31 protein-coding genes are annotated in these 42,812 nt (G+C 73.1%); 25 read left to right on the plus strand and 6 right to left on the minus strand.

What is annotated here, in order from left to right:
• Positions 1–23 precede the first annotated feature (23 nt).
• Positions 24–1,337: an ABC transporter substrate-binding protein gene (locus tag AOK23_RS02190; RefSeq protein ID WP_055711050.1), complete on the minus strand. Its 1,314-nt coding sequence runs from the start codon at positions 1,335–1,337 to the stop codon at positions 24–26.
• Between the two features lie 278 nt (positions 1,338–1,615).
• On the opposite strand from AOK23_RS02190, the gene AOK23_RS02195 reads away from it, so the two are divergent.
• Complete coding sequence (locus AOK23_RS02195; protein WP_240496215.1) at positions 1,616–2,350, plus strand: hypothetical protein; 735 nt, start codon at positions 1,616–1,618, stop codon at positions 2,348–2,350.
• 159 nt (positions 2,351–2,509) lie between these two features.
• Here the strand turns inward: AOK23_RS02195 and AOK23_RS02200 are convergent, their stop codons facing one another.
• The 3 genes from AOK23_RS02200 to AOK23_RS02210 are packed head-to-tail and all read right to left on the minus strand — an operon-like array spanning position 2,510 to position 6,275.
• Complete coding sequence (locus AOK23_RS02200) at positions 2,510–3,277, minus strand: enoyl-CoA hydratase-related protein (protein ID WP_055711052.1); 768 nt, start codon at positions 3,275–3,277, stop codon at positions 2,510–2,512.
• A 38-nt stretch (positions 3,278–3,315) separates the two neighbouring features.
• The gene (locus AOK23_RS02205) at positions 3,316–4,671 is read right to left on the minus strand and encodes a ferredoxin reductase domain-containing protein (protein ID WP_055711053.1); all 1,356 of its coding nucleotides are present in this window, start codon (positions 4,669–4,671) and stop codon (positions 3,316–3,318) included.
• Positions 4,668–6,275: an amino acid adenylation domain-containing protein gene (locus AOK23_RS02210; RefSeq protein WP_055711054.1), complete on the minus strand. Its 1,608-nt coding sequence runs from the start codon at positions 6,273–6,275 to the stop codon at positions 4,668–4,670. Before AOK23_RS02210 ends, AOK23_RS02205 begins: the two co-directional genes overlap by 4 nt.
• A 548-nt stretch (positions 6,276–6,823) precedes the next feature.
• Here AOK23_RS02210 and AOK23_RS02215 point away from each other — a divergent pair.
• From AOK23_RS02215 to AOK23_RS02260, 10 genes are all read left to right on the plus strand, one after another.
• The gene (locus AOK23_RS02215; protein WP_240496216.1) at positions 6,824–7,507 is read left to right on the plus strand and encodes a TetR/AcrR family transcriptional regulator; all 684 of its coding nucleotides are present in this window, start codon (positions 6,824–6,826) and stop codon (positions 7,505–7,507) included.
• Between the two features lie 252 nt (positions 7,508–7,759).
• Complete coding sequence (locus tag AOK23_RS02220; RefSeq protein WP_055711056.1) at positions 7,760–9,337, plus strand: ABC transporter substrate-binding protein; 1,578 nt, start codon at positions 7,760–7,762, stop codon at positions 9,335–9,337.
• 52 nt (positions 9,338–9,389) lie between these two features.
• The gene (locus AOK23_RS02225) at positions 9,390–10,817 is read left to right on the plus strand and encodes an amidase (protein ID WP_055711057.1); all 1,428 of its coding nucleotides are present in this window, start codon (positions 9,390–9,392) and stop codon (positions 10,815–10,817) included.
• Positions 10,814–11,845, plus strand: coding sequence for an ABC transporter permease (locus tag AOK23_RS02230; RefSeq protein WP_055711058.1), 1,032 nt, complete (start codon positions 10,814–10,816; stop codon positions 11,843–11,845). Before AOK23_RS02225 ends, AOK23_RS02230 begins: the two co-directional genes overlap by 4 nt.
• Entirely contained in the window at positions 11,835–13,961 is a 2,127-nt protein-coding gene (locus AOK23_RS51330) for a dipeptide/oligopeptide/nickel ABC transporter permease/ATP-binding protein (RefSeq protein WP_055711059.1), read from the plus strand. The genes AOK23_RS02230 and AOK23_RS51330 overlap by 11 nt, the downstream gene beginning before the upstream one ends.
• Entirely contained in the window at positions 13,961–14,785 is an 825-nt protein-coding gene (locus tag AOK23_RS02240; RefSeq protein ID WP_055711060.1) for an ATP-binding cassette domain-containing protein, read from the plus strand. Before AOK23_RS51330 ends, AOK23_RS02240 begins: the two co-directional genes overlap by 1 nt.
• A 171-nt stretch (positions 14,786–14,956) precedes the next feature.
• Positions 14,957–15,397, plus strand: coding sequence for an Lrp/AsnC family transcriptional regulator (locus tag AOK23_RS02245; protein ID WP_055522752.1), 441 nt, complete (start codon positions 14,957–14,959; stop codon positions 15,395–15,397).
• Between the two features lie 68 nt (positions 15,398–15,465).
• Positions 15,466–18,435 (plus strand): aminotransferase, encoded by a 2,970-nt coding sequence (locus AOK23_RS02250; RefSeq protein ID WP_055711061.1) that lies wholly within the window; start codon positions 15,466–15,468, stop codon positions 18,433–18,435.
• A 356-nt stretch (positions 18,436–18,791) separates the two neighbouring features.
• On the plus strand, positions 18,792–20,942 hold the full coding sequence (locus AOK23_RS02255; RefSeq protein ID WP_240496217.1) for a xanthine dehydrogenase family protein molybdopterin-binding subunit: 2,151 nt from the start codon (positions 18,792–18,794) through the stop codon (positions 20,940–20,942).
• A gap of 21 nt (positions 20,943–20,963) precedes the next feature.
• On the plus strand, positions 20,964–21,419 hold the full coding sequence (locus tag AOK23_RS02260) for a (2Fe-2S)-binding protein (protein ID WP_055711062.1): 456 nt from the start codon (positions 20,964–20,966) through the stop codon (positions 21,417–21,419).
• 353 nt (positions 21,420–21,772) lie between these two features.
• Here the strand turns inward: AOK23_RS02260 and AOK23_RS02265 are convergent, their stop codons facing one another.
• On the minus strand, positions 21,773–22,009 hold the full coding sequence (locus AOK23_RS02265) for a hypothetical protein (protein WP_055540278.1): 237 nt from the start codon (positions 22,007–22,009) through the stop codon (positions 21,773–21,775).
• Between the two features lie 645 nt (positions 22,010–22,654).
• On the opposite strand from AOK23_RS02265, the gene AOK23_RS02270 reads away from it, so the two are divergent.
• The 14 genes from AOK23_RS02270 to AOK23_RS02335 all read left to right on the plus strand — a co-directional run bounded on the left by AOK23_RS02270 (position 22,655) and on the right by AOK23_RS02335 (position 40,157).
• Complete coding sequence (locus tag AOK23_RS02270) at positions 22,655–24,598, plus strand: HAD-IIIC family phosphatase (RefSeq protein ID WP_055711063.1); 1,944 nt, start codon at positions 22,655–22,657, stop codon at positions 24,596–24,598.
• 11 nt (positions 24,599–24,609) lie between these two features.
• Positions 24,610–24,927, plus strand: a complete 318-nt coding sequence (locus AOK23_RS02275; protein WP_055711064.1) for a DUF6059 family protein — start codon at positions 24,610–24,612, stop codon at positions 24,925–24,927.
• 164 nt (positions 24,928–25,091) lie between these two features.
• The gene (locus tag AOK23_RS02280) at positions 25,092–26,903 is read left to right on the plus strand and encodes an AMP-binding protein (RefSeq protein ID WP_055711065.1); all 1,812 of its coding nucleotides are present in this window, start codon (positions 25,092–25,094) and stop codon (positions 26,901–26,903) included.
• Positions 26,904–26,906: 3 nt separating this feature from the next.
• Positions 26,907–28,799, plus strand: coding sequence for an acyl-CoA dehydrogenase family protein (locus AOK23_RS02285; RefSeq protein ID WP_079049234.1), 1,893 nt, complete (start codon positions 26,907–26,909; stop codon positions 28,797–28,799).
• Complete coding sequence (locus AOK23_RS02290; RefSeq protein WP_055711066.1) at positions 28,793–30,592, plus strand: acyl-CoA dehydrogenase family protein; 1,800 nt, start codon at positions 28,793–28,795, stop codon at positions 30,590–30,592. The genes AOK23_RS02285 and AOK23_RS02290 overlap by 7 nt, the downstream gene beginning before the upstream one ends.
• 45 nt (positions 30,593–30,637) lie before the next feature.
• The gene (locus AOK23_RS02295; protein ID WP_055511768.1) at positions 30,638–30,946 is read left to right on the plus strand and encodes an acyl carrier protein; all 309 of its coding nucleotides are present in this window, start codon (positions 30,638–30,640) and stop codon (positions 30,944–30,946) included.
• The gene (locus AOK23_RS02300) at positions 30,943–33,981 is read left to right on the plus strand and encodes a type I polyketide synthase (RefSeq protein ID WP_055711067.1); all 3,039 of its coding nucleotides are present in this window, start codon (positions 30,943–30,945) and stop codon (positions 33,979–33,981) included. The genes AOK23_RS02295 and AOK23_RS02300 overlap by 4 nt, the downstream gene beginning before the upstream one ends.
• 93 nt (positions 33,982–34,074) lie before the next feature.
• On the plus strand, positions 34,075–35,133 hold the full coding sequence (locus tag AOK23_RS02305; protein WP_055711068.1) for a 3-oxoacyl-ACP synthase III family protein: 1,059 nt from the start codon (positions 34,075–34,077) through the stop codon (positions 35,131–35,133).
• Between the two features lie 37 nt (positions 35,134–35,170).
• Positions 35,171–35,398, plus strand: coding sequence for an acyl carrier protein (locus AOK23_RS02310; RefSeq protein ID WP_055711069.1), 228 nt, complete (start codon positions 35,171–35,173; stop codon positions 35,396–35,398).
• Positions 35,395–36,258: a 2-oxo acid dehydrogenase subunit E2 gene (locus tag AOK23_RS02315; protein WP_055711070.1), complete on the plus strand. Its 864-nt coding sequence runs from the start codon at positions 35,395–35,397 to the stop codon at positions 36,256–36,258. Before AOK23_RS02310 ends, AOK23_RS02315 begins: the two co-directional genes overlap by 4 nt.
• Positions 36,239–37,084, plus strand: coding sequence for a 4'-phosphopantetheinyl transferase family protein (locus AOK23_RS02320; protein WP_055711071.1), 846 nt, complete (start codon positions 36,239–36,241; stop codon positions 37,082–37,084). Before AOK23_RS02315 ends, AOK23_RS02320 begins: the two co-directional genes overlap by 20 nt.
• 360 nt (positions 37,085–37,444) lie before the next feature.
• Positions 37,445–38,704: an alpha/beta fold hydrolase gene (locus AOK23_RS02325; protein ID WP_055711072.1), complete on the plus strand. Its 1,260-nt coding sequence runs from the start codon at positions 37,445–37,447 to the stop codon at positions 38,702–38,704.
• A gap of 127 nt (positions 38,705–38,831) precedes the next feature.
• Positions 38,832–39,119: a hypothetical protein gene (locus AOK23_RS02330; protein ID WP_055711073.1), complete on the plus strand. Its 288-nt coding sequence runs from the start codon at positions 38,832–38,834 to the stop codon at positions 39,117–39,119.
• Between the two features lie 3 nt (positions 39,120–39,122).
• Positions 39,123–40,157: an alpha/beta fold hydrolase gene (locus tag AOK23_RS02335; protein WP_055711074.1), complete on the plus strand. Its 1,035-nt coding sequence runs from the start codon at positions 39,123–39,125 to the stop codon at positions 40,155–40,157.
• A gap of 774 nt (positions 40,158–40,931) precedes the next feature.
• Here AOK23_RS02335 and AOK23_RS02340 read toward each other — a convergent pair.
• Positions 40,932–42,812 (minus strand): NB-ARC domain-containing protein (locus AOK23_RS02340; RefSeq protein WP_055711076.1); only part of this gene is annotated, 1,881 nt, incomplete at its 5' end.

Raw genomic sequence — 42,812 nt, forward strand, 5'->3', positions numbered from 1 at the left:
GACTCATTGGGGCGGCCGGGGGCTCACTGGGGCGGGCGGATCCAGTCGGTCAGGGGCTTGAACCGGCCCTTGCCCTCGTACTGGTAGAACCTCGCCTGGTCGTTGCAGACGGCGAGGGCGTCCGGGTACTTGCCGCACTTGACCTCGGCGGCGCCCATGATGACCGGCCCGGTGAACTTCTTGAGCCGCTCGGTCACCGAGGCGGAGGTGATCTTGTCCGGGCCGATGGCGTTGAGCACCTGCGCGTACGTCAGGATCGTGCTCCAGCCCAGTGGCGCGAAGACCTTGGACTGGTCCTCCTTGCCCAGCCCCGCCTGCGCCGATGCCTTCAGGAACGCCTTGGAGTCGGCGGCCGAGGAGTCCATCGGCAGCGTCTGGGCGACGCCGTACGTCCAGGTGGGCAGGTCCCCTCCGAGCCCCTGGGCGACATCGGGGGACATGCACAGCGGCGTGGAGACCACCGGCTTGGTGACATTGAGCTGCTTCAGCGCCTTGGCGATCCCGACACAACCGCCACCCACGGAGATGGGCACCACGACATCCGCGGTGTTCGCCCCGGCCGCGGTGACCGGGCCGATCAGATCGGTGGACTGCGCGTCGAATCCGACGGACTTCACCTTCAGACCGGCGGCTTCCAGGCCCTTCACCGCGGCCCCGGAGGCGATCTTGTCGCCGGGTGTGTTCGTGTGGATCACTGCCGCGGTCTTCGCCTTCAGCACGTCACGGGCGTACGTGCCCCAGGTGCCGAAGATGTGCGGCAGGTCGCCGAACGTGCTGAAGGTGTTCTTCGCGGTGGGCATGGTCGGGCCGGTCGCCACTCCGACCAGCACGGGCTTCTTCCCCGCGATCACGGAGTTGAAGGACGCGTCTCCGAGGTAGAGGTTGCCCACACCGATGGCGGTGACCTCTTTGGCGCCGAGCAGTTGCTGGCCGCACTTCTGTCCCTCCTCCTCGGCGGACACCACCGTGCAGACGTTCAGCTTCAGCGGGTGCCCGCCGATGCCGCCCAGCCTGTCGTTGACGTACTTCACGGCGGCACGGGCACCGAGGGTGGCTTCGGGGTTGCCGCCGGGGCCGCCCTCGACGTTCACCCAGCCCAGGGTGACCGGGTCGAGGCCGGTGTCGGCCTTGCCCGCCTTTCCGCCGACGTAGCCGAGGTAGTCGGTCACGACGTCACTCGCCGAGCGGGAGTCCGCGGCCGCGGAGGAACCGCCGCCGGAGGCGCCGGACGACGAGGACGTGCTGGTGCCCGATCCGCTGCATGCGGCGACCCCCAGCAGGGGCGCCATGGCGGCGGAGACGAGGCCGAGTCTTAGGGGGCGTGAGATCGAGGGCATGCGGGATCCTCCAGGATCGGAAAACGGCAGGGCGACGCCCGGCACGGCATGCGGGGGAGAGCGCGGAAGGCGGAGGAGGGCAGGAGGGCGCACCGGGATGACCGGTGCCTCGGTCCAGCCCGAGGAACGTCGAAAGGCCAGGTGATTCGGCGCCTTCGACTTTCGTAACTTTCTTACGGATCGGGAATCTAGGTGTACGCTGGCGCCCTGTCAACGCCCCGGTTCACACCGAATTAACGATCACGCAAAGGGAGGGGAAGGGCATGACGGAGCACTCCGTGAGACGCAGGCTCCCTCGGCGCACACCCGAGGAGACCCGGGCCCTCATGCTGGAAGCGGCCACCCAGCTCGTCTGTGCCGGCACCTCCGACACGAGCGAGGCGGCGGTCTCCGCGGCCCTTGCTCATGTCCGCGTCAAGCGGGTCACCGAGGAAGCCACCCGCATCATGCGGGAGCGGCTGGGTGACGACACCGCACCGGCGATCACGACCGGATCCATCTACCAGATCTGGCCCGCCCAGGCCGACTTCCAGGCGGATCTCCTCTTCCACCTCACCAGCCGACAGGCCGAACTGGTCCCGGGGCTGCCGGAGAGCATCCGCCGTTTCAAGGAGGCGGTCGACAGCGGCACGACCTGGCAGGAGGCGCTCAACGACGTCCTGAGGGACAACCACGAGAACCACCGCGTGGACCCGATCTACCGCGTGCTGCTCGGCTTCTACGCCAGCGCCGCCAACCCGCGCGTCCGCGACGCCCTGGGGCACTACGGGGAGTCGTTCACCGAGGTCGCCTGCGAGGCGTACCAGGCGCTGCTGGACGCCTACGGGCTGCGCATGCGCGCGCCCTACAGGGTCGAACACCTCGCCACCACCATCGCCGCCCTGCTCGACGGCTTCCATATGCGCTGGATCGCCGGGCACCCCAACCTGGAGGATCCGGAGGGAGAGGACGGCTGGTCCCTCGCCACCCGGTCCGCCGTGATGGTGTTCGACCAGTTCACCGAACCGGCGTAGGCGGGTGGATGTCCTTGAGGTTCTTGAGGTTCTTGAGGTCGGCGGGGTCGGCGGGGTCGGTGGTGGACAGGGGGAGGCCTGCCCTGATGCGTTCTCCCTGTGGGGGCGGCGGGCCGGGGTGCCGGCGCGCCGCCCCGCTCAGTGGGTCGGGTCAGCCTGTCAGCGGCCCTTGAAGACGGGCGTCCTCTTCTCCTTGAACGCGCTCATCCCCTCCTTCTGGTCCTCTGTCGCGAACAGTGCGTGGAACACGCGCCGTTCGAAGAGAAGTCCGTCGCGCAGGCCGGTCTCCAGGGCCCGGTCGACCGACTCGCGGGCCGCCGTGACGGCCGGGCGGCCGTAGGAGGCGATGGTCGCGGCGGCTTCCGTGGCCTCGGTGAGGACGCGGTCGTCCGGGACCACCCGCGACACCAGGCCCGCCGCTTCCGCCTCGCGGGCGTTCATCGTGCGGCCCGTGAGGATCAGGTCCATGGCCTTGGCGCGGCCGACCAGGCGGGTGAGCCGCTGGGTACCGCCGATGCCGGGGATCACGCCGAGCTTGATCTCCGGCTGGCCGAAGACCGCCGAGTCGCCCGCGATGATCAGGTCACACATCATCGCGAGTTCGCAACCGCCGCCCAGCGCATAGCCGTTGACCGCCGCGATCTTCGGCGTGCGTAACCCGGCGAACTCCTCCCAGCCCGCGAAGTAATCCTCCGCCGCCATGTCCACGGCTGACTTCCCGGCCATCTCCTTGATGTCCGCGCCGGCCGCGAAGACCTTCTCCGAACCGGTGACCACGAAGCAACCGACGTCCGGATCGCGGTCCAACGGCCGCAGTGCGTCCAGGAGTTCGGCCAACAGTTCGCTGCTGAGGGCGTTCAGGACGTGCGGCCGGTGGAGTCGTACCGTGACGACGCGGTCATGGCGTTCGATCTTGAGGGTGTTCATCGACTGTCCCTCTCCGTTCCCTTGATCCTGACGGTTCGTCATGAGTCCCAGATCGCGCCGTACGCGGGTATCCCGCACCGTTCGAGACCGTGGACGACCTGCCAGGTCAGCTTCTTGTTGGAGATGCAGATGACGGCCTCGGCACCGAAGTCGCGGTACGCGGTGTACGCGAGCCGCACCATGTCCGGTTTGCCGTGCTGAGAGGTGTCCCAGACCAGCGCGTTCGGCTGGACGGCAAGGATCTCGTCCACCAGGTCGTCCCCGTAGGTCCTGCGGGGGTCACGCGTCGCCCACACGAGCCGTGAGGGCACCTCGGCGGCCAGCAGATGCGGCAGACAGGGGCCGATACCGCTACCGGTGGCGACGTAGATCACCTTGCTGAACAACGTCTCGATGTTGGCGACCCCGGCCGTGGTGATGCCCTTGACCCAGACCTTCGGGGGCGCGTCGTCGATGAAGGAGCCCGTCCAGTCGCCCGCACGGGAGATGGTCAGCCGGAAGCCGGGTTCGCCGGGTGAGGGCACGTTGGCGAAGGAGTGCCACTCGGTGAGCGGGCTGCGGCTGATGGCGGTGGAGGACCCCGCGAAAGGGGTCACGCCATGGTCGAAACGGGCCAGCGCGACGTGCGCGGAGGGCCTTTCGATCCGTACGTCCACCTTGCGCAGCCGCAGCCAGGGCAGGGCGACGCTGAAGGTGACCACGGCCAGCACCCCGAGGGCGACCGGACCCTGTCCACCCAGCAGCGTATGCGTCCAGAACAGTGCGAGGGCGCTCCAGCCGCCGAAGCGGTGGATCTTCTCGAAGTGGTCGTGGAAGCGGGAGCGGAAGGGCGGCACGGCGGTGGCGACGATGACGACGAGCAGGGCGACCAGGGTCCAACTCACCGTGATGAGTGGCCGGTTGGCGCCGTCGGCGGTCGACGCGACCGTCCCGGCGAGGAACCACACCGCTCCGGCCAGTGCCCCGCCCACGTGCAGTCCACCGAAGTGGTACACCTTCCCGAGCGTCCACCGCGCCTTCAGTGGCCAGCTCGTCGGAGCCCAGGTCGCCAGCCGGAAGAAGAGGTTGATGACGTACTGCTGCCGTACGACCACCGCGAGCGCGAGGTTCCCGAGGGCCGCGTAGCCCATGGTTGCGGCGTCCGGTGCCCAACTCGCCGCCGCCAGCACTCCGATGTTGGCCAGTATCACCAGGGCCGCCAGGCGGTTGTAGTGCATCAGGCGCGGGTGCTTGAGGAGGCGACGGGGCGCGGACGTGAGGGGAGGGAGTTCGGCGAGAGCGGCGGGGGGTGCGGGATGTGCGGGAGGCGATGCCTGCCGGGTGCCTCCCACCTCGGCGGACGAGGTCTCGATGGACGAGGTCTCGGCGGACGAGGTCTCGACGGACGACGTCATCGGGCCGCCCCCTCTCGTACCGCCGCCACCGGCAGCAGGGGTGCTCCCTCGCCGGGAACCGTCACCGCCCGCGCGGCCTCATCTCGTTCCGCCGCCAGCCTCAGCAGTGCGCCCCGGTCGACCTTGCCCCGGTCCGTCTCCGGTAGCGCGGCCACCGGGAGGACCGTGGCCGGCACGCAGTAGTAGGGCAGTGCGTCGGCCACCGCGCGCCGGGCCGTGTCCGGGTCGACGTCGGCCGGGCAGACGAAGGAGATCAGGCTGCGGGCGTCCCGCTTGAGTGTGACGGCGCGGGCGCAGCCCACCACCGACTCCAGCACCGAGGAGACGGAGTCGAGTTCCACGCGGAAGCCGCGGACCTTGACCTGATCGTCGGTACGGCCCAGGTGCTCGAGTTCACCGTCCGGTGTCCAGCGGCCGAGGTCGCGGGTGCGGAACATGCGGCGTCCGCCACCGAGGAAGGGGTCGGGGGCGTACCGCTCGGCGTTCAGCGCCTCGTTGTGCAGATAGCCCGCCGAGACGCAGTCGCCGCCGGCCCACATCTCGCCGACCTCCCCGATGGGCAGCGCACGCCGGTGCTCGTCGAGGACGTACACCGTGTTGTTGGGGGTGGGGCGGCCGATCGTGAGCAGGGCGTCGTCCACGCGGTGGCGGCGCATCGTGTTGACGATCGTCGTCTCCGTGGGCCCGCAGGAGTTGTGGAAGGCGGACCGCCGGGCCCAGGCGTCCGCGAGCGGGCGAGGGCACGGCTCGCCCGCGACGGCCACCGTCCGTACACGGGGGCAGTCCGCCGGGTCGATCCCGGACAGCACCGTCGGCGTCGCGATCAGCACGTCCGCCGTACGGGCCGCGGCCCCGACGTCCTTGCCGCGGACGACGAGCGTGCCGCCGTGGGCGAGACAGCCGAGGATCTCCCAGGCGGCCATGTCGAAGGCGATGTTGAGAAGCTGAGCGACCCGGTCACCGGGGCGGATGCCCAGGTCACCGGGGGCGGTGAGGAGGATGTTCGCGACGTTGCGGTGGGTGACCTTCACCCCGTTGGGCTTGCCGGTCGTGCCGGAGGTGAACAGGACGTAGCACCCGTCGTCGGGGCGTACGGGTCGTTCGAGGCGGACCGGGCCTTCCGTGGAGAGGTCGGTGAGATCGTCGTCGAGGGTGATCAGGCGCTGTCCCGCGTCAGCCGGAGGCACCCGCAGCGTGTGCTCCGACTGAGTGAGGACGACCCGGATCCCGGCGGTGCGGATGACGTGCCGCAACTGGGCGGCGGGGGTGAGTCCGATGTCCTGCGGGACGTACGCGGCGCCTGCCTTCAGCGTGCCGAGCAGTCCGACGAGCATCGGGAGGGAGCGGCGTACGAAGAGGCCGACGTGATCGCCGGGCCGTACGCCCTCCCGTACGAGTCTGGCCGCGAGCCGGTCGGCACGACGGTTCAGCTCGCCGTACGTGATCGTCGTGCCCTGGTGCTCGGCGGCGACCGTGTGCGGCGCGGCGATGGCCCGCCGTTCGACGGCCTGGTGGACGAGGGGATTGGGGACGAGGACTTCAGGGCCTTGGCCGAACTGCCAGAACAGGGCCCTGTCTCGGGGGGACAGATGGCTCAGGGGCATGCCTCACAGACCTCCTGGCTGTGTGGGGAGAAGATGCCTCGGGCTACTGAACGCTGACGTGCCTCGATCATGTGGAAATGTCGAGCATCGTGCGGAGGTGCAGAGCGGCAACACCGAAGTGCGGTGGCGGCTCCAGTAGTTTCAACGTTCAACGTGGTCTGCGTCACTGACAAAACAAGTCACATGGCTGGACTCACGGCACACATGACAGCTCCCGTACAGACAGGCGACAGGAGCCTCACATACCGCGCCTGCAACGGACGTGGGTATGAGGCGTGGCGGCTGTTGCTGAGGCGGCGAGAATGAGCCGAAGGCGACCGTGCTCATGGCGGACCGACCGGTGCCGCGGGCCAGATCGGACCGGTACTCGTCGGCCCCGCCGAAGGCGGCGCCACCTCGCCGGCCGGCGACGCGCTGCCCGATCACGGGGCGCCCGGTCCAGGGTGACCCGCTCGAAATCGGTCGCATAGGCTGGTGCCGGTGTCGCCGGTGAAGAGGCGCAGGCCGCGGCGGCGTGGGCTCGCCGTCCGTCGTAGGGAGGCGTTCGAGTGGCAGCGGCTGGGGGCCGGTCGACGAAGCGACTCCAACGGGGGACCCTCTCCCAGGGGCTCATCGTGGCGACCGCGCTGCGGATCCTCGACGAGGACGGGCCGGACGCGCTGACCTTCCAGCGGCTCGGCAAGGAACTGTCCTCCTCCGCGACCGCGGTCTACCGGCACTTCGCGAGTCGCGACCACATCATGGTCGCCGTGGCGGAGGAGATCGACAGGCTCTGCCTGGAGGGGTACGAGCCCCACGAGTCATGGACCGAGTCGCTGCGGGACCTGGCGATCCGTGCCTGGAACACCGCCATGGAGCACCCGGCGGCCGCCGCGCTCTGCATGGGGCGGGTCACCCGCGGCCTTCACGAGCTGCGTGCCGTCGACGCCGTCCTGGAGGCGTTCCACCGCGGCGGCTGGCGCGGCCGGGCGGCCGTCCTGCACTACCAGGCGTTCTCGAACTTCGCCCTCGCCATGGCGAGCAACAACGCCTGGCGGCTCGTCAACCAGCGGTTCGGCGCCGAGGTCAACTGGGTGCAGGAGTACCAGCCGGCCGACCCCGCCACGTACCCCTACGCCGAGGAGGCCAAGGAACACCTGCGCAGCCTCGACATGACGGACGTCTTCCACCGGCAGATGGACATCCTCCTCACCGCCCTCCAGGCGGAGGCGGCGACGCTCCCGCGCGACTGACACGCGCCACCCGCAGGACTTCACCGCCGCCGACCGGCAGGGGTTCCGCCACTCCACGGCCAAAGATAGTTAACGCTATTGACTACGCCGTTAACTAGGCGGCATTCTCTCACCACCGAGAGCTCCACGGACCGCTCCCGCGCAGCGTCCGCCGAGCGTCACGCGCACCGCCTCCGCCCGAACTTGCTCGCGCTCGTCCCGCTGATCCCGTGCGACCCGCGCAGAGCGCGACACCCCTCTCCAGGAGCACTCATGCGCCACACCCGTACCCGCGCGGTCCCCGTGACCGCGGCCGTAGCCATGACGGCCGTCCTCGCCGGCTGCACCACCACAGGCGCGACGTCCGGAGACCCGGGCGGCGACGCCGCCGGCGCGACGAAGATCCGGACGACGATCGACGTGCCAGCCAGCTTCGACCCGGTCAAGGCGCTGTCCCTGCCCGACTACGTGCTGGCCCGCAACAGTTACGACACCCTCGTGCGCAAGGACGACGGCGGGCTCGTCGGCGGTCTGGCCACCGACTGGAAGGCCACGCCGACCTCGGCGACGTTCACCCTGCGCACCGACGCCACGTGCGCCGACGGGACGCCGATCACGCCAAAGATCGTCAAGGCGTCCCTCGACCGTTTCGCCGACCCCAAGACGGCGGCGCCCGACCTCCCCACGGTCTTCGGCCCCGGCAACAAGGTGAAGGTGACCGCCGACGACGCGGCGAACAAGGTGGAGATCGCGCTCGCCAGACCGTGGGGCGACATGGTCACCGGCCTGTCGGTCGCGAGCACGGGCATCGTCTGCCCGGCGGGACTCAAGGACCTCAAGGCCCTCGCCGCCGGAAAGGCCAAAGGCTCGCAGTCCGGCCCGTACCTCCTTCAGAAGTCCCAGTCCGGCGTCTCGTACTCCTACACGCTCCGCCCCGAGTACAAGGCATGGCCGGCCTGGCGCACGAAGATCCCCGGCAAGGTCGCCACGACCATGGAGTACCTGGTCTCGCCCGACCCGACCGCGACCGGCAACCTCGTGACCAGCGGTCAGCTCGACATCGGCAAGATCGACGCCTCGGGCATCCCGCGCTTCGACGGCGTGAACGGCCACAGCGTCAGCATCAGCCGGTTCTCCGACTTCTACCTGCTGTTCAACGAACGCCCCGGCACCGTCTTCGCGGACGTCGCCACCCGCCGGGCGGTCGCCCAGGCCGTCGACCGCGCCGCCTTCACCAAGGTCGTCTCCAAGGACACGGGTGAGCCGTCGACGATGTTCGTGCAGAAGGCCATCCCCTGCAACGACCCCGACTCCTCGTCCCTCGTACCGAAGGACAAGGCCGCGGCGGCCGCCGTGCTCAAGGGCAAGAAGATCCGCCTCGTCGGCCCCCAGGTCGTCGGGCCCGCCGGCGCCGGGAACCAGTACATCCAGGAGGCGCTGCGGGCCGCGGGCGCGGACGTCACCCTCGCCAACGTCGACGTCGGTGCCTGGGTCGGGACCGTGTTCGGCAAGCCCGACGCCTGGGACCTCACGGTCTTCGCCGACCTCAACTTCCTCGGCACCCTCGCCAACCCGCTCGGCCACTTCGTCGGCCCGACCGTGCCCGAGGGCGGCGGCAACCTCGGCGCGGTGAAGAACCCCGCCCTGAACAAGGCCTTCGCCCAGGGCGCCGAAGCGACCAACGAAGGGGCCCGCTGCGCCGCCTACCAGAAGGCCGCCAAGGCCCTGATCTCGAACGTGGACGCGGTGCCGCTGGTCAACGACCCGTTCATCTACGCACTGCGCGAGGGCTTCAGCGCACAGATGCTCGGCGGCTCGCTCGACGACCCGATCCTGCGCATCACCGGCTGACGGACCGGCCCTCCGCACCCCCTCGCACCGTTTCCGACACAGGAGCCCCCTGGTGATCGACCCTTACAGCACCGCCCAGCAGATCGCCGACCTCATCCGCACCAAAGAGGTCAGCCCGGTGGAGGTGGCCGAGACCTACCTCGACCGCATCGAGCGGATCAACCCCGCCGTCAACGCCGTCGTCTGGCTCGACGCCGACGCCGTGCGCGCGGCGGCCGTCCGGGCCGAGCGGGCGGTGCTGCGCGGCGAGCCGCTCGGCCCGCTGCACGGCGTCCCCGTCCCCATCAAGGACCTCAGCTCCGTCGCCGGACAGCCCAACACCATGTCCTCGCTGGCGATCCGGGACACCCCGCAGACGGTCACGGACCCCGACGTCCAGCTCCTCCTCGACGCCGGCGCGATCCCCCTCGGCCGGACCAACTCGCCCGAGTTCGGCGCCCTGACCGTCTCCGAGAACGCCCGGCACGGCAAGACACGCAACCCGTGGAACCCGGCGCACACCTCCGGCGGGTCGAGCGGCGGCGCGTCGGCGGCCGTCGCGGCCGGGCTCGCCCCGGTGGCGCACGCCGGCGACGGCGGCGGATCGATCAGGGTCCCGGCGTCCGTCACCGGCCTCATCGGCCTCAAGCCCAGCCGGGGCCGCGTGCCCGCGTTCGTCCGGGCCTGGGAACACTCGACGACCGAGGGCGCCATCACCCGCACCGTGGGCGACACGGCCCTCCTGCTCGACGTCATGGGCCGTTCCGACCGGCTCTCCTGGTACAGCGCGCCCGAACCGGTGCGCCCCTACCTCGACGAGGTCGGTGCCGACCCCGGGCGGCTGCGGATCGGCCTGCTCCTCGACGCGCCCACCGGTCTGCCCGTCGACGAGGAGTGCCGCACGGCGGCGCTGACGGCCGCGCAGGCCCTGCGCGACCTCGGGCACGACGTCGTCGAGGCCCGCCCGAAGATGTTCTCCTACGAGGCGATCATGGGCTTCACCTGGACGATCATCAGCGCCTCCACCTACGCCATCGACGTCGACGACCCCGACGCGGTGGACCCCTACATCCGGCGTCGCCGGGAGACCGCCCTGGAGGTCACCGCCGGCGACTACGCCCGGACGGCGGCCCGTCTGCAGGCCGAGTCACGCGACGTGGTCGCCCAGTGGGGCCGGGACTTCGACGTTCTCCTCACCCCGACCACGGCGGTCGTGGCGCCGCCGGTCGGCCCCGTGTACGACGAGGCGAACTCCGACCCGGACGGTCCGCGGGCCACCGAGACCCGGATGGTCTCCTTCACCGCGTTCGTCAACATCGCCGGGCTGCCCGCCATCTCGCTGCCCGTCCACACGACCGCCGACGGCCTCCCGGTCGGTGCCCAGCTCATCGGCGCACCCTACGACGAGGCGACGCTGCTGCGGCTGTCCGCCCAGCTCGAACCGCGGTTCCGCTGGCACGAGCGGCGCCCGGACGACGCGGCGCTCGCGGGGGCGTTGTGAGTGCCGGGCCCGCGGTCCCGGCCGGGCCGCTGCCCGCCGCGGCCGTCCGGCGGGCTCCAGGCTTGCGACTGGGCGGCGGATGGGCCGGGTTCGCCGTCCGCCGGGCGGGCGGCCTGCTGATGTCGATGCTGCTGCTCGTCGTCGTGACGTTCCTCATCGTGCCCCTGCTGCCGGGGGACCCGGCCCGCGCCATCGCCGGCACCAACTCGTCCCCGGCCACGCTCGCGGCGATACGCGAACGACTGGGCCTCGACGAGCCGATGACGACGCGGTTCGTCCACTACCTCGGCGACATCGCGTCCGGGCGCCTCGGCACCTCGTTCCGGTTCGACACCCCCGTCGCGGACATCGTCTCGACCCGGCTGCCGTACACCGTCCAGCTCGTCATCCCGGCCGTGCTGCTCTCCCTGCTCATCGCCGTCCCGCTGGGCATGACCGTCGGCGTCCTCACCCGCGACGGACGCCGCCGCAGGCTCGGCGTCGCCTTCGGCACGGTCGCCGGACTCCTCGCGTCCGCGCCGGTCTACGTCGTCGCGACCCTCCTCATCGTGCTGTTCTCGATCAGCCTCGGCCTGCTGCCGTCCGGTGGCGCCACGACACCGAGCGCGCTCGTCCTGCCGATCACCGCGCTGTGCGTCGGCCCGGCCTTCGCCATCGCCCGGGTCGTCCGGCAGGAGACGGCCTCCGTCCTCGCCCAGGACTACATGAGGACCGCCCGCGGCCACCGCCTCGGATCCGTGCGCCTCCACCTGCGCCACGCGCTGCCCAACCTGGTGACGAGCGTCCTCACCCTGAGCGGTCTCGTCCTCACGTCGCTGCTCGGCGGCACGATCATCCTGGAGAACGTCTTCACCTATCCGGGGCTCGGCACCGAGGTCGTCCAGGCGATCATCTACAAGGACTATCCGGTGATCCAGGGCATCATCCTCGTCGTCGGCATGCTCGCCCTGCTCGTCAACCTCCTCGTCGACGTCGTCCTCGGGATCGTCGACCCCCGCACTCTCGACGGAGGTCGGCGTGGCCACTGACACGACCGTGCGCCGGTGGCGCCGCAACCCGTCGCTGCTGGCCGGCGCCGTGATCCTCGGACTGCTCGTCGTCGTGGCCCTCGTGGCCCCGCCGCTGCTGAGCGGTTCCGCCGAGACCCTCACCGACGACGCCCGGCTGGGACCCGGAGCCGAGCATCTCCTCGGCACCGACGCCTTCGGCCGTGACGTCCTCGCCCGGGCCCTCGTCGCGACCCGCCTCACCCTGCTCATGGCCGCCGCCGCCACCGCCGCCTCGTTCGTCGTCGGCGTCGCGATCGGCGCGCTCGTCCACCTGGCCCCCCGATGGCTGCGCGAGACCTGTCTGCGGCTCATCGACTCGGCGGTGGCCTTCCCGTCGCTCGTGCTCGCCCTCGTCATCGCGGCGGTGCTCGGACCGGGGACGGGGTCAGCGATCGTCGCGATCGCCGTCGCCGGCGTCCCCGGGTTCGCCCGGCTGACGGCGAACCTCGCCGCGACCGTCGCGGACAAGGACTACGTGCTCACCGCGCGGCTGCTCGGCGTTCCCGGCCCGCGCATCCTGACCCGGCACGTCCTGCCGAACATCAGCGGGCCGCTGCTGGTGCTCCTCAGTTCGAGCTTCACCCTGTCCCTGCTCGACATCAGCAGCCTGTCCTTCGTCGGCCTCGGGGTGCAGAGCCCGCAGTACGACTGGGGCCGGCTGCTCAACGAGGCGCTGCCGTCGATCTTCGCCCAGCCGTCGGTCGTCCTCGCTCCGTCGATCATGCTCATCGTCACCGGTGTGGGCGCCATGCTCCTCGGGGACGGCGTGGCCTCGCTCGTCGACCCGCGCACCCGCGGCACGGCGCCCGCGGCGACCGGGGCGGCGGACGCGGCGGGACCGGCCACCCCGGCGAAGGAGTCTCGCGCGCCCCAGGCGCCGGGCGGTGCCGGGGCCACAGCCGGCACGGAGCCGGACGGTCTGCTGACCGTCGACGGGCTGACCGTTCGGGCCGGTGACCGGACACTCGTCGACGACGTGTCGTTCACCATCGGGGCCGGCCGGATCGTCGGCCTCGTCGGGGAGTCCGGCTCGGGCAAGTCCACCATCGCCATGGCGGTCGCGGGCCTGCTCCCCGAGGGTGCGCGGGCGAACGCGTCGCGCCTCGCGCTCGGCGACCTCGACCTGCTCGGGACACCGCCGGGCCGGCGGCTCGCCACCGAGATCGGCATCGTCTACCAGGACCCGATCGGCACGTTCAACCCCGCGCTGCGGCTCGGTGCCCAGCTCACCGAGGTGGCCCGGACGCATCTGGGGACGTCCCGGCGTCAGGCCCGGCGGGACATGGCCCGCGCCCTCGCCGACATCCACGTCACCGAGCCCGAGCGGCGGCTGCGCCAGCACCCGCACGAGCTGAGCGGCGGCATGCTCCAGCGTGCCTCGATCGCCTCCGCGATGACGACGAACCCGCGGCTCCTCATCGCCGACGAGCCGACCACGGCACTCGACGTCACCGTCCAGGCGGAGGTGCTGCGCCAGTTCCGCCGCATCAACCGCGAGCACGGCACGGCGATGCTGTTCATCTCGCACGACATCGGCGTGGTCGGCGTGCTCTGCGACACCGTCCTGGTGCTCCACGGCGGCCGGGTCGTCGACCGTACGACGGGCCGCGACCTGCGCCGGGGGACGGTCACCCACCCGTACACCCGGGCGTTGCTCGCGGCGACGCCCGCCGCGGTCGAGGCCGGCGCGACCCTCAGCGCGGTCCGGTGGACGGGCGACACGACTCCGGCCCAGCCGGACGGGACGCCGCCCGACGGGATGCCGCTGGACGGGACACCGCCGGACGGGACGCAGCCGGACAGGGCGCCGCTGGATGCGATGCCGCTGGACGGGATGCCGCCTGACGGGACGCAGCCGGACAGGGCGCCGCTGGATGCGATGCCGCTGGACGGGATGCCGCCTGACGGGACACCGCCGGACAGGGCGCCGCTGGATGCGATGCCGCTGGACGGGATGCCGCCTGACGGGACACCGCCGGACAAGGCGCCGCTGGACGGGATGCCACTGGACGGGATACCGCCGCACGGGACGCCGCCGGACGACCTGTCCGACACAGCCGCGGACCGCCCGCCGGCCGCGGAAGGGAGCCGCTGATGTCCGCCACAGCCACCGCACCGGACGCGGGGACGGCCGACCCGCTGCTGCGCGTCGAGGACCTCACCGTCGAGCTCGGCCACGGCGCCGCGGCCCGCAGGGTGCTCAAGGGGGTCTCGTTCGACATCCCCCGGGGCAGCACCCTCGCACTCGTCGGCGAGTCCGGGTCGGGCAAGACGACCCTCGCGCGGACACTCGTCGGTGTCCACCGGCCGTCGGGGGGCCGGATCCTCGTGGACGGCGCCCCGCTGCGCGCCGCACGAGGACGGGAGGGAGCCGCGACGGTCCAGATGATCCCGCAGGACCCGTACTCGTCGTTCGACCCGCGGCGCACCGTCGCGCAGTCGCTCGCCGAGGCGCTCGATCCGATCCGCGCCAGGGTCGGACCGGTCCGGACCCGGATCGCCGAACTGCTCGACCAGGTGAGCCTCGACCCGGACAGCATGGACCGCTACCCGCACGAGTTCTCGGGCGGCCAGCGGCAACGGCTGGCCATCGCGCGGGCCCTCGCGCCGCGTCCCCGGTTCGTCATCGCCGACGAGATCACCTCGGCGCTCGACCTGACGACCCAGGCCGAGATCCTCAACCTGCTCGCCGATCTGCGCCGTCGGCTCTCGCTGACGATGCTGTTCATCTCGCACGACCTGGCCGTCGTCCGGCATGTGAGCGACACCGTCGCCGTCCTGCTGCACGGGGACCTCGTCGAACTCGGCCCGACCGGCGCCACCTTCGCCGAGCCGGGACACCCGTACACCGCCCGGCTCCTCGCGTCCGTCCCGGGCGACCCGAGGTTCCGTCTCGACGACGAGCCCGCCACGGTCTGAACCGACCGGACGCGCTCCCGCTCCCGGCCCGCCGACCCCTCCCCGTCGGCGGGCCGGAACTCTTGATGCGCTCGATTCTGTCGCCTGTACGCTTGAATCGAGCGAACTAATCCGGCATGGTGCTTGAAACAAGCATCACGCTTGCCGGATTCGTACAGGGGAGAGGTCCGCATGGACGACATCGACCGGGCCATCCTGCGGGAGTTGCAGGTCGACGGCCGGATCCCGTACGCCGATCTGGGCCCCAAGGTGGGGCTGTCGCCCTCGGCCGCGAGGCTCCGGCTCCAGCGGCTCATCGACGCCAAGGCGGTCCAGGTCGTCGGGGTGACCGACCCGATGACCATGGGCCAGCAGGCGATGGCACTGCTGGGCCTGCGCGTCGACGGCGATCCCCGCGCGGTCGCCGACGAACTGTCCCGGCACGACGAGGTCGTGTACACGGTCCTGACGTCGGGCGGCTTCGACCTGTTCGCGGAGGTGGTGTGCCCCGGGCCGCGGGACCTCCTGGACTTCATCAACGACGTCGTACGGCCCGTCGAGGGCGTCGCGGCCGTGGAGAACTTCCCCTACTTCGCGATCCACACCCACCGCTTCCTGTGGCACGTCGACTGAAGGCTCCGCCGACCGAGGCACCCGAGCGTCCGAGCCCTGTCCCGCCCGTACCAGCCGAGGAACCCCGCATGCTGCCCGACGAGCACCGCACGATCGACTTCTTCTCCGAGGACGCCCTCCCCGTGCCCCGCCTGGCGCCGGCCGAGGCCGAGCACATCGCGGCCGCACACCTCGGTGTCACCGCCCGCGCGCAGGCGCTGGGCAGCCAGCAGGACGCCAACTTCCTGATGCACGCCGAGGACGGGACCCCCACGGCGATCCTGAAGATCGCCAACCCCGCGTTCGGCGCGGTGGAGATCGACGCCGCGGACGCGGCCGCCGACCTGATCGCCTCGGCCTGCCCGGACCTGCGGATCGCCACCGTCCTGCGCCGCCCCGACGGCTCCGCGCGGCGCACGACGGTGGACACCGACAGCGGTCCGGCCGTCGCGCGCCTGCTGCGCCACCTGCCCGGCGGCACGCTCTCGGGACCCCGCCACCTGTCTCCCGCCACCGTCGCGGGCATGGGCGCGCTCGCCGGGAAGGTCAGCACCGCCCTGCGCGACTTCCGCCACCCCGGCCTCGACCGCGTGCTGCAGTGGGACCCGCGGCACGCCGATCGCGTCGTCGCCAAGCTCGCCGGGCACATCGCCGAACCCGACCGGCGCACCGCCGTCCTGGCCGCGACCGAGGAGGCCTGGGCCCAGGTCCGCAGGCTCGCCGACGCGCTGCCCTCGCAGGCCGTGCACATGGACCTCACCGACGACAATCTGATCCGCCGTCCCGACAGCCGTCCGCCCCTGCCCGACGGGGTCATCGACTTCGGTGACGTGACCACGAGCTGGGCGGTCGGTGAACTCGCGGTGTCCCTGTCCTCGATGCTCCACCACGACGGCATCGAGCCCCACCATGTGCTGCCGGCCGTCCGTGCCTTCCACGCCGTCCGGCCGCTCTCCGCCGAGGAGGCCGACGCGGTGTGGCCGATCGTGGTGCTGCGCGCCGCCGTCCTGGTGGTCAGCGGACGGCACCAGGCCGTCGTCGACGAGGACAACGCCTACGCCAAGGACGCGCTCGACCATGAATGGCGCATCTTCGAACAGGCCACCAGCCTGCCCCTGCCGGTGATGAGCCGCCTCGTCAGGGACGCGGCCGGCCTCGCCGACACGCCCGCCCGGACCGCGCGCGCCGACGCACCCGTACGCCCTCTCCTGCGGGACCTCGCCGCCGACGACATCACCCTCCTCGACCTGTCCACCGACGCCGATTCCATGGACCACGGGGCCTGGACGGACGCCGGCACCGAGGACCGGCTGACGATCGCCGCCCTCGCGGACGGGGCGGCCGCCGTCGCCATCCCGTACGCCCGTCCGCGCCTCACCCGGACACCGGCGCTGTCGGCGCTGTCCCCGGCCACGGTGCCCACCGGGATCGACCTCCGGCTCGGCCGGGACGCCGTGCTGCAGGCGCCCGCCGAGGGGACGGTCCGCGCCGCGGCGCCGGGCCACGTCGAACTCACCTACGGCACACAGGTGCTGTCGCTGTCCTTCCCGCACGCGGACCGGCCCGTCGTCACCACCGGCGCGACCGTGCGGGCGGGCGAGGACATCGCCCACCTCGGCTCCGGCACCCCGGTCCACATCGCGCTGCGCGACGCCGACAGCCCCGCCGCCCCGCACCTGGTCCGCCCCGAGTACGCCGCCGGCTGGCTCGCGCTCACCGCCGACCCGGCCCCGCTCCTCGGCCTCCCGGCCGACCCCGGCCGTACGGACGAGGAGGACCTGCTCGACCGGCGTGACGCCGTGTTCGCCACCGTGCAGGAGCACTACTACGCCGACCCGCCGCGTATCGAACGGGGTTGGCGCCATCATCTGCTGTCCACCGACGGCCGCGCGTACCTCGACATCGTCAACAACGTCACCCCGCTGGGCCACGCCCACCCCCGCGTCGAGCGGGCGGTGTCCCGGCAGGCGCGCCGGCTCAACACCAACTCGCGCTTCCACTACGCCTCCGTGGTGGAGTTCACCGAGCGCCTCGCGGCGCTCCTGCCCGACCCGCTGGACACGGTGTTCCTCGTCAACTCCGGTTCGGAAGCCGTGGATCTGGGTCTTCGGCTGGCCATCGGGGCCTCCGGCCGGCACGACGTCGTCGCGCTGCGCGAGGCGTACCACGGCTGGACGTACGCCTCCGACGCGGTGTCCACCTCCCTCCAGGACAACCCGAACGCCCTGGCCAGCCGCCCGAGCTGGGTGCACACCGTGGACTCGCCGAACTCCTACCGCGGCCGCCACCGCGGGCCGGACGCCGTGCGCTACGCACCCGAGGCCGTCGCGCTGCTCGACGAACTGGCTGCTTCGGGCCGCCCGGCGGGCGCGTTCATCGGCGAGACCTACTATGGCAACGCCGGGGGAGTCGCCCTGCCCGACGGCTATCTCGCCCAGGTGTACGCGGCGGTACGGCGCCACGGCGGTCTGGCCGTCGCCGACGAGGTCCAGGTCGGATACGGCCGCCTGGGGCACTGGTTCTGGGGCTTCGAGCAGCAGCAGGTCGTGCCCGACATCGTCTGCGTCGCCAAGGCCATGGGCAACGGACACCCCCTCGGCGCCGTCATCACCTCCAAGGCGGTCGCGGACCGCTACCGCGACCAGGGCTACTTCTTCTCCTCCACCGGCGGCAGCCCCGTCTCCAGCGTCGTGGGCCTCACCGTCCTCGACACCCTGCGCGACGAGGACCTCCAGGGCAACGCGGTCCGAGTCGGCGGCCATCTGAAGAACCGGCTGGAGGCGCTGGCCGACCGCTACGACATCATCGGCGCCGTCCACGGCTCGGGCCTCTACCTCGGCCTCGAACTCGTCCGGGACCGCGAGCGTCTGGAACCCGCCACGGAGGAGACCGCCGAACTCTGCGACCGCATGCTCGACCTCGGCGTGGTCGTCCAGCCCACCGGGGACCACCTCAACATCCTCAAGATCAAGCCACCGCTGTGCCTCGACACCGCCGCGGCCGACTTCTTCGCCGACATGCTCGACGTGGCCCTCACCCAACTCGGCCACTCCCGCTGACCCCCACCCGGGGAGAGGACCCGGAGCGACGGCCGGCGCGCGCGGCGCGGACTCCGGAGCGGGCGGCGCGCGGTGATCTCGGCGCCCTCCACCCACGCGCCCCGCGCCGCCCCGCGCCGCGCCGCCCCGCGCCGTGCCGCCCCGCGCCGGCCGTCGCACGATCGAGCAGCGCCTCGAACCGGGCCAGTTCTACGGAGCGGCCCAGCAGCGGAGCTCTGCCACCTCCAACTACCCGTGTCCGCTCCCACAGTTGTCCCCTGACGTGACCCGGCCGGGGTGGGTTGCGCAGGCAACCCCGGAGGGCGCTGGGCCCTCATACCTGTCGAAGCGCCGGGATATTCGCAGAGGAGCGTCCGTTGGCTCGTCAGTTGTCGCGCCGGAAGTTCGTCGTGTACTCGCTCGCGGCGTCCACGCTGACCGTCGCCGCGCCGCTCGGCTGCGACGCGACGACGGCGGAAGGCGCCGAGGTCGCCGATTCCGCCCCCCGTCGGCCGTCCGACGTCCTGGTGACCGGTACCGACGAGGAGATGCTCGTCCTCGAGGTCACCAAGGCCAACAAGGTCGTGGTCCGGCTGCCGCGCGTCGAGGTCGGCCAGGGCGTCACGACCGCCGTCGCCATGATGATCGCCGAGGAACTGGACGCCCGGCTCGCCGATGTCGACATCCCGCTCGCCGACGCCCGCACCAAGGGCAACCAGTTCACCGGCGGTTCCAGCTCGGTGAGTTCGCTGTACGGCCCGGCCCGCGAGCTGGCCGCCCTGGCGCGCGCCAAGCTGGTGACCGCGGCGGCCAGACGCTGGCGGCTTCCCGCGCGGACCTTGAAGACCCGGAACACGAAGGTGGTCGCTCCGGACGGCCGCTCGGCCACCTTCGGGTCACTGACCGCGAGCGCCGCCCGGATCACCCGGCCGGCCGTGTCGAGCCGACCCAAGCCGGCGTCCAAGCACCGGGTGATCGGGAAGGCGACGACCCGGATCGACGCCCGCGACATCGTCACCGGCAAGGCCGTGTACGCCGGTGACCTGACGGTGGCCGGGGCGAAGCCGACCGTCGTGGCCCGGCCGCCGACGCTCGGCGGGAAGGCCGTCTCGGTCGACTCCCGGGCCGCGCGGGCCATGCCGGGCGTCCACGCGGTCGTCGAGATCGCCGGAGGGGTCGCCGTGGTCGCGGACTCCTTCCACCACGCCTTCAAGGCGAGGGACGCCCTGCGGATCACCTGGGCCCCGGGCCCGCTCGCGCCGCTCTCCGACGCCGCGATCCGCTCACGGCTGCGGGCCGCCGTCCCCCGGCTCGGCACCCCGCCGCGCGGCTCCACCCAGACGGAGGCCGAGTTCGAGTTCGCCTTCGTCAGCCACGCCCCGATGGAGGTGCTGACCGCGGTGGCGGACGTCCGCGCGACCCGCGCCGAGATCTGGTTCTCCTCCCAGACGCCGATGTACGCGCGGGACAGCATCGCCTCGGCGGTCGGGCTGCCCGAGTCGAAGGTCAAGGTCCACGTCGTACGCGGCGGCGGCTCCTTCGGCCGGAGACTCAATCACGACGCCGCGATCGAGGCGGCCCTCATCTCGAAGGCGGCCCGCCGACCGGTCAAACTGATGTGGAGCCGCGCCGACGACCTCCAGCACGGCAGGATGCGCCCGGCCAGCCACCACCGGATCCGGGCCAGCCACGCACGGGGCCGGGTGGTGGCGTTCACCCACGCGATGGCCTCGGTGACCGAGGCGTTCGAGGCGCGGGGGCCGTCCGCCCGGGGAACGGCCCAGGGGCCCGGCCAAGGGCCCGCCCAGGGCCGGGTGACCCGGGCCGCCGGACCGCTGCCCAGCGACAGCGGGCTGTACAACTTCGGCCGGGTCTCCGGGGATTCGGGCTCGGTCGAACTGGCGATGCCCCTCGGTGCCTGGCGGTCGGTGGACTCCGGGACGATGCGCACCGCGGAGGAGATCGTCGTCGACGAGGTCGCGAGGAGCCTGGGCAAGGACCCGGTCGCCTTCCGGCGCACCACCCTCAGGAACAAGGCCGTCAAAGCCGTGCTCGACAAGGTCGCGGACGCCGGTGACTGGGGCCGGACCCTGCCCGCCGGCCACGCGCAGGGCGTCGCCGTCCACGAGGAGTACGGCTCCCGCGTGGCGTGCCTCGTCGAGATCGACGCCGCCGACCCGAAGAACCCCCGGGTCACCAAGGTGGTGATGGCGGCCGACGTCGGAACGGCCGTCAACCCGCGCGGACTCGAGGCACAGCTCATGGGCGCGGCGATCGACGGCATCTCCACCGTCCTGCGGGCCGGCCTGCACATCGACCGGGGCGCCGTCCGCGAGAGCAGCTACGCCGACTTCGCGTACGCCCGCCAGCGGCACGCGCCGCTGCGGTTCGAGGCCCACATCATGCCCTCACGGCGGGACCCGGGCGGGGCGGGTGAACTCGGTGTGCCCGCCGCGGCCGGCGCCGTCGCCAACGCCTACGCCCGGGCGACCGGCACCCGGCCCCGCCGTTTCCCCCTCAACTTCTGACCCGACTCCGAGAAGGTGCCGATGCCCTCCTACTCCTTCGTCCTCAACGGGAAACCGGTCACCGTCGAGGCCCCGGCCGACATGCCGCTGCTGTGGGTCCTGCGGGACATGCTGGACGTCACCGGCCCCAAGTACGGCTGCGGCGTCGGCGTCTGCCGCGCCTGTACGAGCCACCTGGACGGCGAGGACATCCAGCCCTGTGTCGTTCCGGTCGCGGACTGCGCGGGCCGTGAGGTCACCACGATCGAGGGGCTGGCCGACGGTGACGAGCTGCACCCCGTGCAGCGGGCATGGCTCCACCGCGACGTCGCGCAGTGCGGCTTCTGCCAGCCGGGCCAGATCATGGCCGCGGTGGCGCTGCTGAAGAAGACGCCCCACCCGACGGACGCGGACATCGACCGCATCGAGAACGTCTGCCGCTGCGGCACGTACTGCAGGATCCGCGAGGCGATCAAGAAGGCCGCGACGCACGGCTGACGGCTCACCCGCGCCGGGGGGCGAAACCGGGTCCGGCGCACGGGCACGGAAGGTGGCGGCCGGGCGGCGGTCCTGTCCGATCGCCGTGGCCGTCTCGCTGGGCATGGCCGTCGGCGTCCTCACCCACGAGGTCCCCGGTGCGCGGCGGAGGCCGGGGCGGGCTGTCGTTGGGACGCAAGCGGAGGCCCCCGCCCACGGAGGCTTCTCCGCAGGTCAGACGCCTGCAATGGTCGCGAAGCCCCGGGTGCTGCTCGGTTCCCTGCCGGGGTCGCGTCGGCCCGGCGGCACACGCGTCGGCGTACCCGGAGACCGGAGGGCAGGGGGCGGGCCGGGGCGCAGGCGATCACGGGGGCTCAGCCCTGGTCGCCGGAACTCTTCTCCAGCTCCTGCGCCGCCTCGACGAGGGCCTGGGCGCCCTCCAGGTCGTCGCCGAAATCCACGGTCAGCGCGCAGTCGGCGCCCGGCTCCCAGAGCATGGCGACCTCGTGCTCCCTGCTCCGGACACCGCTGACGAGGGTCGCCACGTCCTGATCACTGATGTCGTGCAGCCCCAGTCTGACCGTGCAGTCGATCTCCTTGCTCAGCCGCATGGCGCCTCCAGATTGTCGCCCCTGCGGCCAGTCTGCGCCTCACTCGAATGCCGCGCACATGGAGCGGCCCCGTCACCGTTCCTGTGGACTGAGCATGGGTGAGCCCGCTCAGCCGCACGCCCCGAACGGTCTTGGGCGTACTGGTCCCCGGCGTTCCCGACCCCGGGGCGGCGACACGCATCCTGTGCGTGGTCCGGTCCCGGGAGGCCGGCTCCCTGCGCGACCTGGCCTATAGGTACGGCCAGCGGCGACGGGGAGGCCCTGAACCATCCTCTGGTGGAGCAGGGGCCCCGCACGCTGACGCCGTACCCGGTGTCCCAGATCGCACCACCACGTCAGCCCGATCAGCCCAGGACGCCGCAAGCTCACAAGCGGACGATCACACGATCGAGCTAATTCGGTCTCGTGCACACTCTTCGGCAAGCAGCTACCACCCCGCGTCACATGCGTCGCCCTCTCCCGCGCCGCCGGGTCGGGCCCCCGGGGCCCCCGCGCTCAAGGCCCGCTTAAGACCCGCTCGGCAGGCTCGGTCCGGCCACCGGCAGTGGTGGTGGGCCCGGTTCCGGGACGGGGCGCGGGTCCGTAGCGGCGATCTCGTACCACCGAGAGCGCCGCGCGACGGGCGATTCAGTGAATGGAGACACCATGGCCACGGTTGTGAGCACCGCCGTGGGCGAGCGGACCGGACCGCTGGACCGGCTGCGCGCCCTCCACGCCGAAGGACGCCTCGCCGACGCGTACGACGAGGTGCCCGGTCTGCTGTCCGAGCTGGCCGCGGCGGGGGACCCCGCCGGACCGCCCGCCCCGGACCTGGCGCGGGCCGGGCAGCTGCTCTCCCGGCTGGACCGGGAGGAGGTGCTGCGCGAGCACCCCGGCACCGAGACGATCACCGTCGCCGTCACCGGCGGTTCCACGCTGAGCGGGCTCACCGCCCCGCTGACCGCCGAACTCGCCCGGCACGGCCTGCTGGGCAGGCTGAGCGAGGGCGACTACGGCGCATGGCGGCGCGACCTCCACGACACCTCCAGCGACGTGTACGCCGCCGATCTCGCGCTGTGCCTCCTGGACGCCGAGATCGTCTTCGCGGAACTGCCGCACCCCTGGTCGGTGGAGGACGTCCAGCGCGTCCTCTCCGGGAAGCTCGGCCTGATCAGCTCGCTCGCGGAGCGCTACGTCACGCGCGGCGCCGGCACCCTGGTGCTCAACACCGTGCCCCTGCTCCGCACCCAGCTGCGCCGCCTGGTCGACGCCCGCTCCAGGGCCCGACTCGGCGTGATCTGGCGGGAGTTCAACGCGGGGCTGCTCCGGCTCGCCGCCGTGCACGACCGCGTCCACGTCGTGGACCTCGACCCGCTGATCGCTGCCGGCGGCCCCGTCAACGAGCCCCGGCTCGCCGCCTACGCCAAGGTGCAGTTCGGCGAGGAACTCCTCGCCGGCTACGCCCGCGAGGTCGGCCACCTGGCCCGGGTGCTGCGCGGCCGCACCAAGAAGGTGCTGGTCGTCGACCTGGACAACACCCTGTGGGACGGCATCCTCGGCGACGACGGCCCGGACGGCATCGCCGCCGCCACCACCTACCGGGGCGAGGCGTTCGGCCGGTTCCAGAAGGCCGTCGGACAGATCGGCGCCCAGGGCGTACTGCTCGCCGTGTGCAGCAAGAACGACATCGAGCCCGTCCGCGGTGTGCTGCGCGACCACCCCGACATGGCCCTGCGGGAGAGCGACTTCGTCCAGGTCACCGCCAACTGGGAGCCCAAGGACCGGAACCTGCTGGAGATCGCCCAGCGGCTCAACCTCGGGGTGGACAGCTTCGTCTTTGCCGACGACTCCCCGTTCGAGTGCGGGCTGGTGGCCCGCAGCCTGCCCGGTGTCGCCGTGGTCCGCCTCGACGAGGAGCCCGCCCTGCACATCGAACGGCTGCTCGCCGACGGCTGGTTCGACGTGCGGGAGCTGACCGCAGAGGACCGCGCCCGGGCGACCCAGTACCGCACCGAGGTGGCCCGCCAGGACCTCCTGGAGAGCGCCGACTCCATGGAGGAGTACCTCGCCGAACTGGGGGTCGAGGTCTCCTTCTCGCCCGTACGGGACCACGAGATCGCCCGGGTCTCCCAGGTGACGCTGCGCACCAACCAGTTCAACCTCACCACCGAGCGGCTCCAGCAGGCCGACGTACGGGCCCGTCACGAGTCCGCCGACGGGCTGGTGCTGGCCATCCGCTCCGCGGACCGGTTCGGGGACAACGGCCTCGTCGGCGCGGTCCTGGTGAGCGGCGCCGAACCGGCGGGGGAGTGGCACATCGACAACATGCTGCTGAGCTGCCGGGTGTTCGCCCGCGGCATCGAGCAGGCCTGCCTGGCCGCCCTGCTGCACGAGGCCCGGGCCCGAGGAGCGGGCGCCGTGCACGCCCGCTACCGTCCCACGGCCAAGAACCACCGGGTGCGCGACCTGTACCCGTCGATGGGCTTCGCCGAGACGGGTGAGGACGCGGACGGCACCGTGTCGTTCCGGCACGACCTGTCCGAGGAGAACCTGCCGACGCCGCCGGCGCACGTCCGGCTGAGCGCGGACATCGCCCGGCGATCGTCCTGAGGCGGGGTGACATGGCGGCCCCGCCCGGCATGTGGTGGTCTCCGCGCCGCGTCTGGCGGGGCGTCGTCACCTTCTTCGTGGACGGTTTCGGCGCGCTCGCCGTCATCTTCGGCATGGTGCCGCCGGCCTCCGTCGAGCAGGCCAAGCAGTGGTGGCTCGGCGACCCGGACCCCGGGGCGCGGAACGGCGCGCTGCCGCTCGACGAGCCGCCGCCCGCCCATCCCGAGCGCCTGGTCGCCGACGTGCCGCTCTCCCCGCGTGAACGGGAACTGTGGGCGCAGCTGCAGGGGCACGGCCGGGTGGAGGACGGCCCCGGCCGACGGGAGTGACGTCGGCCGCAAGAGGGGCTTTAGAGACGGACCCGACGATCGGCACGACAGGTCGGGCGGACCAGTGGGTCCGGCCGGCCGCCCGGTCCACCCGGTGCGGCCGGCCCGGCCGGTTCAGCCGGTTTCAACGCGATACGAGTCGCTTCGAGGCGAGGGGAAAGACGGTGGCGGAATTCGGTTCATTCGCGGAGCTCGTGCTGACGCGGTCGGACGAACAGAGGGACAAGGACGCGTTCCTGTTCCTCGCGGACGGCGTACGGGGCAAGGAGCCCGAGCGACTGCCGTACCGGAGCCTGGACCGCGCGGCCAAGGACATCGCGTCCTGGCTGCAGGAACGGGGCCTTGCGGGACGACAGGTCCTGCTGCTGTACCCCTCGGGCCTGGACTTCGTGAAGGCGTTCGTGGGCTGCCTCTACGCCGGCGCCGTCGCGGTGCCCGCGCCCCTGCCCTCCGAGCAGGGCCAGCACTTCCGCCGGGTCTCGGGGATCGTCCGCGACGCCCGCGTCGGCGCCGTGCTGACCCTCGCCGAGCACGCCCCGGAGGTGGAGGCGTGGCTGGCGGCCGAGGGCTTCTCCGACGTGGTGTGCCTGCCCACCGACCAGGGGACGGTCGGTGACGTGGACGCCTGGCGCGACCCGCGGCTGAGCCCGGAGCACCTGGCCTTCCTGCAGTACACGTCGGGCTCCACCAGCGCCCCCAAGGGCGTGATGGTCTCGCACGGCAACCTGCTCGCCAACGAGGCGGCCATCGCCCGCTCCACGGGGAACACCCCCGACACGATGATCGGCGGCTGGCTGCCCTTCTACCACGACATGGGGCTGATCGGGCACATCCTCCAGCCGCTGTGGCTGGGCACCACGAGCGTGCTCATCCCCCCGGTGTCGTTCCTGCGCAAGCCCGCCCGCTGGCTCGAACTGGTCAGCGAGTACGGCGTGAACGCGAGCGGCGGCCCCAACTTCGCGTACGACCTGTGCGTCCGCCGGGTCACCGACGCGCAGCTGGAGGGCCTGGACCTGTCGACGTGGCGCACGGCCTGCAACGGCGCCGAACCCGTCCGCGCCGAGACCCTCCAGGCGTTCACCGAGCGCTTCGGACCCCACGGGTTCCGTGCGGAGACCATGTTCCCCTGCTACGGCATGGCCGAGACGACCCTGCTGGTGACCGGCACCCCCAAGACGCGGGGCGCGCTGCTGCGCGAGGTCGACGCGGCCGGCCTGGAGCAGGGCACCCTCGCCGGACCGTTCCTGGGCGCCCCGCGCCGCACCCTGGTCAGCAGCGGGGTCGCGCTGGCCGAGGACTTCGAGGTGCGGATCGTCGACCCCGAGACGCTCGCCGAGCAGCCCGAGGGCCGGGTCGGGGAGATCTGGGTGCGCGGCGCCAGCGTGGCCTCCGGCTACTGGGAGCGGCCCGAGGTCAACGCGGAGATCTTCGGCGCCCGGATCGCCGGCCAGGAGGAGCTGGGCGCCTGGCTGCGCACCGGCGACATGGGCGTCCTGGGCGGCGGCGAGCTGTTCGTGACGGGCCGGCTGAAGGAGATGGTCCTCATCAACGGCCGCAACATCTACCCGTACGACGTGGAGAGCGCGGTCCGCGGCCTCAACCCGGCGATCGGTGCCGGCGCGGTCTTCGCCGTCGACACCGGCGGCCAGGAGCACCTCGTGGTGATCCACGAGATCCGGGCCGCCGCCGCGGGCGACGACCTCAAGAGCATCGCCACCGGCATCCAGCGGCACATCGGCATGGAGTTCGCCGTACCGGCCGGCAACGTGCTGCTGGTCCGCCCCGGCACCGTCCGCAGGACCACCAGCGGCAAGATCCAGCGGACCCTGATGCGCAAGCTGTTCCTCCAGGGCGCCGTCACCGCGCTGCACTCCGTGCTGGACCCGTCGGTGCGCACCCTCGTCGAAAACGCCGCAGCCGCCGTGGGCGCGGCGGGCACCCCGGCCGCCGACCCGGCCATGGCACCGGTGGGCTGAACCATGGACCATCCCCCCTACCGCGTCGCACAGGAACTGGAGTCGCTGCTCGGCGACCCCGACGACCCCGCCACGCCCTTCTCCCACGCCCGCTGCCTGGAACTGGACGAGAACGAGGAGTTCCCGTCCGACATCTGCCGGGTGCTGGAGGGCTGGGGGCTCCAGGAGTTCTACATCCCGGCCGAGTACGGCGGCAGGCTCACCGACTACGAGACCGTCATGCAGGTCATGCGGGTCGTGGCCCGCCGCGATCTGACCGTCGCCGTCGGCCACGGCAAGACGTACCTGGGCGGGGTCTGCGTCTGGATCTCCGGCACCCCCGAGCAGGCCCGCCGGCTCGCCGAGGACATCCGGGCGGGCGTGCCCGTCTCGCTGGCCCTCACCGAGCGCGCCCACGGCAGCGACCTGCTCGCCGGGGACGTGCGGGGCGAGGCCGACGAAGCGGGCGGCTGGCGGATCAGCGGCGAGAAATGGCTGATCAACAACGCCACCCGCGGCAGCCTGCTCTCGGTGCTCACCCGCACCTCCGAGGACGGCGGGCCGCGCGGCTTCACCGTGCTGCTCGTCGACAAGCGCCCGATGACGCAGGGAGAGCACTACCGCTGCGTCGACAAGATCCACACGCATGGCATCCGGGGCGCCGACATCAGCGGCATCGCCTTCGACGGCGCCCCGGTGCCGGCGGACGCGGCGGTCGGCGGGGAGGGCGGTGGCGTCGAGACCGTGCTCAAGGCGCTCCAGCTCACCCGCACCATGTGCGCCTCGCTGTCACTGGGCTCGGCCGACCACGCGCTGAACATCGCCCTGGACTTCGCCGAGCGGCGCGAACTGTTCGGGCGGCGCCTCGTCGACCTGCCGCAGGCACGGCACGTGCTCGCCTCGGCCGCCGCGGACGTGCTCGCCGGGGAGGCGCTCGCCACGGTCGCCGCCCGGTCCGTGCACACCGTCCCCGACGAGCTGAGCGTGGCCGCCGCCGTCACCAAGTACCTGGTGCCCACCGGCACCGAGGGAGTGATCGCCGAGCTGACCCGGCTGCTCGGGGCGCGGGCCTTCCTCAAGGACGTGCACGCCCTCGGGATGTTCCAGAAGGTCGACCGCGACCACCGCATCGTCGGCCTCTTCGACGGCAACACCCTGGTCAACCTCAACTCCCTGGTCAACCAGTTCCGTTCGCTGTCCCGCGGCTGGCTGCGCGGCAGCGGCGACACGGCCGGCGCCGCCCGCGCCTTCGACCTGGCGGAGCCGCTGCCCCCGCTCGCCCCGGAGCGGCTGTCCCTGGTGGCCCGGCGCGGCAGCGGCATCATGGCCACACTGCCGGCTTCGGTGGCGGCGCTGCGCGCCGAGGCCGGCCGGCGGCCCGAACTCAAGGGCGCGCTGGGCGCCGCGGAGCGGCTGCTCGCGGTGACCGGCCGGGTCCACGAGGCGATGGACGCCCACCGCGCCGTGGTCTCCGACGTGCCGCCCGCCGCCTTCGACGTGGCCCGGCAGTACAGCCTGTGCCTGGCCGGCGCCGCCTGCCTCGGCCTGTGGACGCACAACCACCGGGCGGCGCAGACCGGGAGCACCGGGCCGCTGTGGCGGGACGGGGTGTGGCTGTGGCCCGTCCTCGACCGGCTGCTGGGGCGGCTGGGCGAGCCCGACGCGGGCGACCCCGACGCCTACCCCCCGCTGCTGGAGCGGCTGCGCGCCGTACGGGAGGCGGGCGAGCTGTTCTCCCTGTTCCCGTTCGCGCTGCACGGGCCCGCCGACCGGCCAGCCGGGTCACCCGGCGACGCCGCCCCGCTCTCCCACGCATCCGGCGCGACCGGCGGTCCGCCGGCCGCCGCAGCGCACGCACACACCGACACCCGGGCCGCCGTCGGCGGCACCCGGACATCCGAGGGGACGTCATGCTGAGTGATCCCGCGGTCCAGGGGCTGCACGGCGACGCAGCCCCGAACGGCACCGCCCCTGCCACCGACCCTGCCGCCCACCGGGCGCAGGAGGACGCGGTCCGGGCGAGGATCTCCGACCTGGAGAGCCGCTTCGGGGACCCCCAGGACCCCGCCAACCCGCTGGGCGCCGCCGGACTGCTGGCCGCCGACGAGGCGGGTGAACTGCCCGCCGCCGGTGAGCGGCTCCTCGACGACCTGGTCCTCAACGCCGAGTTCGTGCCCACCGACCTCGGTGGGCGCCTCGACCGCCTCGACACGCTCGTCCGCGTGATGCGTCAGGTGTTCCGCCGCGACGTGGCGCTCGGCCTCGGCTACGGCATCACGTCGTTCATGGCCGCCGTCAACGTGTGGACGGCCGGCAGCGAGGAGCAGCGCCGCCGGACGGCGGAGCTGCTGCTCGGCGGCTCCAAGGTCTCCGTCGCCTACCACGAGCTGCCGCACGGCAACGACTTCGTGCGCAACGAGTTCCGCGCCGACCCCGTGCCCGGCGGTTTCCGCCTGGGCGGCCGCAAGGAGGTCATCAACAACGCCGACCGGGCCGACGCCTACGCCCTGTTCAGCCGTACCGACGACAGCCCCGGCAGCCGCAGCCACTCGGTGCTGCTCGTCGAACGGGACCAGCTCGACGCGGAGCGCTTCGCGGTCCTGCCCCGCTACTCCGCGGTCGGCGTGCGCGGCTGCCGGCTGTCCGGGCTGGACTTCACCGACTGCCCGGTGCCCGACAGCACCCTCGTCGGCGCCCGCGGCCAGGGCGTGGAACTGGCGCTGCGCTCCTTCCAGATCACCCGCAGCGCCATCCCCAGCATGGCCGTCGGCGCCCTCGACACCAGCCTGCGCACGGTCGTGCGGTTCGCCCTCGGACGCCAGCTGTACCGGCGTTCGGTGATGGAGATACCGCACGCCTCCGCCACCCTCACCGGCGCCTTCCTCGACCTGCTGATCTGCGACAGCATGGCGACGGTCGGCACCCGGGCGGTGCATCTGCTGCCCGACGAGACCAGCGTGTACGCGGCCGCCGTGAAGTACCTGGTGCCCAAGATGCTCACCGACACCATGTACGACCTGTCGATCGTGCTCGGGGCGCGGTTCTACGTCCGCGAGGGCGAGTTCGGCCTCTTCCAGAAGCACGTCCGCGACCTGCCGGTGCTCAGCCTCGGCCACGCCGGCTCGGCGGCCTGCCAGGCCACGATCATCCCGCAGCTGTCCCGGCTGGCCCGGCGCGCCTGGTTCTCCGGGGACGAGGCCCCGCAGAGCCTGTTCCGCCCCCGCGAGGCACTGCCCGGCATCCCCTTCGACCGGCTCGCCCTCGCCAGCGGCCGGGACAGCCTCAGCGCCTCCCTCGTCGCCGCCGCCGACGACCTGCCCAGCGGTTCCCCCGAGGAACTCGCCGTCCAGGCCCTCGTCATGCGGCTCCTGGACCAGCTGCGCCAGATCCAGGAGGACAGCCTGAACCTGTCCCCGCAGGACCGCACCGCCCTCGCCAGCCCCGCCAGCTTCGCGCTCGCCGACCGCTACGCGGTGTTCCTCGCGGCGGCGTCCGTCCTGGGCGTCTGGCGCGGGGCACAGGGCGGCGACGACCCCTTCCTGGCCGACCCGGCCTGGGTGGCCGCCGCACTGCACCGGCTGGCGCGACGGCTCGGGCAGCGCCCCGCCGACCTGCCGCCCGGCTGCGAGGCCCGGGTGCACGAAGAAGTGCTCCGGCGCTTCCACGAACGCCGCAGCTACGACCTCTACGACACCCCGCTGGCCGGCTGACCGCCGGCCGACCGGACCTGACGCGCCTTCACGAGGAGTTACACCATGTCTGTTCCCGCGACCGACCGCACCGCGAACAACGAGCACACCGCACACACCGTCGAGTCGCTGAGCAGCTGGCTCGCCGACCGGATCGCCCTGTACCTCAAGCGGACGCCGTCCGAGATCTCCCCGACCGTGCCGCTGGCCGAGTACGGGCTGGACTCGGTGGCCGCGCTGAGCCTGTGCGGTGACATCGAGGAGGACTTCGACCTCGTCCTCGAACCCACCGTGGCCTGGGACTACCCGACCGTCGAGGCGCTGGCCGGGCACCTGGTGGAGGAGCTCGGGGAGATGGGGGGAGAGAATCGATGAGGCCCGTCGCCATAGTCGGCATCGACTGCCGATTCCCGGGGGCGCCCGACACGGCCGCCTACTGGGACATGCTGATGCGCTCCGGGGACGGGGTGGACAAGGTGCCCCGGCAGCGTTGGGACGCCCGTGACTTCCACTCCCGCGCCGGTGCCGAAGGACACTCCAACACCACCGAGGGCGGTTTCATCTCCGACCCGGACGCCTTCGACAACGAGTTCTTCACCGTCTCCCCGCGCGAGGCGGCCGCCATGGACCCGCAGCAGCGGCTGCTGCTCCAGTGCGCCTGGCGTGCCGTCGAGGACGCCGGGGTCGCCCCGCAGAAGCTGGCCGGCACCGACACCGGTGTCTTCGTCGGCATCATGGGCAACGAGTGGGCGCACCTGCACATGACCGACTACGCCAAGGTCACCGCCCAGCTCGGCTCCGGCAACGGCTACTGCATGACCGCCAACCGGATCTCGTACCACCTCGACCTCAAGGGCCCCAGCCTCGCGGTCGACACCGCCTGCTCCTCCTCCCTCGTCGCCGTCCACCTGGCGTGCAACGCCCTGCTGGCGGGGGAGTGCGACACCGCCATCGCCGCCGGGGTCAACGTGGCGCTCACCCCGGCGCTCGGCATCTTCTACACCCAGGCCGGACTGTCCGCGCCCGACGGCCGGTGCAAGCCCTTCAGCGCCGACGCCGACGGCATCGGCCGGGGCGAGGGCGTCGGCGCGGTGGTGCTGCGCCGGCTGGAGGACGCGATCGCCGACGGCCAGCCGGTGTACGCGGTGATCCGCGGCACCGCCGTCAACCAGGACGGCCGCAGCAACGGCATCACCGCCCCCAACCGCTGGTCGCAGCAGGAGGTGTTGGCCGCCGCCTACCGCCGCGCCGGCGTCGATCCGTCCGACGTCACCTTCACCGAGGCCCACGGCACCGGCACCGTCCTCGGCGACATGATCGAGATCAAGGCGCTCGGCCATCTGCACTCCGGCCGCTCCGGGCGCCCGCTGGCCCTCGGCTCCGTCAAGGGCAACATCGGGCACACCGAGGGGGCCGCGGGCATCGCGGGCCTCATCAAGGTCGCCCTGTCGCTGCACCACAAGACGGTCCCCGCCAGCCGGTTCGCCGCCAAGGAGAACCCCGCCCTGAAACTCGCCAAGCAGGGCATACGGCTCCTCAAGGCGCCGCTGCGGCTGCGCTCCGGGCCGGCGATCGGCGGCCTGAGCAGCTTCGGCATGGGCGGCACCAACGCCCATGCCGTCCTGGAGTCCGCGCCGCCGTACGCGGCCCGCCCCGAGGAGCGGGACCCGGAGGCCGGGCGCACCGGCGCCTCGGGCCTCGGCGCCGGTGTCTTCACCCTGACCGCGCCCTCCACGGCCGCGCTCCGCCGCAACCTGCTCGTCCAGGCCGACGCCCTGGAACGGCGCCGGGTCCCGGCCGGCCCGCTGTGCTGGAGCAGCAACCGGACCAAGACCGGGCACCGCTACCGCTTCGCGTTGCCCGCCCGGGACACCGGCGAACTCGCCGCGACCCTGCGCGAGGCCGCCGGCGACGACGACCTGCTGGCCCGGCTCGTCGGCAACGCCACGGGCAAGCCCCAGGTGGGACTGCTGTTCACCGGCCAGGGCTCCCAGTACCCGGGCATGACGGCGCGGCTGTATCTGCAGTCGCCGCTGTACCGGCGTTTCCTCAACGAGGCCGACGAGGCGCTCGCCCCGCACCTCGGCGGCTCGGTGCGCGACCTGCTGCTCTCCGGGGACGAGGCCGTGCACCGCACCGGCTGGACCCAGCCCGCCCTGTTCGCCGTCGAGTACGCCCTGGCGGCGAGCCTGACCGAACTCGGGGTGCCGCCGGCGCTGCTGCTCGGCCACAGCGTCGGCGAGTACGCCGCCGCCGTCCTCGCCGAGGTCTTCCCGCTGGAGCAGGCCGCACGGCTGATCGCCGCCCGCGGCGCCCTGATGGAGCGGCTGCCCGAGGGCGGCGGCATGCTCGCCGTACGGGCGCCGCTTTCGGAGCTGACCGAACTCGTCGACGCGGAGCCCCTGGTCGGCGTGGGCGCGGTCAACGGCCCCCGGGCCACCGTCCTCTCCGGGGACCTGGCGGCACTGGAACGCATCGACGAGACGCTCGGACGACGGGGCGTCAGGACCCGGCGCCTGGAGGTCTCCCACGCCTTCCACTCCCCGCTGATGGAACCCATGCTCGACGCGTTCGCCGCGATCGCGGACGAGACGGGCGGCGGCGTTCCCAAGCTCCCGGTGTACTCCACCGTGCGCGGGCGGCTCCTGGAGGCCGAGCCGATGGACGCCAAGTACTGGACCGAGCACATCAGCGCCCCCGTCCTGTTCGGCGACGCGATGAACCGGCTGCTGGAGTCGGGCCCCACCCACCTGGTGGAGGTCGGCCCCCGCCCGGTGCTCAGCGGCATGGCGCGCGCCCTGCGCTCCGAGGCCGGCGCCGGCGTGCACACCGTGGCCCCCGTGTCGGGCGAGGAGGCCGACGGCAGCACCTTCGCCGAGGCGCTGGCCGAACTCTTCCGCAGCGGCCTCGACCCCCGGTGGGACGCCGTCTACCCGCAGGAGGAGCGGCAGCCGCAGCGGCTCGCCCCGTACGCCTTCTCCGACGCCCACCGGTTCTGGACCCGCACCACCGTACGGGCGGCCCCGGCGGACCTCAGCGTCGTCCCCGACCACGCGGACACCGCCTCGGCGCACCCGCGGGACGAGACGGCCGCGCAGGGGCACGGCGCCGTGCTCACCGCGGTACTGCCCTCCGCCGCGGAGGACACGGCGGTGGACCCGGTGACCCGCGCCGTCATCGAGGCCGTCGCGGAGGTCGGCGGCTACGCCACGGACGAGGTCTCGCGGCTGTCGCTGCTCTACGAGGACCTCGGCTTCGACTCGGTGATGATCATGGAGTTGAAGGACCGGCTCCAGGAACGCCTCGAGGGCCTGGAGACGATCAGCGTGCAGGACCTGCTCCCGCGGCTGTCCTCGGTCGGAGACCTCGTCGACTACCTCCAGGACCGCGCCGGCTCGGCCGTCGCCTAGGCGCCCGCCGCCCGCGCGGCGGGGCAGGCCGCGCGCCGCGCGCGGCCGGGCGCTCCCCGCTCCCGTCACGGACTTCAAGGAAGGACCGTTCGCATGCAGTCGGAACACTCACCCCAGCACGGCTCCGCCCCGCCCGGCCCCGTCTCCTACCTCGCCTCGGTCGGCACCGCGCTGCCGGGCGACCCGGTCGACAACGCGGCGTTGGCGAGGACACTCGGCGTCAACGAAGAGTGGATCGACGTGTTCATCGGCACCCGGACCCGGCACTTCGCCCGCGACCTGGAGACCGGCGAGGTCCGCTGGTCGCTCGCCGACCTGTGCGCCCGCGCCGCCGAGCAGGCACTCACCGCCTCCGGACTCGCCCCGCACGAGATCGACTTCGTGGTCATGGGCACCGCGACCCCGGACCACCTCATGCCCGCCACCGTCAACCACGTCGTCGACCAGCTCGGCCTGGACCAGATCCCCACCTACCAGCTCCAGTCCGGCTGCGCCGGCGCCGTCCAGGCCCTGCAGCTGGGCCACACCCTCGTCACCGGCGGCGGCCACAAGGCGGGACTGGTCATCGGCGGTGACGTCTGCAGCAAGCACCTCGACCTCGACCGGGACCTGTCCTCGGCCGCCCCCAGCGACCTCGTCAACTACGTCCTCTTCGGCGACGGGGCGGGCGCCGCCGTGGTCACCTCGACCCCGCGCGGAGAGCGGCTCGCCCTGCGCACCGTCCTCAACCGGTTCACCGGACTCGGCCGGGAACCCGGTCAGGTCATCGAATGGTTCGGGCTCGCCGACCGCCACGAGGACCGGCAGGCCGTCCGGGAGGACTACAAGGCCATCGAGGAGTCCGTCCCCACCATGGCCGTGGAGATCCTCTGGGAACTCCTGGAGGAACTCGACTGGACCCCCGAGGACGTGGACTTCCTGCTGCCGCCGCAGCTGTCCGGCCGGATGACCCGGCGGATCACGGACGGACTCGGACTGCCCGACGCCGTCGAGGTGTCCTGCGTCGCGGACACCGGCAACAACGGCAACGCCCTGCCCTTCCTCCAGCTGGAGGCGCTGCTGGGCAAGATCGGCCAGGGGCAGCGCGCGCTGGCGGTCGCCGTCGAGTCCAGCAAATGGATCAAGTCCGGTTTCGCGCTCGAGAAGATCTGACGTCCGCACACACCCGCCCCTGGGAGGGCCGTACAGAATGCACACCATCGACGATTTCGTCCGCCTCGTCAGGGACGAGCTCGGCATGCCGCTGGAGGAGTACCAGGTCTCCGCCGACCTGGACCAGCTGCCCGAATGGGACTCGCTGTACCTGCTGAAACTGGTCACCGCGCTGGAACAGGCCACCGGCCGCAGCCTGCCCGTGGGCAGACTGCTGGAGGCCCGCAGCCTCGGCGAGATCTACCAGCTGGCGGCCCGGACATGACCGCTGCCGGGGCCGGCGGGAACCCGCCGGCCCCCGCCCGGGCGCACCCCGAGCGCCGGCGGCGGCACACCCTGTACTTCCTGGAGCACGCCGCCCGGCAGCGGCCCGTGCACCTCGACACCGACATCGACATGACCCGGATCGAGGCCCATCGCGGGGCCGCGCGGGCGGCCGGCCGCCGCTACTCCGTCGTCACCTATCTGCTGCACGCCACCGGCCGGGTGCTGCACCGCCACCCGGAGGCCAACGCGGCCCTCGCCCCGGCCCGCCTGTTCGGGCTGCGCGGACCGCGCACCGTCCGGTTCAGCGGGGTCACCGCCAAGCTGGCGCTGGACCGCACCGTGGACGGCGAACGGACCGTGCTCTCCGCGCTGCTGCCCGACCTGGAGAGCGCCGACCTCGACGAGATCCAGGGACGCGTCGACCGCTACCGGGGCCCCGGCACCGAGCGGATGGCCGAGTTCCGCGGGGTCCGGATGCTCGGCCGGCTGCCGGTGCCGCTCGGCCGGCTGGCCTTCGCCGCCGCGACCCGCGACCCGGCCAGACGGCCGGCCGTCCTCGGCACCGTCGCGGTCAGCTCGCTGGGCCACCGCCCCGTCGACGGATTCCACTCCAGCGGGGGCACCGCCATCACCCTGTGCGCGGGACGCGTCGTCGAGCGGCCCGTCGTCAAGGACGGGCGGCTCGCCATCGCCCCGGTGATGCGGCTCGGACTCACCTTCGACCACCGGGTCGTCGACGGCGCGGCCGCCGCCGACGTACTCGGGGATCTCAAGCAGGAATTGGAGGGCTTCGATGACGCGGAGGAGGACGGCACCCAGCCCATCGCTCGGGGAGCCGGTGCGGATCTCCGGCCGTGACGGAGCCTGGGACCAGGTGCGCGCCGACCTAGAGGAGCACGAGGTCGCGGTGTTGCACGCCCGGCTCGCCGACTGGCGGCCGGACCGGGCGGGCGCCCCACGGCTGCGTGCCCTGCTGGGCCGGGACTGGGACCGCTACCTGGAGATGACGCACCCGGACGTGCGGACCCGGTTCGCCGCGTCCCGGGTGCTGCTGAAGTTCGCCGCCTCGGTGGCGCTGCGGGTGCCCCCGCAGGCCGTCGAACTCGGGTACGGCCCCACCGGCCGCCCCTATCTGCGCGGCTACGACGCGGTGGACATCAGCCTCAGCCACACCGAGGACCTGCTGCTCATCGGGCTCACCACGAAAGGGCTGATCGGGGTGGACGCGGAGCGGGCCGACCGCCCGCTCTACACGCGCGGGCTGCACCGCCATGTCTGCACGCCGCACGAGCTGACCGTCCTGGAACGGCTCCCGGCACAGCGGCGGGGCGCCGCGCTCGTACGGATGTGGACGCTCAAGGAGGCCTACAGCAAGGCGATCGGGCAGGGGCTGCGGTTCCGCTTCACCGACTTCGGTTTCAGCGGCGACGGCCGGCCCGCCAGGGTCCTGGCTCCCGACGGCGCACCGGGCACCGGTGTCGAATGGCAGTTCCGCACCTTCTCCGTCGACGACGGCTACGTCGTCAGCGTCGCGGTCAGCGACGCCGGCTTCGGCGGCACCCGCGACACCGCCGCCCGCACCATGCTCGACCCGCGGGTCGTCGCCGCCGTGGCCGAGGCCCTGGGCGACGACGCGGACTCCGACGACCGGGCCGGGGAAGAGGACGCCCTCCTGGGCTGGTGAGGGACCACGGCGGCGCGCCGGTGCGAAGAGGCGTCCTCTTCGCACCAGCGCGCCGCCGTGTGCCGTGCGCGCCCGGCGGCACCGCACGGCACACCCTGCACGTCACACCGCGAACGGCACTGCACGCGCAGCGCTTAGCGGGGCGCAACCCGTGCGCCAGCAGGGCTTAAGGGACGGCGGCCAGGATCTCTCCGGGCGGGCCACCCGGCCGGGGGACATCCCCCGCTCCCGGCCGGGCAGGCCCGCCGCCGTACGACCGGACAGCCCCGCCCGCCGCCGGTACGACCAGGAAGGCCCCGAGCCCTCCGGCCGCATCCCCCGGGCATCGGACCCGCATCCCGGAGGAGACGGAGAACAGCGATGGACCATCTCGCGGAACTCAAGGAGTTCGCGCGGCTGCACGCCCGCGGCCAGGGCATCGGTGACCGCCAGGTCGCGGCCGTACTGCCGAGGATCACCAACGACGAGCCGGGACACCCCGCGTCGTGGGCCCGGGTGTGGACCGGCGAGGCCGACCGGCTGGCCGTCGCCGGCCGCCCCCTCGACGCCTGCCGGCACTACGCGCTCGCCCGTTTCCCGTACCACGGCGACGACGTCCGGCGCCGGGCCCAGGACAACTGCGTCCGCACCTTCGACGACTGGCGGCGCCGGCGCGGCGTCGAACGCCTGGTCCTCGACCACCCTGACGGCACGGTCGCCTGCTGGGCGAGCGGACTCGACTCCCGCCGACGGCGGCCGCTGCTGCTGGTCATGGGCGGCATCGTCAGCGTCAAGGAGCAGTGGGCGCCCCTGCTGCCCCGGCTCGCCCGCCTCGGCTGGGCGGCCGTGGTCGCCGAGATGCCCGGCGTCGGCGAGAACACCCTGCGCTACCACGCGGACTCCTGGCGGCTGCTGCCGTTCCTGATGGACGAACTCGCCGGCCGGGCCCGGGTGACCGACACCTCCGTCCTCGGCCTCAGCTTCAGCGGCCACCTGGCGCTGCGCGCGGCGGCCGAGGACCCGCGCATCCGCTCCGTCCACACCGTCGGCGCCCCCGTCGCCGGGTTCTTCGACGACCCCGACTGGTGGCCCCGGGTCCCCGGGATCACCGTCGCCACGCTGCGCCGGCTCACCGGCGCCCCCGACGACGACGCCCTGCGGGCGCTGCTCGCCGACTTCGCGCTCGGCCCGGACGTCCTGGGCGCGGTCGACATCCCCGTCGGATACGTCGTCAGCTCGCGGGACGAGATCATTCCGCCCACCGAGCGGCAGCTGCTGGGCGCCACGCTGCCCCGGGTGCGCTTCAAGGAGTTCGACGACGTCCACGGCTCCCCCGCGCACCTGGGCGCCATGCGGAAGTGGCTGATCGCGTCCCTGCTGCGGGCCCGCGTCACCCACCGGCTCGGCGGACACCGCGCCCTGCCCGCCACCGCCGCGGGGCGGCGACACGGCGCGACCGGTGTGGCCGGGGCCGGTGCGACCGGTGTGGCCGACGGCGGCGTGACCGGTGTGTCCGGCCGGTCCCGCGCGGTCGGCGCCGGTGCGCTCGGCCCGTCCGGCGCGGCGAACCCGTCCGGCTCCGGAGTCACGGATCTGGCCGACGCCGTACCCCGTCAGCCGCGCCGGTCTCCCGTCGAGTAGAGCCCCGAGCAGAGCCCCGCAGCCCTCCGTGGGCTCCCTCGCACCGGGCGCCGCCCCCGCCGAACGGCGGCGGTACCGCGCCCCCTCCCGGTGCGCTTCCTCGCACACCTACCCAGAGGTGGCTGTCATGTCCTCCGTGCACACCCTCCGCGCTCCCTCCTCCCCGGCCCAGGCGCACACTCCCTGGCGGACGAGGACACCCGGCCAGGCCCAGCCCTGGCGTTCCCTCACCTCCCTCGGGCTCGACCCCGACCCCGAGGGCGTCCCCGGTGACCCGGTCCTCTTCCGCGCCGAGCGCGTCCCCGTCCCCGGCCCCGTCGGCGGGGAGGCTCCGGGCACCCCGGACGTCGTCGAGTCCGCGCCGGTCCCTCGCCGCCCCGTCCGTGACCACCATCCGATCCCGCAGGAGGCCTGACCCATGGCCGACGACCCCTTCACCGCCCGCTCGCCCTTCCGGCCCAGCCACCAGCCGGGGCGGCCCAGGCCGCGGGCGGTGGGCCGCAACGAGATCCGCGTCCGCACCCGTGAGCTGCACGGCTACCGCTTCGCCTACCGCATGGCCGGCAAGGGCGAGTCCGCGGTGGTGCTGATCCACGGCATCGGCGACTCCTCCGCGACCTGGGCCGACATCATCCCGGGCCTGGCCGCCCGGTACCGGGTCCTCGCCCCCGACCTGCTCGGCCACGGGGCGTCGGCCAAACCCCGTGGCGACTACTCTCCCGGCGCGTACGCCAACGGGCTGCGGGATCTGCTCAGCGCCCTGGGCATCGAGCGGGCCACCCTCGTCGGCCACTCCCTCGGCGGCGCGGTGGCCGCCCAGTTCGCCTACCAGTTCCCCGAGCGCACCGAGCGGCTGGTCCTGGTCGGCAGCGGGGGCATCGGCCGCCAGGTCTCCCCGCTGCTGCGGGCCGCCACGCTGCCCGGCGCCGAACTGCTGCTGTCGGCCTTCCAACTGCCCACCGTGCGCTGGCAGTTGCAGATGTTCGTGCGGATCATGAAGACGCTGAACACGGGGCTCGGGGTCGACGCGCCGGATCTGCTGCGGGTGGTGGACGCCCTGCCGGACGCGAGTTCGCGCAGCGCGTTCGTCCGGACCCTGCGGGCCGTCGTCGACTGGCGGGGCCAGGTCGGCACGCTGCTCGACCGCTGCTATCTGACGCAGGGGATGCCGACGATGCTGGTGTGGGGCGGACGCGACATGGTCGTCCCGGCCCTGCACGCCGGCCTCGGCCATGTGTCCATGCCGGGCAGCCGGCTGGAGATATTCGAGGACGCCGGGCACTTCCCGTTCCACACGGACCCGGAGCGCTTCCTCGGTGTGCTCCACGACTTCATCGGCCGCACCCGGCCCGCCCGGTTCAGCCCCGAGGAGTGGCGGCAACTGCTGCGCACCCGCCGCGCGCAGGCCCGCACCCGGGGCGCCCGTCCCCTCCAGGGGCGGGCCACCGGCTGACGGCCGGCCACGCGGGGGGCCGGAGTGGAGAACCGGACCCCCGCCACTGCCGTCGCCGGCCGTCCGGGAGCCGCGTGCAGGACGTCACGCGGCTCCCTCCCGGCGACGACCGCCGTACGGCCGACGTCGGCCACGACCGTCACACGGCTGACGCCGGGGACGACGTCACACGGTCCCTCGCCGGGGACGTCCGTCACACGGTCCCTCGCCGGGGACGTCCGTCACACGGTCCTCGCCGGGGAGCGGGCTGTAAGGCTCCTGCCGGGGAGCAGGTCATACGACCCGTGCTGGGGATGACGCCATGTGCTTCCGCCGGGAGCCGTCACGTAGCTCCCGGCGGGACGACCGTCCCACGGTCCTCGCCGGGGGGCAGGTCATACGACCCGTGCCGGGGATGACGCCATGTGCTTCCGCCGGGAGCCGTCACGTAGCTCCCAGCGGGGACGACCGTCCCACGGTCCTCGCCGGGGAGCGGGTCATACGACCCGTGCCGGGGATGACGCCATGTGCTTCCGCCGGAAGCCGTCAAGTACCTCCCGGTGGGGACGGCGTCACACGGTCCTCGCCGGGGAGCGGGCTGTACGGCTCCTGCCGGGGAGCAGGTCATACGACTTCTGGTGGGGATGACGCCATGTGCTTCCGCCGGGAGCCGTCACGCAGCTCCCGGCGGGACGACCTCGCGCGGCTTCCGGTGGGGACAATCTCACGCCGCTCCCGCCGGGGACCCCCTCACGCCGCCGCCGGCGGGGACCCCCGCACGCCGCTGCCTCCGGCTCAGGCGGCCGTGGCCGTTCCTATGAGCCACATGCCGGGGCCCACCTCGACCGCGTGGCCGACGGGGGAGAGACGGTGGGCGGGATCCGGGGCCAGGCGGGCCGTGGTGCGGCGGACGTACTCCGTCCAGCGGCGGTCGCCGAGGCGTTCCGCGGCGCGCCCGCACTGCTCCAGCTGCCGCCGGGCCACGTCCACGCGGCCACGCCGCAGGTTGACCAGGGCGAGCCCCTTCAGCGCGGCCACCTCGCCCCGCAGATCCCCTTCGGCCGAGCACAGCGCCAACGCCCGCCCGTACCGCCGGGCGGCGTGCTCCAGCAGACCCTGGCCGAGCAGGACGTCGGCCGCGCCGATCCGGCAGCGTGCCACCCCGGTCCGGTCGCGGACCAGCTCGAACGCGTGCTGGGCGGCGGTGTGGTGGCGCAGCGCCCGGTCGGCCTGGCGGCGCTGCCAGGCCAGGTCGCCCAGCGCGTACTGGACGGTCGCCTCGGCCTCGGTGTTCCGGGCCCGCCGCGCGGCGTCCAGGGCGAGCCGGTGGGTCTCCTCCCACTCCTCCCACGCGGCGCGGGCGTGGAAGTATCCGGCGGCGCTGCCCGCGAGGTCCCACACCAGCGGCCACAGCCCCGCCGCGTGCGTCTGCCGTACGGTCTCCACCAGGCCCGTGGCCTCCTCGCGGAACCATGCCAGCGGACTCGCGCCGACGATCGCGGCCGCGTCCGGCCCGGCGGGCCCGGCGTCGGGCCGGGCCCGCCAGTCCCGTCCGGGGGCGAGCCGTTGGTCCGCGTACCGGGCGAGGCTCCCGTAGGCCCGGCCCAGCCGCTCCACGACCTCCCGCCGCGTCCGGGCGGCGTCCGGCTCCGCCTCCCGCAGTTCTGTGGCCAGCACCCGCAGCAGCGAGTGGAAGCCGTAGCGGACGGACCGGCCGTCGGTGCGGGCCTCCAGCAGCTGGGCCCGGACGAGTTCCTCGGCCGTCTCCTCCGCCTCCTCCGCCCCGGTGCCCAGCAGGGCCGCGACGGTCCAGCCCGTGAAGTCGGGGGCCGGTGCCAGGGACAGCAGCCGGAAGGCGCGCCGCAGCGCGGGCCCCGCCTCCTGGTAGCCCGTCAGCAGGCTGGAGCGCAGGTCGAGGTCGCCCTCGCGCAGCACACCGAGCCGGGTCCGCTCGTCGCGCAGCCGGCCCGCCAGCGCGGCGGGCGTGGTGTGCGGGCGCGCCGTCAGGGCCGCCGCGGCCACGCGCAGCGCCAGGGGGAAGCAGCCGCACAGCCGGGCGATCTCGGCGACCGCCACCGGGTCCTGCGCCATCCGCTCGCCCCCGGCGGCGAGCAGCAGCTCCACCGCCTCCTCCGGCCGCACCGCGTCCAGCCGCAGGTGCTCCGCCCCGTCGAGGGCGGCGGCCCGGCGGCGCCCGGTGAGGATCACCGAGCCCTCCGTGACGGCCTGGAGCAGCGGCCGTATCTGCTGCTCGGACGCGGCGTCGTCCAGGATGAGCAGCATCCGGCGCCCGTGCAGGGCCCGCCGCAGCCGGTCGGTCAGCTCCTCCGGGTCGGTGAGCGGGACGCCGGGGACGTCGTCGGTGAGCCGGCGCAGCAGGGCCGCGCCGGCCTGCGCGGCACTCAGCGGACGCCCCTGCGGCCCGCGCAGCCCGAGCAGCAGCCCGCCGTCGGGGAACAGGTCCGCCGTGCGGTGCGCGAGCCGCAGCGCCAGCGCGGTCTTGCCGACGCCGGCCGGCCCGGAGACGGCCAGCACCCGTACCGCCGGCCGGCCGACGCCACCGCGCAGCGCCCGTTCCCCGTACGCCAGTTCCGCGTCACGGCCGACGAAGCCGGGCGGCGCGGCGGGCAGCGCCGCCCGGCTTCGTCGGCCGTGACGAGGAACTGGCGTACGGGG

Origin of the sequence: Streptomyces torulosus (assembly GCF_001419765.1) — a bacterium.
In the GTDB taxonomy this organism is placed as follows: domain Bacteria; phylum Actinomycetota; class Actinomycetes; order Streptomycetales; family Streptomycetaceae; genus Streptomyces; species Streptomyces torulosus.

Coding starts and splice junctions, on each gene's coding strand:
- AOK23_RS02335 (WP_055711074.1), top strand. CDS start 39,123: ATGGCCGACGACCCCTTCACCGCCCGCTCGCCCTTCCGGCCCAGCCAC.
- AOK23_RS02220 (WP_055711056.1), top strand. CDS start 7,760: ATGCGCCACACCCGTACCCGCGCGGTCCCCGTGACCGCGGCCGTAGCC.
- AOK23_RS02290 (WP_055711066.1), top strand. CDS start 28,793: ATGCTGAGTGATCCCGCGGTCCAGGGGCTGCACGGCGACGCAGCCCCG.
- AOK23_RS02330 (WP_055711073.1), top strand. CDS start 38,832: ATGTCCTCCGTGCACACCCTCCGCGCTCCCTCCTCCCCGGCCCAGGCG.
- AOK23_RS02260 (WP_055711062.1), top strand. CDS start 20,964: ATGCCCTCCTACTCCTTCGTCCTCAACGGGAAACCGGTCACCGTCGAG.
- AOK23_RS02190 (WP_055711050.1), bottom strand. CDS start 1,337: ATGCCCTCGATCTCACGCCCCCTAAGACTCGGCCTCGTCTCCGCCGCC.
- AOK23_RS02295 (WP_055511768.1), top strand. CDS start 30,638: ATGTCTGTTCCCGCGACCGACCGCACCGCGAACAACGAGCACACCGCA.
- AOK23_RS02285 (WP_079049234.1), top strand. CDS start 26,907: ATGGACCATCCCCCCTACCGCGTCGCACAGGAACTGGAGTCGCTGCTC.
- AOK23_RS02200 (WP_055711052.1), bottom strand. CDS start 3,277: ATGAACACCCTCAAGATCGAACGCCATGACCGCGTCGTCACGGTACGA.
- AOK23_RS02245 (WP_055522752.1), top strand. CDS start 14,957: ATGGACGACATCGACCGGGCCATCCTGCGGGAGTTGCAGGTCGACGGC.
- AOK23_RS02270 (WP_055711063.1), top strand. CDS start 22,655: ATGGCCACGGTTGTGAGCACCGCCGTGGGCGAGCGGACCGGACCGCTG.
- AOK23_RS02310 (WP_055711069.1), top strand. CDS start 35,171: ATGCACACCATCGACGATTTCGTCCGCCTCGTCAGGGACGAGCTCGGC.
- AOK23_RS02210 (WP_055711054.1), bottom strand. CDS start 6,275: ATGCCCCTGAGCCATCTGTCCCCCCGAGACAGGGCCCTGTTCTGGCAG.
- AOK23_RS02300 (WP_055711067.1), top strand. CDS start 30,943: ATGAGGCCCGTCGCCATAGTCGGCATCGACTGCCGATTCCCGGGGGCG.
- AOK23_RS02250 (WP_055711061.1), top strand. CDS start 15,466: ATGCTGCCCGACGAGCACCGCACGATCGACTTCTTCTCCGAGGACGCC.
- AOK23_RS02315 (WP_055711070.1), top strand. CDS start 35,395: ATGACCGCTGCCGGGGCCGGCGGGAACCCGCCGGCCCCCGCCCGGGCG.
- AOK23_RS02240 (WP_055711060.1), top strand. CDS start 13,961: ATGTCCGCCACAGCCACCGCACCGGACGCGGGGACGGCCGACCCGCTG.
- AOK23_RS02265 (WP_055540278.1), bottom strand. CDS start 22,009: ATGCGGCTGAGCAAGGAGATCGACTGCACGGTCAGACTGGGGCTGCAC.
- AOK23_RS02275 (WP_055711064.1), top strand. CDS start 24,610: ATGGCGGCCCCGCCCGGCATGTGGTGGTCTCCGCGCCGCGTCTGGCGG.
- AOK23_RS02305 (WP_055711068.1), top strand. CDS start 34,075: ATGCAGTCGGAACACTCACCCCAGCACGGCTCCGCCCCGCCCGGCCCC.
- AOK23_RS02325 (WP_055711072.1), top strand. CDS start 37,445: ATGGACCATCTCGCGGAACTCAAGGAGTTCGCGCGGCTGCACGCCCGC.
- AOK23_RS02205 (WP_055711053.1), bottom strand. CDS start 4,671: ATGACGTCGTCCGTCGAGACCTCGTCCGCCGAGACCTCGTCCATCGAG.